At 59.7% G+C, this 57671-nt stretch carries 53 protein-coding genes and 2 pseudogenes (2 of these 55 cut by a window edge); 37 read left to right on the top strand and 18 right to left on the bottom strand.

The genetic code is table 11. The annotated features are described in order from the left end of the window. From rfbB to AC07W5_RS05860, 5 genes are all read left to right on the top strand, one after another. Window positions 1-423: the 3' end of a dTDP-glucose 4,6-dehydratase gene (gene rfbB, locus AC07W5_RS05840; protein WP_495022941.1), read on the top strand. Its footprint begins 660 nt before the window's first position; only the last 423 of its 1083 coding nucleotides appear in the window; its start codon lies beyond the left edge, outside the window; its stop codon occupies window positions 421-423. Window positions 424-502: 79 nt separating this feature from the next. Then, window positions 503-1048 carry a dTDP-4-dehydrorhamnose 3,5-epimerase gene (rfbC, locus tag AC07W5_RS05845; RefSeq protein WP_494994404.1) on the top strand — a complete coding sequence of 182 codons (546 nt, stop codon included), beginning with the start codon at window positions 503-505 and terminating at the stop codon, window positions 1046-1048. A gap of 56 nt (window positions 1049-1104) precedes the next feature. After that, on the top strand, window positions 1105-2913 hold the full coding sequence (locus AC07W5_RS05850; protein ID WP_494994405.1) for a sensor histidine kinase: 1809 nt from the start codon (window positions 1105-1107) through the stop codon (window positions 2911-2913). Beyond that, window positions 2910-4304: a sigma-54-dependent transcriptional regulator gene (locus AC07W5_RS05855; RefSeq protein ID WP_495010994.1), complete on the top strand. Its 1395-nt coding sequence runs from the start codon at window positions 2910-2912 to the stop codon at window positions 4302-4304. Before AC07W5_RS05850 ends, AC07W5_RS05855 begins: the two co-directional genes overlap by 4 nt. 48 nt (window positions 4305-4352) lie before the next feature. Next, complete coding sequence (locus AC07W5_RS05860) at window positions 4353-4808, top strand: thioesterase domain-containing protein (protein WP_494994407.1); 456 nt, start codon at window positions 4353-4355, stop codon at window positions 4806-4808. Between the two features lie 141 nt (window positions 4809-4949). On the opposite strand, the gene cysQ is transcribed toward AC07W5_RS05860, so the two are convergent. Together cysQ and nudE are read right to left on the bottom strand one after the other, a co-directional pair. Further along, complete coding sequence (cysQ, locus tag AC07W5_RS05865) at window positions 4950-5777, bottom strand: 3'(2'),5'-bisphosphate nucleotidase CysQ (RefSeq protein ID WP_494994486.1); 828 nt, start codon at window positions 5775-5777, stop codon at window positions 4950-4952. An 11-nt stretch (window positions 5778-5788) separates the two neighbouring features. Further along, window positions 5789-6355, bottom strand: coding sequence for an ADP compounds hydrolase NudE (gene nudE, locus AC07W5_RS05870; protein WP_494994408.1), 567 nt, complete (start codon window positions 6353-6355; stop codon window positions 5789-5791). A gap of 145 nt (window positions 6356-6500) precedes the next feature. Here nudE and yrfG point away from each other — a divergent pair, with 145 nt between their 5' ends. The 5 genes from yrfG (at window position 6501) to AC07W5_RS05895 (ending at window position 12253) form a co-directional block, all read left to right on the top strand. Beyond that, window positions 6501-7163 (top strand): GMP/IMP nucleotidase, encoded by a 663-nt coding sequence (gene yrfG, locus AC07W5_RS05875; protein ID WP_495022942.1) that lies wholly within the window; start codon window positions 6501-6503, stop codon window positions 7161-7163. Between the two features lie 166 nt (window positions 7164-7329). Beyond that, a complete protein-coding gene (locus tag AC07W5_RS05880; protein ID WP_494994410.1) occupies window positions 7330-8217 on the top strand; it encodes a LysR family transcriptional regulator in 888 nt (295 codons plus the stop codon). A 105-nt stretch (window positions 8218-8322) separates the two neighbouring features. Further along, on the top strand, window positions 8323-9162 hold the full coding sequence (gene fdhD, locus AC07W5_RS05885) for a formate dehydrogenase accessory sulfurtransferase FdhD (protein ID WP_495022943.1): 840 nt from the start codon (window positions 8323-8325) through the stop codon (window positions 9160-9162). Next, the gene (locus tag AC07W5_RS05890) at window positions 9159-11516 is read left to right on the top strand and encodes an FdhF/YdeP family oxidoreductase (RefSeq protein WP_495022944.1); all 2358 of its coding nucleotides are present in this window, start codon (window positions 9159-9161) and stop codon (window positions 11514-11516) included. Before fdhD ends, AC07W5_RS05890 begins: the two co-directional genes overlap by 4 nt. A gap of 242 nt (window positions 11517-11758) precedes the next feature. Further along, on the top strand, window positions 11759-12253 hold the full coding sequence (locus AC07W5_RS05895) for a glycine zipper domain-containing protein (protein WP_494994413.1): 495 nt from the start codon (window positions 11759-11761) through the stop codon (window positions 12251-12253). 63 nt (window positions 12254-12316) lie between these two features. Here the strand turns inward: AC07W5_RS05895 and AC07W5_RS05900 are convergent, their stop codons facing one another. Further along, window positions 12317-12748 (bottom strand): acyl-CoA thioesterase, encoded by a 432-nt coding sequence (locus AC07W5_RS05900; RefSeq protein WP_495022945.1) that lies wholly within the window; start codon window positions 12746-12748, stop codon window positions 12317-12319. 101 nt (window positions 12749-12849) lie between these two features. Further along, window positions 12850-14778 (bottom strand): RecQ family ATP-dependent DNA helicase, encoded by a 1929-nt coding sequence (locus AC07W5_RS05905; protein ID WP_495022946.1) that lies wholly within the window; start codon window positions 14776-14778, stop codon window positions 12850-12852. 338 nt (window positions 14779-15116) lie between these two features. On the opposite strand from AC07W5_RS05905, the gene AC07W5_RS05910 reads away from it, so the two are divergent. From AC07W5_RS05910 to AC07W5_RS05925, 4 genes and pseudogenes are all read left to right on the top strand, one after another. Next, entirely contained in the window at window positions 15117-15350 is a 234-nt protein-coding gene (locus AC07W5_RS05910) for an antitoxin PaaA2 family protein (RefSeq protein ID WP_495022947.1), read from the top strand. A gap of 239 nt (window positions 15351-15589) precedes the next feature. Next, window positions 15590-15886 (top strand): hypothetical protein, encoded by a 297-nt coding sequence (locus tag AC07W5_RS05915; protein ID WP_495022948.1) that lies wholly within the window; start codon window positions 15590-15592, stop codon window positions 15884-15886. A gap of 114 nt (window positions 15887-16000) precedes the next feature. After that, window positions 16001-16156 (top strand): annotated as a pseudogene (locus AC07W5_RS05920) (YhfG family protein); the annotation flags it as partial. Between the two features lie 88 nt (window positions 16157-16244). Beyond that, window positions 16245-16598: a DUF1493 family protein gene (locus AC07W5_RS05925; protein ID WP_495022949.1), complete on the top strand. Its 354-nt coding sequence runs from the start codon at window positions 16245-16247 to the stop codon at window positions 16596-16598. Window positions 16599-16744: 146 nt separating this feature from the next. On the opposite strand, the gene AC07W5_RS05930 is transcribed toward AC07W5_RS05925, so the two are convergent. The 3 genes from AC07W5_RS05930 to AC07W5_RS05940 all read right to left on the bottom strand — a co-directional run bounded on the left by AC07W5_RS05930 (window position 16745) and on the right by AC07W5_RS05940 (window position 19999). Continuing rightward, window positions 16745-18289, bottom strand: a complete 1545-nt coding sequence (locus AC07W5_RS05930) for a phosphoenolpyruvate carboxykinase (protein ID WP_494994417.1) — start codon at window positions 18287-18289, stop codon at window positions 16745-16747. Window positions 18290-18468: 179 nt separating this feature from the next. Continuing rightward, the gene (hslO, locus tag AC07W5_RS05935) at window positions 18469-19371 is read right to left on the bottom strand and encodes an Hsp33 family molecular chaperone HslO (protein ID WP_495010986.1); all 903 of its coding nucleotides are present in this window, start codon (window positions 19369-19371) and stop codon (window positions 18469-18471) included. A 220-nt stretch (window positions 19372-19591) separates the two neighbouring features. After that, a complete protein-coding gene (locus tag AC07W5_RS05940; protein WP_495022950.1) occupies window positions 19592-19999 on the bottom strand; it encodes an RNA-binding S4 domain-containing protein in 408 nt (135 codons plus the stop codon). Between the two features lie 219 nt (window positions 20000-20218). Between AC07W5_RS05940 and rimB the strand changes: the two genes are divergently transcribed. Both rimB and rimK read left to right on the top strand, forming a co-directional pair. After that, window positions 20219-20701, top strand: a complete 483-nt coding sequence (gene rimB, locus AC07W5_RS05945) for a retropepsin-like aspartic endopeptidase RimB (protein WP_494994420.1) — start codon at window positions 20219-20221, stop codon at window positions 20699-20701. Continuing rightward, window positions 20698-21603: a 30S ribosomal protein S6--L-glutamate ligase gene (gene rimK / locus AC07W5_RS05950; protein WP_494994421.1), complete on the top strand. Its 906-nt coding sequence runs from the start codon at window positions 20698-20700 to the stop codon at window positions 21601-21603. Before rimB ends, rimK begins: the two co-directional genes overlap by 4 nt. Before the next feature lie 87 nt (window positions 21604-21690). Here rimK and AC07W5_RS05955 read toward each other — a convergent pair whose 3' ends face one another. Further along, window positions 21691-23004 carry an ATP-binding protein gene (locus AC07W5_RS05955; protein ID WP_494994422.1) on the bottom strand — a complete coding sequence of 438 codons (1314 nt, stop codon included), beginning with the start codon at window positions 23002-23004 and terminating at the stop codon, window positions 21691-21693. Between the two features lie 116 nt (window positions 23005-23120). Further along, complete coding sequence (gene ompR / locus AC07W5_RS05960) at window positions 23121-23861, bottom strand: osmolarity response regulator transcription factor OmpR (RefSeq protein WP_494994423.1); 741 nt, start codon at window positions 23859-23861, stop codon at window positions 23121-23123. A gap of 361 nt (window positions 23862-24222) precedes the next feature. Here ompR and AC07W5_RS05965 point away from each other — a divergent pair, with 361 nt between their 5' ends. The 7 genes from AC07W5_RS05965 to tauD all read left to right on the top strand — a co-directional run bounded on the left by AC07W5_RS05965 (window position 24223) and on the right by tauD (window position 32606). Beyond that, window positions 24223-26547: a Tex family protein gene (locus tag AC07W5_RS05965; RefSeq protein WP_495010983.1), complete on the top strand. Its 2325-nt coding sequence runs from the start codon at window positions 24223-24225 to the stop codon at window positions 26545-26547. Next, on the top strand, window positions 26547-26930 hold the full coding sequence (locus AC07W5_RS05970) for a PaaI family thioesterase (protein WP_494994425.1): 384 nt from the start codon (window positions 26547-26549) through the stop codon (window positions 26928-26930). The genes AC07W5_RS05965 and AC07W5_RS05970 overlap by 1 nt, the downstream gene beginning before the upstream one ends. Window positions 26931-27163: 233 nt before the next feature. Further along, the gene (gene gshA, locus AC07W5_RS05975) at window positions 27164-28747 is read left to right on the top strand and encodes a glutamate--cysteine ligase (protein WP_495022951.1); all 1584 of its coding nucleotides are present in this window, start codon (window positions 27164-27166) and stop codon (window positions 28745-28747) included. A gap of 339 nt (window positions 28748-29086) precedes the next feature. Beyond that, complete coding sequence (gene tauA, locus AC07W5_RS05980; protein ID WP_494994427.1) at window positions 29087-30064, top strand: taurine ABC transporter substrate-binding protein; 978 nt, start codon at window positions 29087-29089, stop codon at window positions 30062-30064. Window positions 30065-30080: 16 nt separating this feature from the next. Then, window positions 30081-30875: a taurine ABC transporter ATP-binding subunit gene (gene tauB / locus AC07W5_RS05985; RefSeq protein WP_495022952.1), complete on the top strand. Its 795-nt coding sequence runs from the start codon at window positions 30081-30083 to the stop codon at window positions 30873-30875. Beyond that, window positions 30872-31717, top strand: a complete 846-nt coding sequence (gene tauC / locus AC07W5_RS05990) for a taurine ABC transporter permease TauC (protein WP_494994429.1) — start codon at window positions 30872-30874, stop codon at window positions 31715-31717. The genes tauB and tauC overlap by 4 nt, the downstream gene beginning before the upstream one ends. A gap of 55 nt (window positions 31718-31772) precedes the next feature. After that, window positions 31773-32606: a taurine dioxygenase gene (gene tauD, locus AC07W5_RS05995; RefSeq protein ID WP_495022953.1), complete on the top strand. Its 834-nt coding sequence runs from the start codon at window positions 31773-31775 to the stop codon at window positions 32604-32606. Window positions 32607-32725: 119 nt separating this feature from the next. Here tauD and mgrA read toward each other — a convergent pair whose 3' ends face one another. The 4 genes and pseudogenes from mgrA to AC07W5_RS06015 form a co-directional block, all read right to left on the bottom strand. Further along, window positions 32726-33763 (bottom strand): L-glyceraldehyde 3-phosphate reductase, encoded by a 1038-nt coding sequence (gene mgrA / locus AC07W5_RS06000; protein ID WP_495010979.1) that lies wholly within the window; start codon window positions 33761-33763, stop codon window positions 32726-32728. 153 nt (window positions 33764-33916) lie between these two features. Beyond that, window positions 33917-34318, bottom strand: a complete 402-nt coding sequence (locus tag AC07W5_RS06005; RefSeq protein WP_494994432.1) for a type II toxin-antitoxin system HicB family antitoxin — start codon at window positions 34316-34318, stop codon at window positions 33917-33919. Between the two features lie 92 nt (window positions 34319-34410). Further along, window positions 34411-34607: pseudogene (locus AC07W5_RS06010) on the bottom strand (type II toxin-antitoxin system HicA family toxin). A gap of 129 nt (window positions 34608-34736) precedes the next feature. Next, complete coding sequence (locus AC07W5_RS06015) at window positions 34737-35627, bottom strand: LysR family transcriptional regulator (RefSeq protein WP_495022954.1); 891 nt, start codon at window positions 35625-35627, stop codon at window positions 34737-34739. A gap of 136 nt (window positions 35628-35763) precedes the next feature. Here AC07W5_RS06015 and AC07W5_RS06020 point away from each other — a divergent pair, with 136 nt between their 5' ends. After that, complete coding sequence (locus AC07W5_RS06020) at window positions 35764-36504, top strand: SDR family oxidoreductase (protein WP_494994435.1); 741 nt, start codon at window positions 35764-35766, stop codon at window positions 36502-36504. Window positions 36505-36757: 253 nt separating this feature from the next. After that, the gene (locus AC07W5_RS06025) at window positions 36758-37015 is read left to right on the top strand and encodes a hypothetical protein (protein WP_494994436.1); all 258 of its coding nucleotides are present in this window, start codon (window positions 36758-36760) and stop codon (window positions 37013-37015) included. A gap of 17 nt (window positions 37016-37032) precedes the next feature. Here AC07W5_RS06025 and betT read toward each other — a convergent pair whose 3' ends face one another. Both betT and epsC read right to left on the bottom strand, forming a co-directional pair. Further along, window positions 37033-38988 carry a choline transporter BetT gene (gene betT, locus AC07W5_RS06030; RefSeq protein ID WP_495023005.1) on the bottom strand — a complete coding sequence of 652 codons (1956 nt, stop codon included), beginning with the start codon at window positions 38986-38988 and terminating at the stop codon, window positions 37033-37035. A gap of 463 nt (window positions 38989-39451) precedes the next feature. Continuing rightward, window positions 39452-40378: a serine O-acetyltransferase EpsC gene (gene epsC / locus AC07W5_RS06035; protein ID WP_494994437.1), complete on the bottom strand. Its 927-nt coding sequence runs from the start codon at window positions 40376-40378 to the stop codon at window positions 39452-39454. Between the two features lie 192 nt (window positions 40379-40570). Between epsC and AC07W5_RS06040 the strand changes: the two genes are divergently transcribed. The 12 genes from AC07W5_RS06040 to AC07W5_RS06095 all read left to right on the top strand — a co-directional run bounded on the left by AC07W5_RS06040 (window position 40571) and on the right by AC07W5_RS06095 (window position 53204). Then, entirely contained in the window at window positions 40571-41566 is a 996-nt protein-coding gene (locus AC07W5_RS06040; RefSeq protein ID WP_495010974.1) for a D-cysteine desulfhydrase, read from the top strand. Between the two features lie 320 nt (window positions 41567-41886). Then, window positions 41887-42681, top strand: coding sequence for a cystine ABC transporter substrate-binding protein (gene tcyJ / locus AC07W5_RS06045; RefSeq protein ID WP_494994439.1), 795 nt, complete (start codon window positions 41887-41889; stop codon window positions 42679-42681). After that, window positions 42681-43370, top strand: a complete 690-nt coding sequence (gene tcyL, locus AC07W5_RS06050; RefSeq protein WP_489073555.1) for a cystine ABC transporter permease — start codon at window positions 42681-42683, stop codon at window positions 43368-43370. Before tcyJ ends, tcyL begins: the two co-directional genes overlap by 1 nt. A 4-nt stretch (window positions 43371-43374) precedes the next feature. Continuing rightward, a complete protein-coding gene (gene tcyN, locus AC07W5_RS06055; RefSeq protein ID WP_494994440.1) occupies window positions 43375-44127 on the top strand; it encodes an L-cystine ABC transporter ATP-binding protein TcyN in 753 nt (250 codons plus the stop codon). 629 nt (window positions 44128-44756) lie between these two features. After that, on the top strand, window positions 44757-45521 hold the full coding sequence (locus tag AC07W5_RS06060) for a hypothetical protein (protein ID WP_495022955.1): 765 nt from the start codon (window positions 44757-44759) through the stop codon (window positions 45519-45521). A gap of 262 nt (window positions 45522-45783) precedes the next feature. Continuing rightward, the gene (locus AC07W5_RS06065) at window positions 45784-47025 is read left to right on the top strand and encodes an SfnB family sulfur acquisition oxidoreductase (protein ID WP_494994442.1); all 1242 of its coding nucleotides are present in this window, start codon (window positions 45784-45786) and stop codon (window positions 47023-47025) included. A 38-nt stretch (window positions 47026-47063) separates the two neighbouring features. After that, window positions 47064-48257: an SfnB family sulfur acquisition oxidoreductase gene (locus AC07W5_RS06070; RefSeq protein WP_495022956.1), complete on the top strand. Its 1194-nt coding sequence runs from the start codon at window positions 47064-47066 to the stop codon at window positions 48255-48257. Then, a complete protein-coding gene (locus AC07W5_RS06075) occupies window positions 48257-49612 on the top strand; it encodes an LLM class flavin-dependent oxidoreductase (protein WP_495010970.1) in 1356 nt (451 codons plus the stop codon). The genes AC07W5_RS06070 and AC07W5_RS06075 overlap by 1 nt, the downstream gene beginning before the upstream one ends. A gap of 143 nt (window positions 49613-49755) precedes the next feature. Then, window positions 49756-50565: a MetQ/NlpA family ABC transporter substrate-binding protein gene (locus AC07W5_RS06080; RefSeq protein ID WP_495010969.1), complete on the top strand. Its 810-nt coding sequence runs from the start codon at window positions 49756-49758 to the stop codon at window positions 50563-50565. Between the two features lie 2 nt (window positions 50566-50567). Then, entirely contained in the window at window positions 50568-51692 is a 1125-nt protein-coding gene (locus AC07W5_RS06085; protein ID WP_495022957.1) for a methionine ABC transporter ATP-binding protein, read from the top strand. Next, window positions 51682-52326, top strand: a complete 645-nt coding sequence (locus tag AC07W5_RS06090) for a methionine ABC transporter permease (RefSeq protein ID WP_495010967.1) — start codon at window positions 51682-51684, stop codon at window positions 52324-52326. Before AC07W5_RS06085 ends, AC07W5_RS06090 begins: the two co-directional genes overlap by 11 nt. Window positions 52327-52577: 251 nt before the next feature. Next, window positions 52578-53204 (top strand): class I SAM-dependent methyltransferase, encoded by a 627-nt coding sequence (locus AC07W5_RS06095; protein WP_494994449.1) that lies wholly within the window; start codon window positions 52578-52580, stop codon window positions 53202-53204. Between the two features lie 71 nt (window positions 53205-53275). Here AC07W5_RS06095 and AC07W5_RS06100 read toward each other — a convergent pair whose 3' ends face one another. The 3 genes in view from AC07W5_RS06100 to AC07W5_RS06110 are tightly spaced (each overlapping or abutting the next) and all read right to left on the bottom strand, a layout consistent with a single transcriptional unit that may run on beyond the window. Continuing rightward, the gene (locus AC07W5_RS06100; RefSeq protein WP_495010965.1) at window positions 53276-56329 is read right to left on the bottom strand and encodes an efflux RND transporter permease subunit; all 3054 of its coding nucleotides are present in this window, start codon (window positions 56327-56329) and stop codon (window positions 53276-53278) included. Beyond that, window positions 56326-57396: an efflux RND transporter periplasmic adaptor subunit gene (locus tag AC07W5_RS06105; RefSeq protein ID WP_494994451.1), complete on the bottom strand. Its 1071-nt coding sequence runs from the start codon at window positions 57394-57396 to the stop codon at window positions 56326-56328. Before AC07W5_RS06105 ends, AC07W5_RS06100 begins: the two co-directional genes overlap by 4 nt. Then, window positions 57393-57671, bottom strand: the 3' portion of a protein-coding gene (locus tag AC07W5_RS06110) for an efflux RND transporter periplasmic adaptor subunit (protein WP_495022958.1). It continues 831 nt past the right edge of the window; only the last 279 of its 1110 coding nucleotides appear in the window; the start codon falls outside the window, past its right edge — the gene reads right to left on this strand; the stop codon is at window positions 57393-57395. Before AC07W5_RS06110 ends, AC07W5_RS06105 begins: the two co-directional genes overlap by 4 nt.

Raw genomic sequence — 57671 nt, forward strand, 5'->3', positions numbered from 1 at the left:
CAAGTGCGCGACTGGTTGTTCGTCGAGGACCACGCCCGGGCGCTGCTCAAAGTGGTAACCGAAGGTGTAGTCGGTGAGACCTACAACATCGGCGGTCATAACGAACAGAAGAACATCGACGTGGTGCGTGGTATCTGCAGCCTGCTGGAAGAGTTGGCGCCACAGCGCCCTGCTGGTGTTGCGAAATTTGCCGACCTGATCACCTTCGTCAAGGACCGTCCGGGCCACGATCTGCGTTACGCCATCGACGCCAGCAAAATCGAGCGCGAACTGGGCTGGGTTCCCGAGGAAACCTTCGAAACCGGTCTGCGCAAAACGGTACAGTGGTATCTGGATAACCTGGAGTGGTGCCAACGGGTCCAGGACGGCAGCTATCAAGGCGAACGCCTGGGTGCCAGCGACTTCAAAGATCTGATCGCCTGATCAAGGCACTGCTCTATCATGCTCACTCTGGGCACGCCGATCACGGCCATTACCTGTTCACTAATGCTGGAGAAAACCAATGAATGTAGTCACCACCGACCTGCCCGGTGTTCTGATCATCGAACCCAAGGTATTTGGTGACGAGCGCGGCTTCTTCTACGAGAGCTTCAATGCCAGGGCTTTCGAGGAGGCGACCGGCCTGAACACACAATTCGTTCAGGACAATCATTCCCGCTCGCAAAAAGGTGTGCTGCGCGGCTTGCACTACCAGCTTGAAAACACTCAGGGAAAACTGGTGCGCGTTATTGCCGGTGAAGTGCTCGACGTAGCGGTGGACATCCGCCGCAGTTCGCCGAATTTTGGTCGCTGGGTTGCTGTGCGTTTGTCAGCTGAAAACAATCGCCAGCTCTGGGTTCCGGAAGGTTTTGCCCACGGTTTCGTGGTGCTGAGCGACTTCGCTGAATTCCTCTACAAAACCACCGACTACTACACCCCATCGGCCGAGCGTTGCATTCGCTGGGACGACCCGACCCTGGCCATTGACTGGCAGCTCAGTGAAACGCCGCAGCTGTCGGCAAAGGATCTGGCCGGCAAGACCCTTCAAGAGGCCGACCTGTTCCCGTGAGCGTTCTCGTTCACGGCTAGGCATAATGCGCCTGTACCCACAGGCGCTCGACTCCTATGACCCCAACCCTCCCCCGCAGACCCCGATGGCGCAGCCTGGCACTGCTCGCACTGTGCCTGGCGCCATTGTTGTGGCCGTTGGAGCACCTGGCCGAGCGTTACTACCGCAGCGAACTGGTGGAGCAAAACCGTCAGACCCTCGACCTGTACGTCGCCAACCTGCTGGGCACGCTGCATCGCTACGAAGTGCTGCCGCAAATCCTCGGTGATCTGCCGGCCCTGCGTGCCGCCCTCGCCGAGCCGCAACAGCGCGTGACTCAAGACAACGCCAACCAGCTGCTCAAAGACATCTGTGCCCAGACCGGCGCCGAAGTCATGTACCTGATGGACACCACCGGCAACACCCTAGCGGCGTCCAACTGGGACAAACACGACAGCTTCGTCGGGCGCAATTTTTCTTTCCGGCCGTATTTCAGCGAAGCCATGGCCGGGCGTTTGGGGCGCTTCTTCGGCCAGGGCACGACGTCTGCCAAACGCGGTTATTTCTTTGCCGGTGCTGTACGCGATGGCGAGCGGATCATCGGCGTGCTGGTGGTCAAGGTTGACCTCGATCTCACCGAAAGCCTGTGGGGCAAAACCCCCGAACAAATGCTGATGACCGACCACAACGGCGTGGTGATTCTCACCTCGCGGCCGGAATGGCGTTTTCGCGCGACCCGTCCGCTGACTGATGAAGAGCGCCAGGCGATCATCACGGTCCAGCCCTACCCGACCCGCGACCCGCAGCCTCTGCACCTCAATCCCGACGCCTGGCTGACCCAGACCCAGCAGATCCAGGAAACCGGTTGGAGCGTCAGCATCCTCGCCCCGCGCACCCTGATCGCCCGCCCGGTGCGCACCGTGGTCGCGATCGGCGGCGCGACGCTGTTGGTATTGATGTTGTTGCTCGGTCTGATGATGCAGCGCCGGCGTCATTACCTGGAGCGCATCGCTTTCGAAGCCAAGGCCCGTCGTGAGCTGGAAATGCGCGTCGTCGAACGCACCAGCGACCTCGAAGGCCTCAACCGTCGCCTCAAACAGGAAGTGCTGGAGCGCGAACACGCCCAGCAAGAGCTGGTGCGCGCTCAGGATGACCTGGTACAGGCCGGCAAGCTGTCGGCGCTGGGGACGATGTCGGCGAGCATCAGCCACGAACTCAATCAACCGCTGGCGGCGATTCGCAGCTACGCGGAAAACACCGAAGTTCTGCTCGATCACGAACGCATCGACGACGCTCGCGGCAACCTGAAACTGATCAGCGAACTGACCGGGCGCATGGCCTCGATCATTGCCCACTTGCGAGCCTTCGCCCGCCGCGACCGCCACGCGCCGGAAAGCGTCGCCCTGCAACCGGCGCTGGATGACGCGCTGGCCTTGCTGGCCAAGCGCAGACGCGCCATGGAAGTCGAGCTGATCCGCGACCTGCCGGCCGCCACCCTGTGGGTCGAGGCCGGAGAAACCCGCCTGCGCCAGGTGCTCGGCAACTTGCTGGCCAACGCCCTCGACGCTCTGACCGAAAAGGGCCCGCCACGCAAACTCTGGTTGAGTGCCGAATCCACCGCCGATGGCGTCAACCTGTACATTCGCGATAACGGCCCGGGTTTTTGCATGGAAGCCCTTGGCCGCGCCAGCGAGCCTTTCTACACCACCAAGACCCGCACCCAAGGGCTCGGGCTGGGATTGGCAATCTGCGACACCCTGATGCGCGCCTTTGGCGGTGAACTGTCGTTCGCCAACCACCGCGATGGCGGCGCCCTGCTAACCCTGCGACTGCGCGCCGGTGCGCCCGGAGTCAATCTGCAACCATCCGAGGACCGCAGTGCATGAACATCGACAACCGCATCCAGGTGGTGTTGATCGACGACGATCCACATTTGCGTCAGGCCCTGAGCCAGACCCTCGACCTCGCCGGACTGAAAGTCCTGCCGCTGGCTGAAGCCAAGGGCCTGGCCGGACGTCTTGAACGCGACTGGCCGGGCGTGGTGGTCAGCGACATTCGCATGCCCGGTATGGATGGCCTCGAACTGCTGAGCGAACTGCACGAGCAAGACCCGGAACTGCCAGTACTGTTGATCACCGGTCACGGCGACGTGCCGCTGGCCGTGCAAGCGATGCGTGCCGGGGCCTATGACTTTCTGGAGAAACCTTTCGCCAGCGACGCCCTGCTCGACAGCGTGCGCCGCGCCCTGGCGCTGCGCCGGCTGGTGCTGGATAACCGCAGCCTGCGCCTGGCCCTGAGCGACCGCAATGAACTCAGCACCCGGTTGGTAGGGCAGTCGGCACCGATGCTGCGTTTGCGCGAGCAGATCGGCGCCCTGGCGGCGACCAAAGCCGATGTGTTGATCCTCGGCGAGACCGGTGCCGGCAAGGAAGTAGTCGCCCGCGCGCTGCATGATCTTTCGAGCCGCCGCAACGGGCCGTTTGTCGCGATCAATGCCGGCGCCCTGGCGGAGTCGGTGGTGGAGAGCGAGCTGTTCGGCCACGAACCGGGCGCCTTCACCGGCGCGCAAAAGCGCCGCATCGGCAAGTTCGAATTCGCCAACGGCGGTACGCTGTTCCTCGATGAAATCGAAAGCATGAGTCTGGATGTGCAGGTCAAGTTGTTGCGCATGCTGCAAGAGCGGGTGGTTGAGCGCCTGGGCGGCAATCAGCTGATCCCGCTGGATATCCGCATCATTGCTGCAACCAAGGAAGACTTGCGCCAGGCGGCGGATCAGGGCCGCTTCCGCGCCGACTTGTATTACCGCCTGAACGTCGCGCCGCTGCGCATCCCGCCACTGCGTGAACGTGGCGAAGACGCGCTGATGCTGTTTCAGCACTTCGCCGACGAAGCCAGCACCCGCCACGGTCTGCCGCCTCACGAACTGCAGCCGGGGCAACGGGCATCGCTGTTGCGCCACAACTGGCCAGGCAACGTGCGCGAACTGCAGAACGCCGCTGAACGCTTCGCCCTCGGCCTGGAACTGGCGCTGGATAACAGCGCGCCGGACGGCAGCGTTGCGCCGATCAGCGCAAACCTCAGCGCAGGCCTGAGCGAGCAAGTGGAAAACTTCGAAAAAACCTTGATTGCTGCCGAGCTGGCACGCTCCCACAGTTCGCTGCGCAGCCTGGCCGAAGCGCTGGGTATTCCACGCAAGACCTTGCACGACAAATTGCGCAAACACGGTTTGAGCTTCGCCGATGGCGGCGCCAACAGTGGCACCGACGAACTCGATTGAGCCACGCCGACTAATCTTGAAAAAGCATCCTGAACAAAGAGACCCTGCATGAACCGCGACAGTCGTCACCTGGAATCAGTCCTGCATCGCGACATCCCCCTCACGCGGGATATGGGTCTCAAAGTGCTTGATTGGCAAGCACATCAACTGCGTCTGCACTTGCCGCTGGAAGCCAACGTCAATCACAAAAGCACCATGTTCGGCGGCAGCCTGTACTGTGGCGCGGTACTGGCCGGCTGGGGCTGGCTGCATTTGCGCTTGCGTGAAGAGGGCATCGAAGACGGGCATATCGTGATTCAGGAAGGGCACATCAGCTATCCGCTGCCGGTCACGACCGATGCGATGGCAATTGGCGATGCGCCAAGTGCGGCGGTATGGAAGAAGTTTCTGGTGATGTACCAGCGCTACGGACGGGCCCGGCTGACGCTGCATTCACGCATCGTCAATGCCGGCAGCACAGAGGATGCCGTAAGGTTTACCGGGCAGTATGTGTTGCATCGGTAGACTTGGCGCTGATCGTTTGATCGTTCCCACGCTCTGCGTGGGAATGCCGCCCTGGACGCTCTGCGTCCGCCGTGGGTGACGCAGAGCGTCACTGAATGCAATTCCCACGCGGAGCGTGGGAACGATCAACCTGTAGCGCTCTCAAGACCTGGCCAACACCAACAACTTCTCCCGCCATGCGGCTTTGGCCGGCAGTGCCAGGAAAAATGAATTCAGTAGGGATTCGCGCGCCGGATAGCTGAACGGCTCGCCGCTCAAATTCAACACCTCGCCACCCGCGCCTTCCAGCACGCCTTGCGCGGCGGCGGTGTCCCACTGCGACGTCGGCGCCAAGCGTGGATAGCAATCGGCAGCCCCCTCCGCCAACAGGCAAAACTTCAACGAGCTGCCGATATTCGCCAGTTGCAGCTCGCCCAGGCTGTCACTCAGCCCGGCCAGCAAACGCTCCTGTTCAGGGCTCGAATGTCGACGGCTGGCAACCACGGTGAATGCTTCACCTACTGGCGGAACGTCCCGTACATGGATCGGCGTCGGCTCGGCATCTTTGTCTGCACGCCAGGCACCCAGGCCAGCACCGCCGAAATAGCAGCGACCGTTGGTCGGCATCGACACCACGCCAAACACCACACGCCCTTGTTCGATCAGCGCGATGTTGACGGTAAATTCCTCACTGCCGGAAATGAATTCCTTGGTGCCATCCAGCGGATCCACCAGCCACCAGCGCTGCCAGCCGGCTCGCACGCTCATCGGGATGTCGGCGTCTTCTTCCGAGAGCACCGCAATGCTTGGGTCGAGCGCCGTCAGGCCGGCGAGGATCAGATGATGCGCCGCCATGTCAGCCGCGGTCACCGGCGAGTCATCAAGCTTGGCGGTGACCGCCACGTCGGCGCGCCAGAACGGCAGGATGGCTTCACCGGCTTGACGCGCCAGTTCGATGACGGGGGCCAGTAACGGATGGGGGAAATTCATGGAGTGCACACTCATGGTTGAAACACCCCGCGCTCAGTCAACAGATCGCGGGCCAGGTACAACGCCGCCAAGGCACGGCCTTCAGTGAATTGCGAGTTCTGCGCCAGAGCAGACAATTCCCGCAGGTTGACGCGATCCACGCGCATCGGCTCAGGCTCGTCGCCCTCAAGTCGCTCTTCGTAAAGATCGGTCGCCAGAACCACTTGAATCTTCTGGCTCATGTAACCGGGCGACAATGACAGCTCAGTCAGATGCTCAAGTTGACGTGCGCCAAAACCGGCCTCTTCCTTGAGCTCACGCTCGGCCGCTGCCAACACATCCTCGCCCGGCTCGATCAGGCCCTTGGGTAAAGACAGTTCGTACTCCCCGGTGCCGCCGCAATATTCTTCGATCAATAGCGCATGGTTGTCATCGACCATCGCCACGATCATCACTGCGCCATAACCGGTACCCTTGCTGACCAGTCGCTCATAGGTGCGTTCGACGCCGTTGGAAAAGCGCAACTGCAACTCTTCGACGCAGAACAATCGACTAGTGGCGACGATCTCGCGGGCGAGTACGGTGGGTTTCTGGCGCATGACAAGCTCCTTGGCGTGAACGCGTTACTATACAGGCTGTTTGAAAGCTACTGCGCGCATCGCTCGCTACACTTTCAAATCAGTGCGTACCCGGCGTTGCCGATCATTTGTGTCGGATGTCTTTCTACTGTTCGAGAAGTTTTCCATGCCCTCATTACCCTGGCGCGACATCGATACCGTTCTGCTGGATATGGACGGCACGCTGCTGGACCTGCACTACGACAACCATTTCTGGATGGAGCACCTGCCCCAGCGCTACGCCGAGTTGCATGGTGTGAGCCGGGCCATGGCCGAACTGGAGTTGCAGCCGTTATTCGAGCACAACGCCGGCCAGTTACAGTGGTATTGCCTGGACTTCTGGAGCGCGGAACTGAGACTGCCCGTGCGCGAACTGAAACTGGAAACCGCCCATCTGATTGCCCTGCGTCCCGACGCCGACACCTTTCTGGCTGCGATCAAACAGGCCGGCAAGCGCGTGGTGCAGATCACCAACGCTCACCGCGATTCGCTGTCATTGAAGCTGGAAAAAATCGAACTGGCGCCGTATTTCGAGCGTTTGATCAGCTCCCACGATTACGGCTTCGCCAAGGAAAACCCGCAGTTCTGGGATGCCTTGCAAGCCGATATCGGCTTCGACCCGGCCCGTAGCCTGTTTATCGACGACACTTTGCCGATCCTGCGCAGCGCGCGAAATTTCGGCGTTGGGCATCTGCTGGCGGTCAGCCAGCCGGACAGCCAAAAAGAGCCCAAAGACACCGCCGAATTTGCGGCGGTCGGGGATTATCGGGAGTTGATAGCAGGTCTTTAGACCGAGTCGACTGCATCGCCAGCAAGCCCGCTCCCACAGATAGCGCGGTCCGTAGGAGCGAGGCTTGCCCGCGATGGCCACGGGCAAGGTTGCGCGATCCGGCCAATGACTCAAGTGCACTGCAAGCACGTTAGAATTGCTCCCTTGCCTGCGCCCTGGAGCGAAGATGGACATCAAACAGCTGAAATTCCTCATCGCCCTCGACGAAACCCGTCACTTTGGCCAAGCCGCTGCTCGCTGCCACATCACCCAGCCAACCTTATCCATGCGCCTGCGCAGCCTTGAAGAAGAGCTCGAGCTGCCGCTGGTCAACCGCGGTCAGCGCTTTGAAGGTTTTACCGCTCCGGGCGAGCGTGTGCTGGCCTGGGCCCGCACCGTGCTCGCGGCCTACGACGGCCTGCATGCCGAGGCCGCAGCCTGTCGTGGCAACCTGGTCGGGACTTTGCGTCTGGGCGTGGTACCGCTGTCGAGCTTCGACCCGCTGGCGCTGATGCAACGCTTGCACAAAGAACACCCGAACCTGCGCTTCGAACTCTCGGCATTGAGCTCCGAAGAAATTCTTGAGCAACTGGCGAGCAATCGCCTCGACCTCGGCGTTTCGTATCTGGAGCGGCTGGACAACGAACGCTTCGACTCGCTGGCCTTTAGCGAAACCCGCATGGGCCTGCTCTACGACCAACGCTTCTTCAGCTTTGGCGAAAAGCCATTGAGCTGGGAGGCGCTGATCGAGTTACCACTGGGCATGCTCACCAGCGGCATGCACTTTCGCCAGTCCATCGACCACAACTTCCACAGCCGTGGCCTCAACCCGCAACCGCTGCTGCAAACCGACGCGGTCCATCAGCTGTTACAAGCGGTACACGGTGGCCTGTGCTGTGCGGTGATGCCCCTGGAAGGCGGTCTTGAAGACTTGATCGACGACCTGCGTCTGCAACCGATTGAAAGCGCTCAGACCCTCGCCTGCCTGGGCCTGATCATGCGCCGCGGCGCGCCGCGTTCAGCCTTGGCCGAGGCCGTTTTTGCGTTGTATCAGAAATCACCGACAGACTCTTGATCGACGCCATCTATCGGCAGATCAGTATTAGCGATTAGACGCGACACTTTGACGCGCCTAGTCTTATCAGTAGTCAATACGACCTGATACTGCCGGTAACTCCTCATGAACGCCAAGCACCCCGACTGCGCGGCGCCTGCCGTCGAAACGCCTGCGCCCGCCGCCAGTCAGAGTTATCACTACTGCAACCTTGCACAAACCGAATCGGCCAGCACCGCGCTCGCTGAAGAAGTTGCGCTGGCGATTGCCTACAACGGCATCAGTCAGGCAGTGATGCTGGTCACCCCGACCGACCTTGAGGACTTCATCGTCGGCTTCAGCCTGGGCAGCGGCATCATTACCGACGCCTGCGATATCTACGACCTGCAACTCAGCGGATCCGGCCCGGCGCAATACGCGCAAGTGCAAATCTCCAGCCGCGCCTTCTGGAACCTCAAACGGCAACGCCGCCAACTGGCCGGCACCAGCGGTTGCGGGCTCTGTGGCGTAGAGGCGGTTGAACAGGCATTACCCGAGCTAAACGTATTGCCCGGTGCGCCCTTGCCACCGGCCGAGTGGCTCGACGGTTTGCGTCAGCGCATCAGTGCCTTCCAGCCCTTGGGTCAGCACAGTGGCGCGGTGCATGCGGCCGTGTTCATGAACAACCGGGGCGAACTGCTACTCGGTCGCGAAGACATCGGTCGGCACAACGCTCTCGACAAGCTGATCGGCGCGCTGATCCGGCAGAACATCCCCACTGCTGGCGGCCTGGCCATTGTCACCAGCCGTTGCAGCCTGGAATTGATCCAGAAAGTCTTGCGCGCAGGCATCCAGACATTAGTCAGCCTGTCGTCGCCCACCGGCCTGGCCCTGCAATGGGCCCGCCGGCACAACCTCAATCTCATCCACCTGCCGCAGAAAAGTGCGCCGCGGGTCTACAGCCCTTCGATGGAAAATCAAGCGTGAGCACTCATCTTCAAACCGACCAAAAACCAACCCCGCGCTACAAACGCTACAAGCCCTACAAAGGCGCAGCCGGCGGTTGGGGCGCACTGATCAGCGTCGCTCAAGCCTGGTTGACCAGCGACAACGCACTGAAAAACATCCGCATGATGCTCAAGACCAACCAGAACGGCGGCTTTGACTGCCCGGGTTGCGCCTGGGGTGACTCGCCGGAAAGTGGCATGGTCAAGTTCTGCGAAAACGGCGCCAAAGCGGTCAACTGGGAAGCCACCAAGCGCCGGGTCGATGGCGCCTTCTTCGCCAGGCACAGCGTCAGCTCATTGCTGGAACAAAGTGATTACTGGCTCGAATACCAGGGCCGTCTCACCGAACCGATGAGCTACGACGCTGAAACCGATCGCTACACACCCATCAGCTGGGAAGCGGCGTTCGCGCTGATCGGTAAACACTTGCAGAACCTCAGCAGCCCCGATCAGGCCGAGTTCTACACCTCTGGCCGGGCCAGCAACGAAGCGGCGTACCTCTACCAACTGTTCGTGCGCGCCTTCGGCACCAACAACTTCCCCGACTGCTCGAACATGTGCCACGAAGCCAGCGGTGTGGCCATGGCGCAAAGCGTCGGTGTGGGCAAAGGCACAGTGACCTTCGACGACTTCGAACACGCCGATGCGATTTTCGTCCTGGGGCAAAACCCTGGCACCAACCACCCGCGGATGCTCGAACCCCTGCGCGAAGCGGTGAAGCGCGGCGCTCAAGTAGTGTGCGTCAACCCGCTCAAAGAGCGTGGGCTGGAACGCTTCCAACACCCGCAACATCCTATCGAGATGCTCACCAACGGGGACCGTCCGACCAACACCGCCTATTTCCGACCCGCACTGGGCGGTGACATGGCATTGCTGCGAGGCATGGCCAAGTTCCTGCTGCAATGGGAGCGCGAAGCGCAGCTGACGTATGAACCGGCGGTGTTTGACCACGACTTCCTCAACGAACACACCGATGGTGTGCTCGACTACCTGGCCGCCATCGACGACACCTCATGGACGCAGATCGTCGAGCAGTCCGGGCTGCCCCTGAGCGATATCGAACAAGCCGCACGCATGTATGCCAAGGCCAAGAACGTGATCATGTGCTGGGCGATGGGCATCACCCAACATCGCCATTCGGTACCGACCATCCAGGAAATCACCAACCTGATGCTGTTGCGCGGCAACCTCGGCCGGCCGGGTGCCGGCCTGTGTCCAGTGCGTGGCCACAGTAACGTGCAGGGCGACCGCACCATGGGCATCAACGAGCGCCCACCAGCGTTCTTTCTCGATGCACTGGAACGGCGCTTCCAGTTCAAAGTGCCACGCGAAAACGGTCACAACGTGGTGGAGGCGATTCACGCGATGCTCGACGGTCGCTCGAAAGTCTTTATCGGTCTGGGTGGTAACTTCGCCCAAGCTACCCCGGACAGCACACGAACCTTCCAGGCGCTGAGCAACTGCGACCTCACCGTGCAGATCAGCACCAAGCTCAACCGCAGCCATCTGGCCCACGGTAAAGAAGCGTTGATCCTGCCCTGCCTGGGCCGTACCGACATCGACCTGCAAACCGAAGGCCCGCAAGCAGTGACTGTGGAAGACTCGTTCAGCATGGTCCACGCCTCCAACGGCCAGTTGCAGCCGCTGTCGAAACAGATGCGTTCAGAGCCGTCGATCATTGCCGGCATCGCCGCCGCGACATTGGGTGCACATCCGGTGGACTGGAACTGGCTGGTCGCCGACTATCGCCGCATCCGCGACCTGATTGCCGACACCATTCCTGCCTTCAAGGATTTCAACCAGCGTATTGAGAACCCAGGCGGCTTCCACCTGGGCAACACTGCCGGAGCACGTCAGTGGAACACCCCGTCGGGGCGGGCCAACTTCTGCGCGAACATCCTGCCGGTCGATCTGGTGCATGAGCGCACCCGCGCCACTGGCGTGCTGCCGGACCTGATCATGCAATCGATGCGTTCCCACGATCAGTACAACACCACCATTTATGGCCTGGACGACCGTTATCGCGGTGTCAAAGGTCAGCGGGATGTGCTGTTCATCAATGAAGCCGACATCATTCGCCTGGGCTTCAAACCCGGTCAGAAAGCCGACATCGTGTCGATCTGGGACGATGGCCGCGAACGTCGGGTCAAGGGCTTCACCTTGCTGGCGTTCGATATCCCCGCCGGTCAAGCGGCCGCCTACTATCCGGAAGTGAATCCCCTGGTGCCCCTGGAAAGCACCGGCGACGGCAGCCATACGCCAACATCGAAGTTCGTCGCGATTCGGTTGCAAGCGGCGAGTGATAACGGGTTGATCATGGCAAAGTCGGCGTAAGGCAAGATCAAAAGACCGCGTCGCCGCTGATCACGAAACCTTTCAAACGCCCACAAAAAAGGCCGCTTTTGCATAAAAACGGCCTTTCCGAATTAGCTAAAGACCGGCGAAAAACACTTAAGTTCCGTCTAAAAAACAGTAACTTATAGAATTGTGCACAAGTCGTGTTACTCGTCGGATTTCGATTGTAAGCATCTCAACACAGCCTCACGATCGCGCCGTCATCCCTTAGAGGCTCTCCCATGAAGTACTCCTCGATTCTCTTGTTGTCCCTTGGCCTGGTCAGTGGCATTGCTTTTGCTGGAGGCACCACCGAGGCAGGCGTGGGCGGCGCATTGGGCGGGGTTCTAGGCTCGGTCGTCGGTCAGTCGTTAGGCGGTAACACCGGTTCTACCATTGGTGCAGCCCTGGGCGGCGCGGGTGGTAGTGCGGTCGGAGCCGACAGACGCAGCCGTGGCCAGGCGGCCATTGGCGGCGCACTCGGTGCTGCGGGCGGCAACGTGGTTGGCCGCAGCCTGGGCGGCACCAGTGGCAGCCTGATCGGCTCAGCAGCCGGCGGCGGCGTGGGCGGTGCGCTGGGTAACCATATGGGCAATGAAAGCTATCGTGAGGATCACGACTACCGCGGTCGTGGTGATCGCCGCTACTACCGTGATGACGATGACGATGACCACCGCGGCCGTGGCCATGCCTACGGGCATTACAAGCATCACCGCCACTGGCGCGACCGGGATTGACATGCGATCTGTAGCCGCTGCCCAAGGCAGCGGCTACAGAAGTCTTCACTTTAGCCGACGACCTCACACCAGCAACCGCTCCAACGCCCCGCGTAACCCGGCAGGAATCGCCACCGGCTGATTCGACGCCCGATCCACAAACACATGCACGAACCGCCCTGCCGCGCAGGCGTCTTCTTCCCCCGCCTTGAATACCGCCAACTCGTACTGCACCGAACTGTTACCCAACTTGCCCACCCGCAATCCGATTTCGATACGCTCGGGGAAAGCAATCGAAGCGAAATAATCGCACGCCGAACTCACCACAAAACCCAACACCTCACCGTCATGAATATCCAGCCCACCCACCTCGATCAGGTAGGTGTTCACCGCGGTGTCAAAAAAGCTGTAGTAGGTGACATTGTTCACATGGCCGTAAACGTCGTTGTCGTGCCACCGGGTGATGATCGGCTGGAAGTGACGGTAGTCAGTGCGTTGCGGCATGCGGTTGGTCATTGAGTGGTCTCTCAGAGAATGGGCAAGCAGTGTAATCGCTGTGACCTCCACGATCGGGCGAGACTCAGGGTCATTCGCGGGCTTGCCCGCGAAGCTTTGGCCTAAAGATTCGCCTCAGCCCACGCCCTCACCTCTGCATACGGGTAATCCTCCAACACCGCAAACCCCGGAATCGCCCGAGCCTTGAGTTTGGTGAACAGCGGCACGCTGATCCCGCACAAAAACCGCGTCAGTCGTTCCGCACCCGGCAGACTCCCGTTGTACTGCTCATGCCTGTGGATAAAATCGCCGCACAGTGCCTGGAAATTTTTATCCACAAGCGCCGGCAACTCGGGAGGCTCTGGCAGACGTGCAACCTGACCGTGGCACACCGAACAATGCCCGCACCGCTGCGGTGCGTTTTCATCGCCGAAGTACTGCGCCAGTCGATAACCCAGGCAGCGCTCGGTCGCGAACAAATCGAGCATCGCGTGGATCCGCGCGATCTCGGTGCGCTCATGCTGTGTGAAGTACGCATGCAATTCGGCGCTCAGCGCCTGCGCCTCGAAATCTGTCATCAGCAGGCTGTAGACCTCCGTCATTTGCTTGCTTTCGAGCTCCACCCAGCCCTTTTCCTGGAAATAATCCAGCGCCTTCACCACCCGATTTCGTTCGGCTTGATGCTGTAAATACAACGCGTCGAAATTCACCGTGGCCCAGGTCCTGGCGCGGCTCGACGTCTGGATAATCGCCGCCACAAAGTCCCGCCGCTCGCCCTCGAAACGCGCCAACAAGGCTTCGGGCTCGACCAGAAACTTGAAGCGGTACTCCGCAAAGTAGGCATAACGCGGCGCGATCAAACCACGCAGCTCCAGCTGCACCAGCAAGGTCTTGAGCGGCAACTGACGAATGTTGCTCTGATCCGCCAGCGGCCCCAGAAGAAACTCCCACTGACCATCGGGGCTGGCTGCTTGTAGTTCATCCAGCACACAACGAATGCCTTCCAGCTCCGGCGTGTCACCGTAAACGAAATTCTCCAGCACATTGAGGCTGTCGCGGTTGGCCAGCACCAGGCAGTCGGAGGACTGCCCGTCACGCCCGGCGCGACCGATTTCCTGGCTGTAGTTCTCAATGGATTTCGGCAAGTCGAAATGCGCCACGTTGCGGATGTCGCTCTTGTCGATGCCCATCCCGAAAGCGATGGTGGCGACTATGCAATTGGACTGCCCGCCCATGAACCGGCGCTGAATCGCTTCGCGTTGCTCGTGGGGTAAACCTGCGTGATAAGCCTCGGCCTGAATGCCGTGCTGAGCCAGGTGCTGAGCGATCTGTTCGGCCGTTTTCTGCAACGTGACGTAAACGATGCTCGGCTGCCCGGCGCGCTGGCCCATCCACTCGACCAGACGCCGACGCTTGTCCTGGCCACGCACCGGCTCCACCAGCAGGTTGAGGTTGGGTCGGTAGAAACCGGTGGTCACCACATCCGCCGGGGCGATGGCGAATTTCGCCTGCATGTCGGCGATCACCTTTGGCGTTGCGGTGGCGGTCAGCAGCAAAGCTTGAGGAATGTTGAACTGGCGCTGATAGGCCGGCAGCTTTAAATAGTCCGGACGGAAGTTATGACCCCACTCCGAAATACAGTGCGCCTCGTCCACCACCAACAACGAGATTGGCACCTGCTGCAAAAAGTTGCGAAAACGTTCGTTCTTCAGGCGCTCCACGGAGATCATCAAAATCTTCAACTCGCCGGAGCGGGCCCGCGCCATCACCTCGTTGGCATCATCGCGGCTCTGCGCCGAATCGATACTCGCCGCCGCAATGCCGTGACGCGCCAGGAACGCCAACTGGTCCTGCATCAACGCCAGTAACGGCGAGACCACCAGCGTCAGATTCGGCAGCAGCAAGGCCGACAATTGATAACACAACGACTTGCCGGACCCAGTAGGAAAAATCGCCGCCGCCGACCGCCCGGCCAACACCGCGCTGACCGCCACCTCCTGGCCGGGCCGAAACTGTGGATAACCAAAGACCTGTTCAAGGGTGTTGTGCATAAACTGTCACTCCATTGACCGCGCAGATGCCTGAAGCCTAGCGCGGCAAATCGGCGGGTCGAGAAAAGGTCGGGCGCAAAAAGGATACGGCATGATACAGGGAGAACGGCGCAAGGCCCGTGATGCAATTCCATGGCTGATGGCGTTCAAATGTGAATCGAAGATCACGAAATCCCCTACACAGTCTGGCGCACGCGTTACTGCGGCTCTATTCGACACGCCTGACAAGCGCGTGGGAAATTCGACCTCCAGGGGAATCGCTGAAAAAAACCCGGGTAGTGCGAGGTGGCACGGCAGCGGATAACAAGGTGAAAACGTAGCCAATAAAGGATTCTTTCATGCCTGCCCATCAAGTCGCCGCATACAACCGGCAACTCGCTGCCGACATTCAAGCGTCCATCGACGACCCTAGACCCAGCATTGAAGACGAGGAAGCCAGCGTTTTATGGCTAAGAAACGAGACGCCCTACGTCGGCGGACAGACCGGTAGCCAGGCCTTACCAATCTTCGTCCCCTTCCTACAACCTCGTGCTCCTTGTCGCCTTTCGCCAGCCTGCAACCCACATCTATAGTTGTTTGCGTTGCTGCAAAATCAGCGGCCGGGTTTGGTCACCCGAAAAATTACAGAGAACATTCGCATCCCCTTGTATGCTGCCGGCACTAACATCTCGGCACGCTTTATGGCGGCTGTGTTTGGGACGCTTTCGAGCGTGCCGGGTGTTCTCGCCGGTTGACCAACCTGAACACAGTCCGCCACCCATCGTTTGGTCACGGTTGGTGTGGTTCATTTGATCCATACAGAGAACTAACCATGAACACATTAGATCCGTCTGCAGATCGCTATCGCCCCACTAAAACCAACTTCACCGACACCCCGGTTCTGATCATCGACACAGAGGCCGACCCGCAAGACATCCTCGAAGCCGCCCTTCAGCGCATCCGAGCCTCCAGCGACCTGCTCGAAACCCTGCACTGCCAATGCTTCAAGCACGGCGACGTTAAAGACATTCCCCATATCACCCACGCCCTGTACCTGCTGACTCAAGACGGCCGCGACCTGCTCCAAGTCGCCCAGCAACGCATGCTGAACTGGAAAGCACCTACCTGACACACCCCACTCGCAGGCACGCCACGTTCCTGTAGGAGCCTGGCTTGCCAGCGATGAACGCGCCGCGTGTTTTCAAACATAAGTGAAAGAAACAGCAGCCCCGGGACCACCGCCATGAGCCAATTAACCTTCAAACAAAAACAAGCGCATTACGAAAAAGTCCGCCGCTCAAACTACTTGGCCAGCCTACGCCTCGCCGGATTCGACACGTCACCGGTAGACCTCGACAAACCACTTCCTACACGAGAAGAAGTGCTCGCAAAGTACCGACAAGACGAACCACCAATATCTGCGTCCGCCCTTCCCCCCAAGCCCGACGGCCAATAAAATCCGCCTAAGCCCAACCAGACGCCCCGCAATGCACCTCGCCCCCAACTTCCCCGACGACCACGTCATGCACCTGCTCATGCAGCTGCTGCACGAAGAACTCGGCCTGCCCGAACGCAAGACCATCAGCCTCAGCACCTCGATCAATTTTGAACTCGGCTGTGACGGCGCCGATGCGCGGCACCTGATGGAAACCCTGGAAGAACAGTTCGCCATCGACTTCATCGACTACGACGCCTATCGCTACTTCCAGCCCGAAGGCTTTGACGTGTTCCTCAAGCGGCGGGCCAAGGGACGTGGTGACAAACACCCACTGACCATTGGCATGCTCTACCAGGCGATCAAGGTGCAGCAGTGGAATACACAGGAGTTGGAAGGCATCTAGTCGACACCACAAGTGCCATTATTCTGGCCGTTTAGCGCCTTTTCAGCTGGAATATTGGTAGTTCTGCCTCCGCTGGTCTGAATCGCACCCGCAAAAAAGCCGCCCCTAAGGGCGGCTTTCTCTTACCTCAAACCACTACCGAATAATTACAACTTCGGCCCAGCAGCCTTGATCGCATCGCTCACTTCAAACTTCTTGAAGTTCTCGATGAACAAACCGGCCAACGCTTTAGCAGCTTCGTCGTAGGCAGCTTTGTCAGCCCAGGTGTTGCGTGGGTTCAACAGGCCGGTTTCAACGCCCGGTACGGCCAGCGGCACGTCGAGGTTGATGGTGTCCAGGTGTTCGGTTTCTGCACCGATCAACGCGCCGCTCTGGATGGCTGCGATGACGCCACGGGTGGTCGGGATGTTGAAGCGTTTGCCGACGCCGTAGCCACCGCCGGTCCAGCCGGTGTTAACCAGGTAGACCTTGGAGCCGAAGCCGCGGATGCGTTTGATCAGCAGTTCAGCGTATTCGCCAGCCGGACGCGGGAAGAACGGGGCGCCGAAGCAGGTGGAAAAGGTCGATTTGATGCCGCTGCCGGAACCCATTTCGGTCGAGCCCACCAAAGCGGTGTAGCCGGACAGGAAGTGGTAGGCCGCTTGTTCTTCGCTGAGGATCGAGACTGGCGGCAGTACGCCGGTCAAGTCGCAAGTCAGGAAGATCACAGCGTTTGGCTCGCCGCCGAGGTTTTTCGGGGCGCGTTTTTCGATCAGTTCGCGCGGGTAAGCGGCGCGGCTGTTCTGGGTCAGGCTGTCATCGGCGTAGTCGGCTTTCTTGGTGACCGGGTCGAGTACGACGTTTTCCAGTACGGCACCGTGCTGGATGGCTTTCCAGATGACCGGCTCGTTCTTCTCGGAGAGGTCGATGCACTTGGCATAGCAACCGCCTTCGATGTTGAACACCACGCCAACGCCCCAGCCGTGTTCGTCGTCGCCGATCAGGTAGCGGCTTTCGTCAGCGGACAGGGTGGTTTTACCGGTGCCGGACAGGCCGAAGAACAACGTTACGTCGCCCTCTTCGCCCATGTTGGCCGCGCAGTGCATCGGCAGAACGTCGACTGCTGGCAGCAGGAAGTTTTGTACCGAGAACAGGGCTTTTTTCATTTCGCCGGCGTAACGCATACCCGCGAGCAGCACTTTCTTGGCTGCAAAGTTGATGATCACGGTGCCGTCGGAGTTGGTGCCGTCACGCTCAGGCACGCAGACGAACTCAGGGGCGTTGATCACCTGCCACTCGTCCTTGTCACCCTGGTTGTACTGCTCAGGGTTGATGAACAGGCAACGGCCGAACAGGTTGTGCCAGGCAGTCTCGGTGGTCATTTTGACCGCGAGGTAATGCGCAGGGTCAGAACCTACGTGGACGTGGGAAACAAAACGCTCGCGCTCGCCCAGGTAGGCTTCAACGCGGTTCCACAGGGCATCGAACTTGTCGGCCGGGAACTTGCGGTTGATCGGGCCCCAGGCGATGGCGCCTTGGGTGGAAGGCTCTTCCACGATGAAACGGTCGACTGGCGAACGGCCGGTGCGGTGACCGGTGCGTACAACCAGAGCGCCGGTATCGGACAGCTCGCCTTCACCGCGGTTCAGGGCTTCTTTAACCAGATCATCAACACTCAGATCGGTGTACACGGCGTTATTGGCTTGCGTCATGAGGTTCCCCGTCGGCCAGTGGCCGAGTGCTCCAAACGTTTTGTAGTAGAAAGTTGTGCACTACTACCGCGAAAAAAGTGGGCCGGATTATGCCAGAAATGCCCAAAAAAAGTAGGGCCCTCCTGTCAGGGCGGCGTAAATCTGGCGTTTGACAGGTAATTTACCTGCGCTGAACCGTTTTAGTGGCGAGTATCTGACGGTGTGTTGACACCCGCTCCAGCGAATAATTGAGCAACATCGGCAGCATCGAACAGGTAGCGCTCGTTGCAGAACTGACAGTCGATCTCGACGCTGCCACCGCTTTCGATAACCAGTTGTTGCGCGTCTTCCTGACCCAGACTCACCAGCGCGTTACCCGATCGATCGCGCGAGCAGCTGCAGCTGAAGCGCAATGTCTGCACGTCGAACATACGTACCGCTTCATCATGGTAGAGGCGATGCAGTACGGTTTCATTGTCCAGGCCAAGCAGTTCGTCAGCGGTCAGGGTGCTGGCCAGGGTAGTGATGTGCTGCCAGCTGGAGGCGCGTTCCTCGTCATCCTTGATGCGATCGGCCGGCAGCTGCTGCAGCAGCAGACCACGGGCGCGACGGCCGTCGGCGTTGAGCCAGAAGCGTGTGCCGACTTGCTGGGACATGACGAAATAATTGGTGAAGCATTCCGACAGGGTCTCGCCGTCGAGGTCGACGATGCCCTGGTAACGCTGACCCTGACGCGGGTCGACGGTGAGTGCCAGCACGCCGTTGGGCATCAGGTCGGCCAGGGTCGCATCAGGAGCGATCTTGTCTGCGTCATAACGCGCCAGGCCACGGATCTCGCGCTCGCTGGAACACTCGATCATCAGCAAGGGTACCGGGCCTTCGGAACGGGCCTGGAGGATCAGCAAGCCATCGAACTTCAAGGTGCCGACCAGCAACGCCGCCGCGGCCATCAGCTCGCCGAGCAGTTGCGCGACTGGCTCGGGATAAGGGTGTTTGGCAAGGACTTCGGCGTAGCTACGCTCCAACGCAACCATCTCGCCGCGGGCGTCGCTTTCATCGAAGATGAAGCGTTGGGTGTAGTCGTTATCCGGTAGATCGGTCATAGGTTTGGGTATCTAAAGTGAAAACAAAAATGGTTACAAGGATCGAAACTTGCGCTTTTGCGCCATTTTGGTGCACGAATGTTCGGCCATGGAAAGCATTTTATGAACAATCCGGGATTGTTCCAAGCAAGGTAGAACATCGGCAGGTTGGTTCCGTGTAATTTACTACCTCTGGCGCTGCGGTGTTTTTGGTTCCGGGCTTCGGGCTTTCCGGGCAAGCTTACTCCCCACTACTCCCGCCATGAAACTTGAACAGATCACGCCGCTGTTTTTTGGTCGGTTTGCCATCGGTGCTGACGCCCAGGGCGCCGGCCTTGCGCATTGCGGCGGCGTTCTCGCGTTTGGCGATGCTGGCTTCGGTTTCGGCGTACAACGTCTGGGCTTGCGGTGCGCCACGGCGCACGATCGATAGCGCCAGGACCGTCACGGTGCGCTCCTCGAAACCAGTGCGGATCTGAAACTCATCGCCGACTTTCGGCTCTTTGCCCGGTTTGCAGCGTTCGCCCCGGCAGTGCACTTTGCCACTTTCAATCGCCGCTTTGGCCAGCGCGCGGGTTTTGTAAAAGCGCGCAGCCCACAACCACTTATCCAGACGGACTTTGTCGTCCTCTTCGGTCTTTTGTGCCATGGGATTTCCTCATCCTGAAATATTTCTGAACTGTACTACCGTTTCTGTTGTGCCATGAATTACACCGGCTCAGTTTAGAATGCGCGCCTCTCCAGCGCCTCGTTCGAGGACTGGAAATCCGGGCCGTAGATATCTGTCGCCTTTTACCCATTATTCTGCGTGAATACCGCGAATTCGGCCGCTTGCGGCGCGAGCAGGTTTCTCACCGGTTGAGCACATTTGAAGACTTTTGACCATTTGACCGTTATCGGTCTACGCGAGTGGGTGGCGCTTCCAGATTTGGGAGTGGCAGGCCTGCGGGCGAAGATCGACACCGGAGCCAGCACCTCCAGCCTGCATGCCACCGAGATCGAGCCATTCGAGCGCGACGGGGAAAAGTGGGTGCGCTTCAACGCCCACCTGGGCACCGTGGTGCAGCTGCGCCATCGTCATTGCGAAGCACCGCTGGTAGCGATAAAAACCATTAAAAGCTCCAACGGCCAGGCGCAGGTGCGTTACGTGATCAGCACGACCCTGGCACTGGGCGATCGGGTCTGGCGGGTGGAATTCACCCTGGCCTGCCGCAAAGCCATGCGTTATCGCTTGTTACTCGGTTCCAAAGCCCTGATCGATGGCCAGTTAGTGGTCAATCCGGGGATTAAATACGTTCAAGACAAGCCGGCATTTCCGGCGTCCACTACCTCTGCCACAGGTGTTGCATGAAGATCGCTGTGCTGTCGCGTAACCCGCGTCTGTATTCCACTCGTCGTCTGGTCGAGGCCGGCACCGAGCGTGGCCATGAAATGGTGGTGATCGATACCCTGCGCGCCTATATGAACATTGCCAGTCATAAGCCGCAGATTCACTATCGCGGTAAGCCGCTGGAAGGCTTCGATGCGGTGATCCCGCGGATCGGCGCTTCGGTAACCTTTTATGGCTGCGCGGTATTGCGCCAGTTTGAAATGATGGGTGTATTCCCGCTCAACGAATCGGTGGCCATTGCCCGCTCGCGGGACAAGCTGCGCTCGCTGCAATTGCTCTCGCGTCGCGGTATCGGCTTGCCGGTCACCGGCTTTGCCCACTCGCCGGACGATATCCCCGACCTGATCGAGATGGTCAATGGCGCGCCGTTGGTGATCAAGGTGCTGGAAGGCACTCAGGGCATCGGCGTGGTGATGTGTGAAACGGCCACGGCAGCGGAGTCGGTGATTGAGGCGTTCATGGGCCTCAAGCAGAACATCATGGTACAGGAGTACATCAAGGAGGCCGGCGGTGCGGATATCCGCTGTTTCGTGGTGGGCGACAAGGTGATCGCCGCGATGAAGCGTCAGGCCAAGCCCGGCGAGTTCCGCTCCAACCTGCACCGTGGCGGCAGCGCCAGCCTGATCAAGATCACTCCCGAGGAACGCATGACCGCGCTGCGCGCAGCCAAGGTCATGGGCCTGAGTGTCGCGGGTGTGGATATCCTGCGCTCCAACCACGGGCCGTTGGTGATGGAGGTTAATTCCTCACCGGGGCTGGAAGGGATTGAAACCACCACGAGCAAGGACGTGGCAGGGATCATCATTCAGCATCTGGAGAAGAATGGCGGGCCGAACATGACGCGGACTAAAGGAAAAGGCTAAGGCTGAAGGTAGATCGTTTGATCGTTCCCACGCTCTGCGTGGGATGCGTTCCTTTGCTGCGCGTGGGAACGATCTACTGTCAGGCCCTTACACCGCATCCCTGGGCAACATCAGCCCCAACGGCAAGCGCACTCGCGCTTCCAGCCCGCCGTCCGTGCGGTTGCGCAGTTCCACATTGCCGCCGTGCATGGAGGCGATCCGCTTGACGATCGCCAGACCAAGCCCGGTGCCTTTGCCGCCACGGGCGCGGTCACCACGGGTGAAGGGGTTGAAGATAGCCTCCAGCTCTGACTGATCGATCCCTGCCCCACGGTCCATTACGCTCAACACCACATAAGGTGCGTTGGTGTCGCCTGATACATAGGCGGCCACTTCAACCTCAGTGCCAGCGTGATTCAAAGCGTTGCCGATCAGGTTGTTCAGCAGACGCTTCATCGAAACCCGGCGCAACGGGAACGGCTGGATGGGCTCCAGGCGCAGGCGAACCCGCTCATCGTTCTGGTTATAAGGCGCCGCGACTTCACGCACCAGATCACTGAGGTCGACTTCTTCGACCGTCTCATCACGACCGTCGCGAATGAACGCCAGGAACTGATCGAGAATCGCGTCCATGTCTTCAATGTCGCGCACCATGTCGTCACTCAGGTCGCTGTGGTCGCCCATCAGTTCCAGGGATAGCCGCAGACGGGTCAACGGCGTGCGCAGGTCATGAGACACGCCGGCGAGCATCAATTCACGCTCACGTCCGGCCTGTTCGACATCCTCGGCCATCTGGTTGAAGGCGCGATACACCTCGGCCATTTCGCTCGGGGTATCGCTGATTGGCAGACGCACGCTACGCCCCTGACCTAATTGGCGGGCGGCATACACAAGACGCTTGAGGGGTTGGTTGAGCTGACTGACGAAAATCCAGGCCGAGGCTGTGGATAACAAACCGATTGCCAGGAACCAGCCAAGCACGCTCCAGATTTTCTGACCACGCAACGGGTGTGGGTACAGCGGCACTTTCAGCCAGCCATCACCCAGGCTCGGCGCACGCACCCAAAGGGCCGGCGGGGCGTGCATGCGCAAGCGCACTTCGGTGTCTGAGCCCAGTTCGGCCTGCATCTGTCGTTGGTAGATCTCGCTGTACGGCCAGTGCTGCTCGCCTTCAGGCACGCCGCTACCGACCACTTTGATCAACCCGGCCGCCTTGGCAATGGTGTCGCGATTGGATTCGTCTGCAGCCCAATAGGCCCGTAAGGTCAGGGCCACACCGTGGCTGTACTGGCGGTCCACCAGCACGTCCTCGTTCATCAATAGATAAACCAGGGTCAGCGCCTTGGAGAACAGCACGACGATCAACACCAGCCAGAGGGTGCGAGAGAAGAAACTTTGGGGGAACCACACGGGGGTTTTCATAGACAGCAGACACACTTTGCAGGAGCGAGCGCACTCGCAGAATTGCGGATTGCGAGCCGCCCGGCTCGCAATCATATGACAACGCGCCCGAGAAACCCGCTCCTACAAATCACTGATCACTTGGTTGCGGTACCGTCCGGTACGAACACATAACCCACGCCCCAGACTGTCTGGATATAACGCGGTTTGGACGGGTCGGGCTCAATCATCCGGCGCAGGCGGGAGATTTGCACGTCGATGGAACGCTCCAGGGCATCCCATTCACGGCCACGGGCCAGGTTCATCAGTTTGTCGCGGGTCAGCGGCTGACGAGCGTTCATCACCAGCGCCTTGAGCACAGCGAATTCACCGGTGGTGAGCATGTGCACTTCCTCGCCTCGCTTGAGTTCGCGGGTGGCCAGGGACAGTTCGTAGTCGCCGAAGGTCACGCTTTCGTCTTCGCTGCCCGGTGCGCCAGGCACCGGTGCCGACTGACGACGCAGGACCGCTTTGACGCGGGCCATCAACTCGTCCGGGTTGAACGGTTTGGCCAGGTAATCATCGGCGCCCAGTTCGAGGCCGTTGATGCGGCTCAGCTCGTCGCCCTTGGCGGTGAGCATGATGATCGGTATTTGATTCTTCGCCGTGCGCAGGCGCTTGAGGGCGCTCAGGCCGTCTTCACCAGGCATCATCAGGTCGAGCACCACCAGGTTGAAGACCTCACGACCCAGCAGGCGATCCATTTGTTCGGTGTTCGGCACCGCGCGGGCGCGATAGCCCTTGCTGACGAAAAAACGTTCCAGCAGGCTGCTCAGTCCCGGGTCGTCGTCAACGATGAGAATTTTTTCGCCTTCAGCAGTTTGTGCAGTGCTGCTCATTGGATGCTCCTTTGATCTCGGCGCGCATTATGGCGTAGCCGCCGTTATACGCACCGTGTGCATTGTTAGCAGATTTTTCCTCGACCGCCAGCAAACCAGCCATTGTGCCTACATTGCGCGATGCCCCCGAAGGACAGAACGCTGGTTATAATGCGCCGCCTTTTGTGTAGGGCAACGTCTGATCGTTACTGTGAATGGCTGCTATTTATTTTCCATCGCCGCGCAGTAATTTTTCGATTCCACGGGTCAACAGGCTGCCTTTTGATCCAGGTAGCGGCGCCGGCCAGGCCGCTCAACCAGACTCGCCAAGCCTTCTAAACAGCGCCTGCGAGCCTGCTTTCACAATTTGTCAGGTGGTTTTATGGACAGCATCAACAGCCGCATCGCCGAGGAACTCGGTGTACGCCCGCAACAGGTCGAAGCGGCCGTCGCTCTACTGGATGAAGGCTCCACAGTGCCCTTCATCGCCCGTTACCGGAAAGAAGTGACCGGCAGCCTCGATGACACGCAATTGCGACACCTGGAAGAGCGCCTGCGCTACCTGCGAGAACTCGACGAACGGCGCATCAGCATCCTTGCCAGTATCGAAGAGCAAGGCAAGCTGACCCCGGAATTGGCCCGCGACATCAAACTCGCCGACACCAAGACCCGCCTCGAAGATTTGTACCTGCCGTACAAACAAAAGCGCCGCACCAAGGGCCAGATCGCCCTGGAAGCCGGCCTCGGCGAGCTGGCTGACGGTCTGTTCAACGACCCGACCCTGAGCCCGGACACCGAAGCCGCGCGCTTCGTTGATGCCCAAAAGGGCGTTGCCGATGTAAAGGCGGCCCTCGAAGGCGCCAAGTACATCCTCATGGAGCGCTTCGCCGAAGACGCCAGCCTGCTGGACAAGCTGCGCAGCTACCTCAAGCAGGAAGCCACCCTCAGTGCCCGTGTGATCGCCGGCAAGGAAGAGGAAGGCGCCAAGTTCCGCGACTATTTCGAACACGACGAACCACTGAAAAGCATGCCGTCACACCGCGCGCTGGCGATTTTCCGTGGCCGCAACGAAGGTATTCTCAGCTCTGCACTGAAAGTCGGCGAAGAGCTGCCGGGCAGCATGCATCCGTGCGAAGGGATGATTGGCGAACGCTTTGGCATTCAGAATCAGAACCGTGCGGCGGACAAATGGCTGGGTGAAGTGGTGCGCTGGACCTGGAAGGTCAAGCTCTATACCCACCTGGAAACCGACTTGCTGGGCGAACTGCGCGATGGCGCGGAAACCGAAGCGATCAACGTATTTGCCCACAACCTGCACGACTTGCTGCTGGCCGCACCGGCCGGCCCGCGCGCGACCCTGGGCCTTGACCCGGGCCTGCGCACCGGCTGCAAAGTTGCGGTAGTCGATGCCACCGGCAAGCTGCTGGACTACGCCACCGTTTACCCGCACGTACCCAAAAACCAGTGGGACCAGACCATCGCCGTGCTGGCCGCCTTGTGCGCCAAGCACTCGGTGGACCTGATTGCCATCGGTAACGGCACCGCCAGCCGCGAAACCGACAAGTTGGCCGCTGAGCTGATCAAAAAATACCCAGCCATGAAAATGACCAAGGTCATGGTCTCCGAGGCCGGCGCTTCGGTGTATTCGGCGTCGGAACTGGCATCGAAGGAGTTCCCGGACCTGGACGTGTCGATCCGTGGCGCAGTGTCGATTGCCCGTCGCCTGCAGGATCCATTGGCCGAGCTGGTGAAAATCGATCCGAAATCCATCGGTGTCGGCCAGTACCAGCACGACGTATCGCAGCTCAAACTGGCTCGCGGCCTGGATGCAGTCGTCGAGGACTGCGTGAACGCCGTCGGCGTCGACGTGAACACCGCCTCGGTGGCGCTGCTGGCACGGATTTCCGGCCTCAATGCGACGCTGGCGCAGAATATCGTGACTCACCGTGACGAAAACGGTGCGTTCAAGACCCGCGCCGCGCTGAAGAAAGTCGCGCGTCTGGGTGAGAAAACCTTCGAACAGGCCGCCGGTTTCCTGCGGGTAATGAATGGCGACAACCCGCTGGATTCGTCTGCCGTTCACCCGGAAGCCTATCCGCTGGTACAGCGCATCGCGGCTGAAACCGACCGCGATATTCGCTCGCTGATCGGCGATTCGAGCTTCCTCAAGCGCCTGGATCCAAAGAAGTACACCGACGAAACCTTCGGTCTGCCGACAGTGACCGACATTCTTCAAGAGCTTGAAAAGCCTGGTCGCGACCCGCGCCCCGGGTTCAAGACTGCCGAGTTCCAGGACGGCGTCGAAGACCTCAAGGACCTGGAACTGGGGATGATTCTCGAGGGAGTGGTCACCAACGTGACCAACTTCGGTGCTTTCGTCGATATCGGCGTACATCAGGACGGTTTGGTGCACATTTCCGCCTTGTCGGAGAAATTCATCAAGGATCCGCGCGAAGCGGTGAAGGCCGGTGATGTGGTCAAGGTGAAGGTCATGGAAGTCGACATCCCGCGTAAACGCGTCGGCCTGTCGATGCGCATGAGCGACACTCCGGGCGAGAAGATCGACGGTGCTCGTGGCGCCCGCCCTGGCTCGGCTCCACGCCAGTCGCAAAACACTGCACCGCGTAAAGAAACCCAGGCGCCAGCTCCGGGCAACAACGCCATGGCTTCGCTCTTCGCCAACGCCAAGCAGTTGAAGAAACGCTGATGGAAATCCCCGCCGGCCTCACTCAGAGCGCCTTCAGCGAGTTGATCGGCTGCCGCTTGCAGCGTCTGGACGTCGGCATAGCCGAAGTTGCCCTGACGCTGACGCCGCCGCTGCGTAATCGCGGTGGCAAGCTGCACGGCGGGGCGTTGTTCAGTCTGGTGGATATCGCCATGGGGCTGGCCTGTTCCAGCGCCCATGGTTTCGACCAGCAGAGCGTGACCATCGAGTGCAAGATCAACTACATGCGTGCCGTCTCTGACGGTGACGTGGTGTGCGTAGCCAAGGTGATCCACCCTGGCCGGCGCACGCTGGTGGTCGAAGCGGATGTGATGCAAGGCGATAAACTCGTCGCAAAAGCACAAGGCACGTTCGCTGTCCTATAGCTCCCTGCCATCAATTTGAGTTAATTTCGGCGCTGCGAATCCTGTAGGAGCGAGCTTGCTCGCGATAGGGGTTAACGATGACGAGGGCAGCCTGGATGAACACGGCGTCCTCAGTCCTTCGCGAGCAAGCTCGCTCCTACAAAACCAGGCGACTACGCCAGTTTTCACTTCACCCTTGTAGACCGTCTTGCCCACCCCCATATTGGGGCGACTGACGCGTGAAGGAATCCAACTTGAGCGAACTTCTCAACCGCCGCCTGGCTCTGCTTGGCGAGCGCGCTAACCTCTCTCTGCTCGAACAGTGCCTGCATGGCATCGAGCGCGAATGCCTGCGCGTTACAGGTGTTGGCCGTCTGGCGCAGACGCCGCATCCCGAAGAACTGGGATCTGCACTGACCAACGAGCAAATCACCACCGACTACTCCGAGTCGCTGCTGGAGTTCATCACTCCGGCCCTGCCTGACCCGGCGGAGATGCTGAGTAGCCTCGACAAGATCCACCGTTTTGCCTACAGCAAACTCGGCAACGAGTACCTGTGGAGTCCATCGATGCCGTGCCCGTTGCCGGCCGAGGAAGATATCCCGATCGCTTACTACGGCACCTCCAACATCGGTAAGCTCAAATACGTATACCGCAAGGGCCTGGCCCTGCGTTACGGCAAGACCATGCAATGCATTGCCGGGATTCACTACAATTTTTCGCTGCCGGAGAAACTCTGGCCGCTGCTCAAGCAAGCCGAGGGTTATGTCGGCACCGACCGCGACTATCAGTCGGCGGCCTATATCGCGCTTATTCGTAACTTCCGCCGCTACAGCTGGCTGCTGATGTACTTGTTCGGCGCGTCGCCGGCTCTGGACGCAGGCTTCCTGCGCGGTCGCGCCCATCAGCTGGAGCAACTGGATCCCGACACGCTGTACCTGCCGTACGCCACCAGCCTGCGCATGAGCGATCTGGGTTACCAGAGCAACGCTCAGGCAGGACTGACGCCGTGCTACAACGATCTGGACAGCTACACCAACAGCCTGCGCAAGGCGGTCGCAACACCCTATGCACCGTACGTCGAAATCGGCACCCATCAGGACGGTGAGTGGGTTCAGCTCAACACCAACATCCTGCAGATCGAAAACGAGTACTACTCCAACATCCGCCCAAAACGCGTGACCTACACCGGCGAACGGCCGATCCAGGCGCTGGTGGCCCGCGGCATTCAGTACGTCGAAGCGCGTTGCCTGGACATCAACCCGCTCCTGCCGATGGGCATCGATCTGCAAGAGTCGCGTTTCCTCGACGCTTTCCTGCTGTATTGCGCGCTGAATGAAAGCCCGCTGCTTGAAAACATCGAATGCGGCAACTGCACCTCTAACTTCCTCAGCGTGGTCAAGGAAGGTCGCCGTCCGGGCCTGCAACTGCGGCGCAAGGGCCAACCGGTGGACTTGAAAGAGTGGGCCAGCGAGTTGCTGGAGAAGATTGCGCCATTGGCCGCGCTGCTCGATCAAAGCCACGGCGGTGATGCCCATAGCAACGCGCTGGAAGCGCAACTGGCCAAGGTCAAGGATCCGTCCCTGACGCCATCCGCTCAGGTGCTGGCGGCCATGAACGAGCATAAAGAGAGCTTTACCCAGTTCTCCCTGCGCCAGAGCCGGGCTCACGCGGAGTACTTCCGTAGTGAACCACTGGCGGCCGACGAGCAGGCGAAGTTTGAAGAACTGGCGCGGTCGTCGCTGGCTCAGCAAACGGAGCTGGAACAGAACGAAGTCGGCGATTTCGATGTGTTTGTCGGGTCGTATCAGGCGAGCATTCTGGCGATCAGTAATTAAGCGGCGCCTGTAAAAAGATCGCAGCCTGCGGGGACCGGTCCCTGGACTGATCGTTGGATTGATCGTTCCCACGCTCTGCGTGGGAATGCCTCATGGGACGCTCCGCGTCCGCTTCGGCTGTGACGCAGAGCGTCACGGGATGCATTCCCACGCGGGAGCGTGGGAACGATCAACGCTCCGCGTCCGCTTCGATCAAACCGGTCCCCGCAGGCTGCGATCTTTTGATTCTTAGAATTTTCCGCTCATAAGCTAATTCTAAAAAGTTATTTATTTTAACTTTATTAGATCATTTAGTCTCTTTGTCAGCCGACTCTCGGCCGCCTGACAAGGAGCTTGCCAATGAAAACGTACTTTCCCCTTCGCCTCCTGGCGGCCGCGTCCCTGGCCGCAGCGAGCCTCTTTGCCCAGGCGGCTGACGTTACCGTTGCCTACCAAACCACCGTTGACCCGGCGAAAGTCGCCCAGGCCGACGGCACTTACGAAACAGCCACCCACGCCAAGATCGACTGGCGCAAATTCGACAACGGTGCAGACATCATCGCCGCCATCGCCTCGGGCGATGTGCAAATCGGTTACCTCGGATCCAGTCCGCTGACCGCCGCGATCACCCGCAAGGTTCCAGTGGAAACTTTCCTTATTGCCACTCAGATCGGCGCCGCCGAAGCTCTGGTAGCCCGCGACGGCTCCGCAATCAAAACCCCGCAAGACCTGATCGGCAAGAAAGTCGCCGTGCCTTTCGTTTCCACCGGTCACTACAGCCTGCTGGCAGCGTTGAAGCACTGGAACATCGACCCGTCGAAAGTGCAGATTCTCAACCTCGCACCGCCAGCGATCATAGCCGCGTGGAAACGCGGTGACATCGACGCCACTTACGTTTGGGACCCGGCGCTGGGCGTGGCCAAGGAAAACGGCAAGGTGCTGATCACCTCCGGCGAACTGGCCAGGTTCGGTGCGCCGACCTTCGATGCCTGGATCGTGCGCAAAGATTTCGCCGAGAAGCACCCGGAAATCGTTACCGCGTTCGCCAAAGTCACCCTGGACGCCTACGCCGCTTACCGCAAAGACCCACAAGCCTGGCTGGCTGACAAAGGCAACGTCGACAAACTGGTGAAACTCTCCGGCGCCAAGGCCAGCGATATTCCATTGCTGCTGCAAGGCAACGTCTACCCGCTGGCGGCTGATCAAGTGATCACCCTCGGCGCACCGACCACCAAGGCCATCACCGACACCGCGGCGTTCCTCAAGGAACAAGGCAAGGTCGAAGCCGTACTGCCGGACTACGCGCCGTACGTCAGCGCCAGGTTCATTACCAACTGATCAGGAGCACACGGCGATGGCCTTGTTAGAACTGGAGCGCATCAGCGCACAGTACCCCGGCGCGGCCGAACCGGTGCTGGCGGATATTTCCCTGAGCCTTGGGCCGCAGCAACTGCTGGTCGCCCTCGGCCCTTCCGGCAGTGGCAAGACATCGCTGTTGAACCTGATTGCAGGTTTCGTTGAACCGAGTGCCGGGCGCATCACCCTCGATGGCGTGCCGGTCAAAGGCCCAAGTGCCGAGCGCGGCGTGGTGTTTCAGGATGACGCCCTGCTGCCGTGGCAGGACGTGTTGGCCAACGTCGGCTTCGGACTGGAACTGGCGGGCATCTCCAAGCCTCAACGGGAAGTCCGTGCGCGGGAAATGCTTGCTCTGGTGGACCTGGCCGGCTTCGACCATCGCCGCATCTGGCAGCTGTCCGGCGGCCAGAAGCAACGTGTCGGCCTGGCCCGCGCCCTCGCTGCCAATCCTCGCGTATTGCTGATGGACGAACCCTTCGGCGCCCTCGACGCCTTCACCCGCGAACAGATGCAGGAACTGCTGCTGCAAGTCTGCAAACGCACCGCCAAACCAGTGTTCCTGATTACCCACGACATTGAAGAAGCGGTGTTTCTCGCCACCGACTTGATTCTGTTGGCACCCAACCCCGGGCAAATCGTCGAGCGTCTGAGCCTGGACTTTGGTCAGCGTTACGCCGCCGGTGAATCGGCCCGGGCAATCAAGTCTGACCCGCGCTTTATCGAAACCCGCGAACATGTGCTGGCCCGGGTGTTCTCCCAACGCAGCGCCGTCCAGCGGCAGGAGCACGCATGAGCAGCTACCCATTACCGGCTACGGCCACCACTAAACCTGCCGTCGGCCAATCGGTTGTGATTCCTGTTCGTCGCAGTCTGAGTACACGCTGGATCAGCGTGTTGACGATGATCACCCTGCTCGCCATCTGGTGGGCCGTGACGGCCAGCGGGCTGATTGAACCGCTGTTCCTGCCGCCACCTTCGTCGGTGCTGCAAAAAGGCTGGTTACTGGCGACCACCGGCTATATGGATTCGACGCTGTGGCAGCATTTGGGCGCCAGCCTCAGCCGTATCGGGCTGGGCCTGGGTTTTGCGGTGCTGACGGCAGTCCCGGTCGGCATTGCCATTGGCCATAACCGTATCGCGCGCGGCATTTTCGACCCGTTGATCGAGTTCTACCGCCCTATTCCACCGCTGGCCTATCTGCCGCTGATCGTCATCTGGTGCGGCATTGGTGAGCTGTCCAAAGTCCTGCTGATTTACCTGGCAATATTCGCCCCGATTGCCATCGCTACCGCTACCGGCGTGCGCACGGTCGACCCGGCCAGACTGCGCGCCGCGCAATCGTTGGGTGCGACGCGGGCACAGCTGATTCGCCATGTGATTGTGCCCAGCGCCTTGCCGGATATTCTCACGGGTGTGCGGATCGGCCTGGGGGTCGGTTGGTCGACCCTGGTTGCCGCCGAATTGATCGCCGCCACCAGTGGCTTGGGTTTTATGGTCCAGTCGGCTGCGCAGTTTCTGGTCACCGATGTGGTGGTGCTGGGGATTCTGGTGATCGCTCTGATTGCCTTCGCCATGGAAATGGGTCTGCGTGCGCTGCAACGCAAGCTAGTGCCGTGGCATGGCCAGACGCATTGACAGGTATTGAAAAACTGACCACGCCGACACTTCGGCGCCGAATTTGAGAAAGATCATGAGCCTGACCATCACCCCGATTAGCTCCGCACTTGGCGCCCAGATCAGCGGCGTCGACATCACTCAGCCACTGAGCGTCGAACAGCGCGATGCCATCGAGCAGGCTCTGTTAAAGCATCAAGTCCTGTTCTTTCGCGAGCAGCCGTTGAACCCGCAGCAGCAGGCGCATTTCGCCGCCAACTTCGGTGATCTGCATATCCACCCGATTTATCCGAATGTGCCGCAACAGCCTGAAGTGCTGATCCTCGACACCGCGGTGACCGACGTGCGAGACAACGCAATCTGGCACACCGACGTGACTTTCCTGCCGACCCCGGCGCTGGGCGCGGTCCTCAGCGCCAAGCTGTTGCCGGCGTTTGGTGGCGATACCTTATGGGCCAGCGGCATCGCGGCGTATGAGGCGTTGTCGGCACCAATGCAAACCCTGTTGCAAGGTCTGACCGCTACCCACGACTTCACCAAATCCTTCCCGCTGGAACGCTTCGGCACCACCGCCGAAGACCTGGCGCGCCGGGAAGAAGCCCGCCAGAAAAACCCGCCGCTGTCGCACCCGGTAATCCGTACTCACCCGGTCAGCGGGCGCAAGTCGCTGTTCGTCAACGATGGCTTCACCACCCGCATTAACGAGCTGGAGCCGACGGAAAGCCAAGCCATCCTCAAGTTGCTGTTCGCCCACGCCACCCGCCCGGAGTTCACCATCCGCTGGCGCTGGCAGGAAAGCGACGTGGCATTCTGGGACAACCGCGTGACGCAGCATTACGCAGTGGATGACTATCGCCCGCAACGGCGTGTGATGCACCGGGCGACGATATTGGGGGATGTACCGGTTTAAGTGATCAATGATTGTTCCCACGCTCCCGCGTGGGAACACATCCCGTGACGCTCTGCGTCACTGTGGACGCGGAGCATCCACGGCGGCATTCCCCACGCAGAGCGTGGGAACGATCAGCATCACTCAGCTGTAGAAGGCTTCTCCCACAAGTTAATCCCGCCTTCCTGGGCAAACCGGTCGATTTCGGCCAGTTCCTCCGCGCTAAAGCTCAGGTTCTTCAACGCCCCGACATTTTCAATGATCTGCTCCGGGCGGCTGGCGCCGATCAGGGCGGAGGTCACGCGTGGGTCGCGCAGGGTCCAGGCCAACGCCATTTGCGCGAGGCTTTGATCACGGCGTTGGGCGATTTCGTTGAGAGCCCGCACCTGGGCAATGTTGGCCTGCGACAAGTGCGAGTCTTGCAGCGAACCGCCGCCCGGACGATTGACCCGCGCATCCTTGGGCACACCGTTGAGGTATTTGTCAGTCAGCAGGCCCTGGGCCAATGGAGTGAAGGCGATTACCCCGGCACCGAGTTCGTCGGTGGTGTCCAGCAGGTCTTTTTCCACCCAGCGGTTGAGCAGGTTGTAGGCCGGTTGATGGATCAACAGCGGGACTTTCCATTCTTTGAGCAAGGCTGCGATTTCCCGGGTCTTAGCCCCGGAATACGACGAGATGCCGATATACAGCGCCTTGCCCTGTTGCACTGCAGTAGCCAATGCGCCGGCGGTTTCTTCCAGCGGTGTGTCAGGGTCGAAGCGGTGCGAATAAAAGATATCCACATAGTCGACCCCCAACCGCTGCAGGCTCTGATCGAGGCTGGCCAGCACGTATTTACGCGAGCCGCCGCCCTGACCGTACGGGCCCGGCCACATGTCCCAGCCGGCCTTGCTGGAAATAATCAGCTCGTCACGGTAGTGCTTGAAGTCTTCGCGCAGCAAACGACCGAAGTTGATCTCGGCGCTGCCATAGGGCGGTCCGTAGTTGTTGGCCAGGTCGAAATGATTGATGCCCAGGTCGAAGGCGGTGCGCAGCAAGGAGCGCTGGGTGTCGATCGGCGTGCTGTCGCCGAAGTTGTGCCACAGGCCCAGAGACAGCGCCGGCAGCACCAGCCCGCTGCGACCAACGCGGCGGTAAGGAATGGAGTCGTAGCGATCAGCAGCAGCGATATAGGTCATCGGACTCTCTACTTGTTTGGGGTAACAGTGTCTTGGAATTCTGAAGGTCGTTTCGACCATTTAGCGGGCAAGGTATGACCACCGTATTCGGTATGGAAACAGCACACAGCCTGATCGTTCCCCAAAAATGCGCGAGGAACGATCAACTGTTTTTTAAGCCGACAACTCTCGCAATGCCGCAGCCGCCAGAAAACCGGACCGCGAGCTGTAACGATGATCCCGTTTTACGGTTTGATCGATACGTTCAAGTAACCGCTCAGGAAGCGTAGCGTTAAAGCGCACCGACTTCCCAAAGTAAGGTGTCACGTCAAACTCAACCACACCCCATACACCGCCGGCGTAGTCGGGGTTATCAAGGTGATCATCTATCTCGTGCACTTGTGGAAGTGGATCGCCATCGGCGACCAATCCTTCGAAATGCAAGGACAACGCTTCTTTCACGTTTTCGAATGCCTTCGCCACCGTGCTACCTGAGGAGAAGCAACCCGGCACGTCAGGGACAATCACTCCATAGTCTGAGTCGGCATCCTTGTGCAGAACGACTGGGAATTTCATGTTGGTGGACCCTTCCTTTAAATCCGGCTTCGTTGGAGACCGGTTTGTCTTCAATGCGATCCCATGTGGGCTCTCGTACCCGCTTGCCGGCCTCATTTCAGTCCGGCCTGTTTCAGTATGCTGTTGATCGTACCTTTCGGAAGATCGGAGTCCGGGTGCTTGATGGTGACCCTACCCGGCTTGCTCGGATGTCTGTACTGATGATGACTGCCTTTCACCGCCACCAGATACCAGATACCAGATACCACCCATCCTCCTCGATCGCGTTAATCATTTCCCGACTTCGCATCACCCTCGCCCTTTTCGACAGCATCTGCGGCGAACTGTATGCAGCAAAGGGCGGAATTAATACACACCATACACACCATGTTAAATATTAGTCCACAAGAGCTTCGCCCGCTTCTGCCCAGACGGACGGTTACTGAGCCTTGGCAAACACCTCGCTCAACCAATCGACAAACACTCGCACTCTGGGCGACATGTGGCGGTTGTGCGGATAGAGCACCGACACCGGCATGGGCGGTGGTGGAGTGTCGAGGAGAATTTCCTGCACCAATCCTTGGGAAATCTGCGTCGCCATGCGGTAGTGCGGGCATTGGATGAGACCTAGACCTGCGACCGCCGAGGCGGCGTAGATCTCTGCACCGAACACCGACAACGCACCCTCGATGGCGACCTCTTTCAGCTCGCCGTCGACCATGAATTCGAACGGGAACCGTTTGGTGGTGGTGCGCGAGACGTAGTTCACCGCCCGATGCTGCGCCAGCTCGTCGAGGCTCTTCGGTTCGCCGTATTTACGCAGGTAGGCCGGGCTGGCGCAGGTCACCTGGCGCAAGGTCGCGACGCGGCGGCCAATCAGCAACGAATCCCCCAATGTGCCGGCCCGCAACACGCAGTCGACCCCTTCAGCGATCAGGTCGACAAAGCGATCCGCTTCGCTGATGGACAACTCGATCTGCGGGTAGCGCTCCATGAACTGCGGTAACGCCGGGATCACGAAGTACTTGGCCAACGTGCCATGCAAATCGACCCGCAACCGCCCTTTTGGTGCCACGCTCCGAAATGCCAGTTCAGCCTCCTCCAGCTCCGCCAGCAATTGCACGCAACGCACGTAGTACGCCTCGCCATCCAGGGTCGGACGCACCCGACGCGTGCTGCGTTCCAGCAGCCGGGTGCCGAGCCAGGCTTCGAATTGATTGAGGATGTGGGTCAACGTCGCGCGGGGCAGATTCAGGTCATCGGCCGCTAGCGTGAAGCTGCTGCGCTCGTAGATCCGCACAAAAACCTTCATCGCTTTGACTTGATCCACGTGGGACTCCTGGCACTCGATTGTTGGCGATTATTGAACAGTCAAGGCAACTCTGGTGCATTTATCGCCATGGGTAAACAGGTGAATCTTGCTTCACACCCGGCAAGCAACTTCACCACCTCAAGGAAACAACGCCATGACTACTCCAACCTCGAAAGTCGCGATCGTTACCGGCGCCTCCCGCGGCATCGGCGCAGTAATCGCCAGACAACTCGCCTGCGAAGGTTTCGCGGTTGCCATCAACTACGCCAGCAGCGCCAACGAAGCTTCGGCTCTGGTTGTGGAACTGCGCCAGGCCGGCCATCAGGCCATAGCGATCAAGGCTGACGTGTCCAACGCTGCCGACGTGCGCCGGATGTTCGATGAGACCGAAGCGCAACTGGGCAAGGTCGACGTACTGGTGAACAACGCCGGAATCCTCAACGTTCTGCCATTGGCCCAGCACAGCGACGAACTGTTCGAGCAAACCTTCGCCATCAATACCCGCGGCACCTTCAACACCCTGCGCGAAGCCGCGACCCGCCTGAATGCCGGCGGGCGGATCGTCAACTTCTCCAGCAGCACCGTGGCCATGAACCTGCCGGGCTACGCGGTATACATCGCCAGCAAAGCGGCGGTGGAATCCTTCACGCAGGTGTTTGCCAAGGAACTGCGCGGGCGCAACATCACCGTCAATGCGGTCGCTCCCGGCCCGGTCGCCACTGAACTGTTCCTGCACGGCAAAAGCGAAGAACAGATCCAGACCTTCGCCAAGATGCCGCCACTGGAACGCCTCGGTCAGCCGGAAGACATCGCCAACGTCATCTCCTTCCTGATAAGCCCCGCTGCCGCTTGGGTCAACGGGCAAATCCTGCGCACCAACGGCGGTTTGGCTTAAGCCCTCAACACTCAGCACAACCGCCCGGCCGACGTGGCCCGCCGCGACGCCTATGCTCATTATCACGACGTGATGGACAACGCCTCAGCGCGAGTGAATCCGTAAGGGCCCCATCGCGGGCAATCCTCGCTCCTACGATCAAAGTTGGGTCCGGCCACAATCATATGATCGATACACCCCCCGTAGGAGCGAGGCTTGCCCGCGATGGCGGCTTAACAGGCGCCAAAGATTTCAAATCAGGAGAATCACCCACATGCACACCACCATCATCATCACCTTCGGCCTGATCCTTCTGGCCCTGATGCTCTTTATCGGCGACAAACTCGGCTTCAACCAGCAGACGCTCAGCTATAGCTTCGTCGGCCTGTGGTTGGCACTCGCGGTGATCAACGGCGCGGTCGGCATGGTCACCGCAAAGCAGCCTCTGACCACGGAACTGGCGGTCGGCAGTGTGGTGTTTGGCGTGCCGGTGATCGCTCTGCTGCTGTTCCTGATGCTGACCAGAGCCTGAGCGCCACCGGCCCTCGATCAACGCACCAAGTGCAGAAACTGCATATGCCGCTCGTACTGATCGAGGATGTCGTTGATGATCTGCTCCTTGGTGTAACCCACCAGATCATAATCCTGACTGCCTTCGCTCAGATGCACTTCGGCCCGGTAATAACGACGGTTGTTGAGCTCTTTGGAACCCATCCCGCCACGGGCAAAAGATGGCGTGAAGTAGCCGCGCATCTGCACCTGATAGATGAACGCTTGTTGTTCGCCATGACTGATTTCAAGGTTGACGCTGTCGTTGGCCGGGACCGGCCAGGTGACCATATGCAGGCCTTTTTCGACGAATACCGCCGTCACTTCTTCGATCGCCGGGCGCACCGTTGAATCGAGGAAACGGTACACCTCATCCCGTGAAGGGAAATGCACGGCCTGGCTCAGGCGCTGACGCCAACCGCCACGTCGTGAACCGGACACTGGCGCCAACGAGTGCAGTTGCGCGATCTGCTTCTGCGACTCGAGATAAAACGCCTTGTGCAGCCCCCACATCATCAGCAGCAAGATCAACGAGAACGGTAGCGAGGTCAGCACCACTGCTGACTTCAGCGAATCGATGCTGCCGGCAAACAACAAGGCACTGGTGATCAGCGCGGTCATCGCTCCCCAGAACACCCGTAGCCATTTCGGTCCGTCTTCGTCGGGGTTGCCGCCACGGGCGCAGAGCGTCGAAAGCACCACGGTGCCAGAGTCCGCCGAGGTGACAAAGAACACGAAGCTGATAAACACCGTGACCGCGATGACCGTCTTGCCCCACGGGTAAGTTTCCAGCAGCAGGTAAAGGGTCATCGATGGATTTTCGATAGCCGACATCCCCAGTGCGCTCATACCGTGATTGAGTACCTGATCGATGGCGCTGTTGCCGAAGATCGACATCCACGCCAGGGTGAAGCCCAGCGGAATCAGCAGCACGCCGAAGACGAATTCGCGGATGGTCCGGCCACGGGAAATCCGCGCGATGAACAGCCCCACGAACGGCGACCATGCGATCCACCAGGCCCAGTAGAACACCGTCCAGCCACCCAGCCAGTCGCCGGGTTTGTCGTAGGCATAGAGATCGAAACTCTTGGTCGGCAGCGCACCGAGGTAGTCGCCGACATTCTGGATCAGGGTGTTGAGCAGGTGCTGGGTGGGGCCGGCGAACAACACGAACAACAGCAGCGCACAGGCCAGTAGCATGTTGATGTCGGACATCACCCGTACGCCTTTATCGACGCCGCAGACCGCGACGAGAATCGCCGCGCCCATCATCAGCGTGATCAGCCCAACCTGAATCCACTGGGTATGAGCGACGCCAAACAGGAAGTCGAGACCTGAGTTGAGGTGCAACACGCCAAAACCCATGTCCGCGCCGAGACCGAACACCGTCGCGATGATCCCGAAGCCATCCACCGCGTAACCGATCGGGCCGTTTATGCGCTTGCCGATCAGCGGGTAAAGCGCCGAGCGCAGGGCCAGCGGCAGGTTATGCCGATAGGCGAAGTAGGCCAGCGCCATGCCGACGAAGGCGAACACGCCCCAGCCGTGCAAGCCCCAGTGCAGAAACAGAATTTGCATGGCCTGGCGCGCGGCGTCCACGGTACCGGGTTCGCCTTGGGGCGGCTGCAGCATGTGCGTCAGCGGTTCAGAGACGCAGAAGAAAAACAGCGTGATGCTGATCCCGGCGGCGAACAGCATGCCGGCCCAGGACAGGTAGCTGAATTCGGGCTCGTCGTGGTCGGCACCGAGCTTGATCTTGCCGTAGCCGGACAAGGCGGTGACCACCACGAAGACCAGATACAGGGTCATCGCCAGCATGTAGTACCAGCCGACCGTATTGGCCGCCCGGTTTTGTGCGGCCAGAAGCCAGGCGCCGGCCTGCTCCGGCATGGCGATTACCACCAGGCCAAACAACAGAATGAAGCCTGCGGCGAAGTAAAACACCGGCGGGTTCATGCGGATCGGGCCGCTGGGAGGGGTAGACGATGCACTCATGAACGGTGCACCTCGAAGGTGTGAAATGTGGCTGAATAAAACGGACTCAGCAAAGGTAAGCCTCCTGTTGTGAGCGGGCAGCGAACCACCGGTTTAACTTGAACGAACGGTCAAGTTAAACATGGATAGGCGTTTCAGGACTAATCGCAAGGCTCAGCGGCAGCTTTCGTACGCTGGCTCAAGGAGGGGTATGAGGTGGTGTGGTGAGGGGAATCTCTGTGGCGAGGGAGCTTGCTCCCGCCGGCCGGTCCGCGCTCGGCGAAGCAGCGCCGATCGTTCCCACGCTCCAGCGTGGGAATGCAGCCCGTGACGCTCCGCGTCACTGCCGAAGCGGACGCGGAGCGTCCAGTGAGGCATTCCCACGCGGAGCGTGGGAACGATCAATACGATGAGCGCAGAGCGTGGGAACGATCACCGTGGATCTCTACTTCTGCGTCCCGTCATCATGCTGCAGATTCGCCTGGGTCAGGTTGCAACCCGCCGGCACGCTGCGGGTCAGCCAGACATTGCCGCCGATGGTCGAGCCTTTGCCGATGGTGATCCGCCCCAGGATAGTCGCGCCGGCGTAAATCACCACGTCGTCCTCGACAATCGGGTGGCGCGGATGGCCCTTCTGCAATTGCCCGTCCTCGTCCGCAGGAAAACGTTTCGCACCGAGGGTCACGGCCTGATAGATGCGCACCCGCTCGCCAATAATGGCCGTCTCGCCGATCACCACACCCGTGCCGTGATCGATAAAGAAACTGGCGCCGATCTGTGCGCCGGGATGGATATCGATGCCCGTTGCCGAGTGGGCGATTTCCGAACTGATCCGCGCCAGTAGCGGCAACCCGGCGCGGTACAGGTGATGCGCCAGGCGATGGTGGATCACCGCGAGAATCCCCGGGTAGCACAACAGCACTTCATCCACGCTGCGTGCCGCCGGATCACCGTGGAAGGCCGCCAACACGTCGGTATCGAGCAGGCTGCGCAACCCTGGCAAGGCCAGCGCGAAATCCTGGATCAGCCGGATCGCCTTGATCTCGACTTCGCTATCGACCTGCGCGCTTTGCCGAGCGACATAGCGCAGCTCAAGTCGTGCCTGGGCCAGCAAGGCATTGAGGGCCACGTCCAGAGTGTGACCGACGTAAAAATCTTCACTCTCCTCGCGCAGATCCACCGGGCCAAGGCGCATCGGGAACAGCGCACCACACAGCGCTTCAAGAATCTCGGCCATGGCAGCGCGGGATGGCAGTTCGCGCCCGCCCTGCTCGCCGCTGATGCGACCGTTCTGAGTGCGCCACTGATCTCTGGCGCAGCGCAATTGGCCGACGATGGTCTGCAATTGCCAATGGCTGGAACGCTCGCTCACGGTAAAGACTCCTCACTCTGGCAGCCGGACTGTCTGGCCGCGCAAACGACATCCACTTTACGGTATGCGCCCAGACCTGAATTAAGAACGAATTGTGCTGCTCTCAGCATTTTTTGATATAAGCGATTGGCGGTTGCCCGAGTAAAAGGGCCTGCCTATAGTCCAGACATTTCCTACAGCCAGTGCGGACCCATGATCAAACAACAGCTTGCTCGCTTCAATCGTCTGGAACTCCTTGGCAATGCCACCGCGCTCGAAAAACTCGAACGCCTGTCGACCTGGCTGGGTCGCGATATCTATGTCAAACGCGATGACACCACACCGCTGGCGCTGGGCGGCAACAAGCTGCGCAAGCTCGAATACCTGGCGGCCGATGCGCTGGCCGCCGGTGCCGATACGCTGATCACCGCCGGCGCCATCCAGTCCAACCATGTGCGCCAGACCGCCGCGCTGGCCGCCAGGCTGGGTCTTGGTTGCGTCGCGCTGCTGGAAAACCCTATCGGCACCCACGACAGCAACTATCTGGCTAACGGCAATCGCCTGCTGCTGGATTTGTTCGATGCCAAGGTCGAGTTGGTGGACAACCTGGACAACGCCGACGATCAGCTGCACGCCCTCGCCAACCGCTTGCGGTCCAACGGCAAAAAACCGTATCTGGTGCCGATTGGCGGCTCCAACGCCTTGGGGGCTTTGGGTTATGTACGGGCCGGCCTGGAACTGGCCGGACAGATCGAGGACACCGGCCTGAAGTTCGCCGCCGTGGTGCTAGCCTCTGGCAGTGCCGGGACTCATAGCGGCCTGGCGCTAGCGCTGAGCGAAGTACTGCCGGATTTACCTGTGGTGGGCGTCACGGTTTCCCGCAGCGATGAAGCCCAGCGGCCGAAGGTTCAAGGCCTGGCCGAACGCACCGCCGAGCTGCTCGGTGTGAGTTTGCCGGCGAGCTTCAAGGTTGAGCTGTGGGACGAATATTTCGCTCCGCGCTATGGCGAGCCAAACGCCGGCACGCTGGCGGCGATCAAGCTGGTGGCGAGCCAGGAAGGTTTATTACTGGATCCGGTGTACACCGGCAAGGCCATGGCTGGATTGCTCGACGGTATCGGCCGCCAGCGTTTTGATGACGGCCCGATCATCTTCCTGCACACCGGCGGGGCGCCGGCGTTGTTTGCGTATGCGAACACGCTCGCCTAGGGATTGATCGTTCCTCCTCAAGCTCTGCGTAGGAATGCAGCCTGCGACGCTCTGTGTCACTTGGACGCGCAGCATCCATGGAGGCATTCCCACGCGGGAGGGTGGGAATGATCAATACGAACTTTTTAATCAAAATAAAAGAATAACAACATTAATTTTTATTATTTTCCAATCTAAAAAAACCGCCATATAGTCGCTCTGTAGGCGAATATGCCGAAAGACGCATAGGCTGCTTTCAGGCAGGATGCTGCAGTCGTCCAGATCCTGAAATTTGCCTTCTTTTCCAAATGCATCTTCATAAGAAAACATAGGGGCTTGTCATGAATTTTTCCGCACTACGTCGAAGTCTGCTTATCGGCTCGCTGGGCCTGGCACTGGGTGCCGGTCTGTTGGGGCAAGCGGTTGCCGGTGAGCAACTGCAAAAAATCAAGGATGCCGGCGTGATCAACGTCGGCCTTGAAGGCACCTATCCTCCGTTCAGCTTCGTCGATGAAAACGGCAAGCTGGCCGGCTTCGAAGTAGAGTTCTCCGAGGCGCTGGCCAAAGAGCTGGGCGTGAAGGTCAAACTGCAGCCGACCAAATGGGACGGCATCCTCGCAGCGCTGGAATCCAAGCGTCTGGACGCCGTGATCAACCAGGTGACCATCTCCGAAGAGCGCAAGAAAAAGTACGACTTCTCCACGCCCTACACCATCTCCGGGATTCAGGCCCTGACCCTGAAAAAGAACGAAGGTACTATCAAGACCTCCGCCGACCTGGCCGGCAAGAAGGTCGGTGTGGGCCTTGGCACCAACTACGAGCAATGGCTCAAGGACAACGTTCCACAAGCCATCATCAAAACCTATGATGATGATCCGACCAAGTACCAGGACCTGCGCGTAGGCCGCATCGACGCCATTCTGGTGGACCGTCTGGCAGCCCTTGAGTTGGTCGGCAAGGCCAAGGACACCGCAGTCTCCGGCGAACCCTTCTCTCGTCAGGAAGCCGGTATCGCGTTGCGCAAAGGCGAGCCTGAACTGCTGGCCGCCGTCAACAAAGCCATCGAGAAACTGCGCGCAGACGGCACGTTGAAAAAAATCTCGGAAAAATACTTCAACGCTGACGTCACTCAATAATGGAAGCACTGCACTTCCCGCAGCTCCAGGCGGCGCTGCAGCTTGCGCTGGACTCCGCGCCCTTTCTGATCAAGGGCGCGTATTACACGGTATTTCTCAGTCTGGGCGGGATGTTTTTCGGCCTGTTACTGGGGTTCGGCCTGGCCTTGATGCGCCTTTCGCGCTTCAAGCTGGTGAGCTGGATTGCCCGCGTCTATGTGTCGTTCTTTCGCGGCACGCCGCTGCTGGTGCAATTGTTCGTGATCTATTACGGCTTGCCGCAATTGGGTATCGAACTTGACCCGCTGCCGGCCGCGTTGATCGGCTTCTCGCTGAACATGGCCGCCTATGCCTGCGAAATCCTTCGTGCCGCGATCAGCTCGATCGAACGCGGCCAGTGGGAAGCTGCCGCCAGTATCGGCATGACGCGTGCGCAAACCTTGCGTCGGGCGATCCTGCCGCAAGCGGCGCGCACCGCTCTGCCGCCACTGGGCAACAGCTTTATTTCGCTGGTCAAGGACACCGCACTGGCAGCCACCATTCAAGTACCGGAGTTGTTCCGTCAGGCGCAGCTGATCACCGCCCGAACCTTCGAAATTTTCACCATGTATCTTGCCGCCGCACTGATCTACTGGATTCTGGCCAGCCTGCTCGCGCACCTGCAGAACCGTCTGGAAGAGCGGGTCAATCGGCACGACCAGGAGTCTTGAACGCATGATTGTGGTTGAAAAACTGACGAAGCAATTCAAAGGTCAGACGGTCCTCAACGGCATCGACCTACGAGTCGAGGAGGGTGAGGTAGTCGCAATCATCGGGCCCAGCGGGTCGGGCAAAACGACCTTCCTGCGCTGCCTGAACTTTCTCGAAGAACCCAGCAGTGGCCGGATCAAGGTCGGCGATATCGAAATTGATGGCAGCCGTCCGTTGAACCAGCAGCAAAGCCTGGTGCGCAGGTTGCGCCAGCACGTAGGTTTCGTGTTCCAGAACTTCAACCTGTTCCCCCATCGCACGGCGCTGGAAAACGTTATCGAAGGCCCGCTGGTGGTTAAAAAAATGCCCAGGGACAAAGCAATCGCTTTGGGCCGCTCGTTGCTGGCCAAGGTGGGTCTGGCTGGTAAGGAAGACGCTTACCCGCGCCGGCTTTCCGGTGGGCAGCAACAGCGTGTCGCGATTGCCCGGGCGCTGGCTATGGAGCCGGAGGTGATCCTGTTCGATGAGCCCACCTCAGCCCTGGACCCGGAACTGGTTGGCGAAGTACTGGCGACCATCCGTAGCCTGGCCGAAGAGAAACGCACCATGGTGATCGTCACCCACGAAATGAGCTTTGCCCGGGATGTGGCCAACCGTGTGGTGTTTTTCGACAAAGGTGTGATCGTCGAGCAAGGAGAAGCCAAAGCGTTGTTCGCCAATCCGAAAGAAGCACGCACCCGGCAGTTTCTCAGCAAGTTTCTGACCGTCGATATTTAATTATCGGACCCAATAACTCGCCCCAAGGATGGAGCGAATCTCGCTGTAACACGTTTGTTTTTTAGTTTTACCCTCTTCCCTCGCCACTTCATTTTCAGATAGTTAGGTTGCTTCAGCCCCAGGTGCCCAGTCGCGCCGCATAAAGGAAAGCAGCGCTTACTGAACTCTTATTAATCAACAACGCCCCCACCCCAATCATATGGGCCGCTCGGCAGCACCGTTAATAATTGTATGCTGCCCGCAAACACATCTCCGGCTACACACACTCCTCAAAAAACCATAACAATCATGACTGCCGTTTGTCGGGCTTTATCGCCCGGCATTGCGACGCCTTTACACCATAGCCTTCTGGGTAAAAATCATTTGGAATACGCACTAAAATGCCAATTGCATGTAGGGATTTTCTGAATAAGTGCAGATCGATAAGTTTGCTTACCCATCGGCTTGACACAAACTCTTCCGCCCCCTTAGCTAAAAAAACATATCAGGGCCAATTACCTGCTCTGAACTTAAAAATTAATAGACTCATCACTTTGTTACTTGCGTGGCGTGATACAGGTAAAGGTTTGACACTTAAGCTGTGTTCTTGCCCGAAACGGATTTCGCAGCACGCTTTCAAGGAGCACGACATGACACGTACCTCGGCAAAACCAGAACTTGGCGCTCCGTCTCTGGCGCACAATCTTACACACGGCATAGGCGTCATCGCCGCGGCTCATCTGCTGGTCGATATACAGCCCTACGCGGGCATGGACGAAGGCGACCTCATCGAATTGTTCTGGGACGGCTGCTATGTGGCGTCTCGCAAACTGTCGCAAGCCGACGTCAGCGAACCCCTCAGCCTGAGAGTGCCGGAAAGCTTCATCCGCAACGGAACGGCGTCGATTCATTATCGGGTCATGCAGATAGGACGCGGTCCCGCGCTATCAGCGGCAACCAGGGTCCAGGTCAAACTCGACTGCCCGGGCGGCCAGCCGTCGCAGGTCTGTGGCGAGGAAAACCAGTGCCTTGAACCGCTGGGCATCCCCAAGCCGATCCGCCGCCAGGGAGTCAACCCCAGCCAGATCAAACGTGGCGTGCCCCTGACCATCGAGCCTTACCTGAACATGGCCGCCGAGGATGAGATCACCCTGCGTTGGGGTGACGTGCGCATGGACCTGCCCAAGGTCAAAGCCGACGAGGTCGGCAAACCGATCAACGTCTGGGTGCCACCGGCGGTCATTCTGGAGGCAGGGGAAGACAATCAACTGGAAATCACCTACTGCATTCTCGACCGGGTAGGTAATAACTCGCGCTGGGCGCCGGCCCGCAAATTGAAAATCGGTTGTACCAACCCATACAGCAAAGTGCCGGTAAGGACAGTGCTTAAAGCCGCCGAAACCAGACGCCGCTGAGCTCAAACCCCGGCCCGCTCTGAGGCTGCGGCTTCAGAGGCGGGGCGCTGATGATAGACCTTCTATGTATATTCCTAAAAGTTAGTTTATTAATTTTTTATGCGCGATTAGGGTATATAAACCGGACCACCGGACCTTCTTGTTTTTGATTTCGCCGCAGTTTTCGCGGCATTTCCATGAGATGTGAGGTAGGTATGGTCAGGAACACAATCACCCGAGTGCAGATCGCCAGGGCATTGCTTGCAGCCAAGGAGCGGCACTGATGTCTAATTTGGCAGATGCATCCCTCCAGAGTGATCTGGACATCGCCCCGCTGTTGTTGCCCGCACGGATCTTGCGTAACGACGCCGAAGCGCTGAAAGCCGCCCATGAACTCGCTGACATCGCCCGCCTGCAAGCTTCGCGGCGCGACCAGCAGCGCAAGTTACCGTGGTCGGAAATCGAGCAGTTCACCCGCAGCGGCCTGGGCAGTATTTCCATTCCCCGTGAGTTCGGCGGCCCGCAGGTTTCATTCGTCACCCTGGCTGAAGTGTTCGCAATCATTTCCGCGGCCGACCCGGCCTTGGGACAGATCCCGCAAAACCAGTTCGGCATTCTCAATGTGCTATTGGACAGCGCCACCGAGCGGCAAAAAGAACAGCTGTTCCAAAGCGTGCTCCAGGGCTGGCGAATCGGCAATGCAGGGCCTGAGCGCGGCACCAAAAACACCCTTGAACTCAAAGCGCGGATCACCGCCGGAGGTGACGGTTTCGTCATCAGCGGTCAGAAGTTCTACTCCACCGGCGCCTTGTTCGCCCACTGGATTACCGTCAAAGCGCTAAACGATGAAGGCAAGCAAGTCATGGCATTTGTCCGCCGTGGCACGCCGGGCCTGCGCGTCGTCGATGACTGGTCAGGCTTTGGTCAGCGGACCACCGCCAGCGGCACCGTGCTGCTCAATAACGTCCCCGTCGAAGCCGAGTTGGTTGTGGATAACTGGCGGTTGACCGAAGTCCCGAATATTCAGGGCGCCGTGTCGCAATTGATTCAGGCGGCCATCGATGCTGGCATTGCCCGTGGGGCGATCGACGACAGCATTCGTTTTGTCCGTGAACGTGCTCGGCCGTGGATCGATGCCAAGGTCGAGCGCGCCAGTGATGACCTCTACGTGATCGCCGACATCGGAAAACTGAAAATCGAACTGCATGCCGCCGAAGCATTGCTGCGCAAGGCCGGGCAAGTGCTGGATCAGGTCCGCGCCGCGCCGGTCACCGCAGAGTCCGCCGCCCGCGCCTCAATCGCCGTGGCCGAAGCCAAAGTGCTGACCACCGAAATTTCGCTGCTGGCCAGCGAAAAGCTTTTCGAACTGGCCGGCAGCCGCGCGACCCTCGCCGAATTCAACCTGGACCGCCACTGGCGCAACGCCCGCGTACACACCCTTCACGACCCGGTGCGCTGGAAATATCACGCCGTCGGCGCCTATCACTTGAACGGAACATTGCCGGCCCGGCACTCCTGGATCTGACGACCAGAACACTATTGAGCAGATATCTGGAGAAACACATGACTCTTTCTCAACACGTCGCGGTCATAACCAGCGACGAACAAGCCCTGATCGTCGCCGGCGACCTGGCCGAAGACTTCAAACGCGACAGCGTATGGCGTGATCGCGAGCGCCGGCTGCCGCTTGCGGAACTGGAGGTGTTTTCGCGCTCTGGTCTGTGGGGTATCAGCGTGCCGAAAGCCTACGGCGGTGCTGGCGTATCCAATATCACCCAGGCCAAGGTCATTGCCTTGATCGCCCAAGCCGATGCGTCTCTGGGGCAGATTCCGCAGAACCATTTTTATGCCCTCGAAGTGCTGCGGGTAAACGGCAGTCCCGAGCAGCAAAAACGTCTCTACGCCGAAGTACTGGCTGGCCAGCGTTTTGGCAATGCGCTTGCAGAACTGGGCACTAAAACCGCCCACGACCGCGTCACCAGCCTGAACCGCGACGGCGAGGGTTATCGCATTAATGGGCGTAAGTTTTACGCCACCGGCGCCATTTACGCCCAGCGAATTCCGACCTCCGTGGTGGATGAAAACGGCGTCCAGCAACTGGCCTTTGTGCCGCGCGACAGCCAGGGCCTGACCGTGATCGACGACTGGAGCGGCTTCGGCCAACGCACCACCGGCAGCGGCTCGGTGGCGTTCGATAACGTGTATGTCGCGGCCGAGGATGTGATCGCGTTTCAGAGCGCCTTCGAGCGCCCGACTCCAGTCGGCCCGCTGGCACAGATTCTCCACGCGGCCATCGACACCGGCATCGCCCGTGCCGCTTATGAAGACGCGCTGCACTTTGTGCGAACCAAAACCCGGCCGTGGATTGATTCGGGCAATGACAAAGCCACTGAAGACCCACTGACCCTCAAGAGCTTCGGCCACTTAAGCATTCGCCTGCACGCCGCCGAGGCACTGCTGGAGCGCGCCGGCGAATTTCTTGATAAGGCGCAAGCCGAAACCAACGCCCAAACCGTCGCCACAGCATCCATTGCCATCGCCGAAGCCCGCGCCATCAGCACCGAAATTTCCCTGGCAGCCGGCAGCACCTTGTTCGAACTGGCCGGCAGCCAGGCAACCCTGGCCGAGCACGGCCTGGACCGCCACTGGCGCAACGCGCGGGTACACACCCTGCACGACCCCGTACGCTGGAAATACCACGCCATCGGTAATTACTACCTCAACGATGAAAATCCGCCACTGCGGGGGACCATCTGATGAGCAAGAAGAAGATCCTGCTCAATGCCTTCAACATGAATTGCATCGGGCACATCAACCACGGTCTGTGGACCCATCCGCGGGACAATTCGACCCAATACAAAACCATCGAATACTGGACCGAACTGGCGCAATTACTGGAACGCGGATTGTTCGATGGGTTGTTCATTGCCGATATTGTCGGTGTCTATGACGTGTATCAAAACTCGGCGAACGTGCCGCTCAAAGAGTCGATCCAATTGCCGGTCAACGACCCATTGCTGCTGGTCTCGGCTATGGCCGCAGTGACGAAAAACCTCGGCTTCGGCCTGACCGCCAACCTGACCTGTGAACCGCCGTATCTGTTCGCCCGACGCATGTCGACACTCGATCACTTGAGCCGTGGTCGGGTCGGCTGGAACATCGTCACCGGCTACCTCGACAGCGCCGCCAAGGCCATGGGCCTGAGCGAGCAGGTCGAACATGACCAACGTTACAACCAGGCCGATGAATACCTGCAAGTGCTCTACAAACTCTGGGAAGGCAGTTGGGAAAACGACGCGGTGCTCAATGACCCGCAGCAACGAATCTATGCGCAGCCGGAAAAGGTCCACAAAGTCCGGCACCACGGCGAGTTCTATCAGGTCGAGGGCTATCATCTTTGCGAGCCTTCGCCGCAACGCACGCCGGTGCTGTTCCAGGCCGGTAGCTCGGATCGCGGCTTGCAGTTCGCCGGGCGGCATGCCGAATGTGTATTTATCAGCGGGCAGAACAAGGCGTCGACCAAGGTGCAAGTGGATAAGGTCCGCGCCAGTGCCGCCCGGGCCGGCCGCAACCCGGAAGACATCAAGGTGTTCATGGGGTTGAACGTGATCGTCGGCGAAACCAGCGAGCTTGCCTGGAACAAGCAGGCCGAATACCTGAGCTACGCCAGTGCCGAGGCCGGTGTCGCGCATTTCGCCAGTTCCACGGGCATCGACTTCGCCGAATACGAGCTGGATGAACCGATCCAGTACGTGAAAAGCAACGCCATCCAGTCCGCCACCAAGACCCTGCAAAACAACGACTGGACCCGACGCAAATTGCTTGAACAACACGCCTTGGGCGGGCGCTACATCACCTTGGTCGGCTCGCCAGAACAGGTCGCCGACGAGCTCGAATCCTGGATCGACGAAACCGGTCTGGACGGCTTCAACCTGACCCGCATCGTCACCCCGGAAAGCTATGTCGACTTCATCGAACTGGTGATCCCCGAGTTGCAGCGCAGGGGGTCGTACAAGACTGCCTATGACACCGGGAGCCTGCGAGAAAAGCTGTTTCACGGGAAGGCGCATTTGCCTGTGCAACACACCGGTGCCTACTACCGACAAGCCTGATCGTTCCCACGCTGGGCGTGCGAATGCAGCCCGTGACGCTCTGCGTCACAAGAGCGGACGCAGAGCGTCCAGTGAGGCATTCCCACGCGGAGCGTGGGAACGATCAACCAATTCAAAAACTGATTACTGACTGGAAACCCATCATGAAAAACAAAGTCCTCACTCATCCAGTCAAAGCACTGGCCCTCGCCCTCGGACTGTTCAGCTCGGTGGCTTTTGCCAGCGACGCGCCGCTAAAAGTCGGCACCACCGCCGCGTTCGCCATTCCACTGGAAGCCGCCGTCTTCGAGGCCGGTAAGCAAGGCCTGAAAGTCGAGCTGGTGGAGTTCAGCGACTGGATCGCACCCAACGTCAGCCTTGCCTCTGGCGATATTGATGTGAACTATTTCCAGCACATCCCGTTCCTGGAAAACGCCAAAGCCGCCGCGGGCTTTGACCTGGTGCCCTTCGCCCCTGGGATCATCAACAACGTCGGCCTCTACTCGAAGAAATACAAAAGCTTCGACGAGCTGCCACAAGGCGCCAGCGTTGCCATTGCCAACGACCCGATCAACAGCGGGCGCGGCTTGCAACTGCTGGCCAAAGCCGGGCTAATCACCCTCAAACCCGGAGTCGGCTACAAGGCCACCGAAGACGACATCATCGCCAACCCGAAGAAACTGAAAATCCTTCAGGTCGAAGCCGTGCAACTGGTGCGTGCCTATGACGACGCCGATCTGGTGCAGGGATACCCGGCCTATATTCGCCTGGCGAAAACCTTCAATGCCGAGTCTGCCTTGCTGTTTGACGGCCTGGATCACAAGGAATATGTGATCCAGTTCGTGATCCAGCCCAAGAGCAAAACCGATCCGCGGCTGATCAGGTTCGTCGACATTTACCAGCATTCGCCTGCCGTGCGCGCGGCCCTGGACAAAGCGCACGGCAAGCTCTACCAAGCCGGCTGGGAAGGTTAAGCATGAGCACAGCAACCGCCCAACGCAGACAGGATGACCCGCCACCGCGCAGCGCGGAAAAAGCGGAGCTGCACCCAGAGCTGAACCGTGCTCACGTGCGCTTTATCGGCCTGGGCAAAACCTACGAAGGCCAACATGGCCCGGTCAACGCTTTGCACGGCATCGATCTGGCCATCCAGCGCGGCGAAGTGTTCGGCATCATTGGCCGCAGCGGTGCCGGCAAGTCGTCGCTGATCCGCACCATCAACCGTCTGGAGCAGCCAGGTTCGGGACGGGTGCTGATCGATCAGGTGGACATCGGTGAGTTCGATGAAGACCGGCTGGTGGCGCTGAGGCGACGCATCGGCATGATCTTTCAGCACTTCAATCTGATGTCGGCCAAGACTGTTTGGCAGAACATCGAGTTGCCACTCAAGGTCGCAGGCGTACCCAAGGAACAACGCGAGCAAAAAGTCCGCGAATTGCTGGAACTGGTGGGCCTGCACGACAAGCACAAGGCCTATCCGGCACAGCTTTCCGGTGGGCAAAAGCAGCGCGTAGGGATCGCCCGGGCGCTGGTCCATGACCCGGCGATTCTGCTCTGTGACGAAGCCACGTCGGCGCTGGACCCGCAGACCACTCAATCGATCCTCGGCCTGCTGCGCGAGATCAATCAACGGCTCGGCCTGACCATCATTCTGATCACCCATGAAATGGCGGTCATCCGCGATATCTGTGATCGAGTGGTGGTGCTCGAACACGGACGAATTGTCGAGCAAGGGCCGGTCTGGGAAGTCTTTGGCAACCCGCAGCACGAGGTCAGTAAAACCTTGCTCGCGCCGCTGCAACACGGCTTGCCGGATGAACTGAAAAGCCGCCTGCAAGCGCAACCGCAGTCATCGCAAGCCGCCGTAGTGCTGCGCCTGCAATTCACCGGTAACACGGCTGACGAACCGGATCTGGCGGCCTTGTTCAGCGACCTCGGCGGCCGGGTGCGTCTGCTGCAGGGCGGTGTGGAGCGGATTCAAGGACACGCGTTGGGCGAGCTGCTGTTGGCGGTGACGAACTCGTCTCACGGCGCGGCAGAGTTGCGCCAGCGTGCCAGGCAATGGGCACAACAGGTCGAGGTGCTGGGCTATGTGGTTTGATCGTTTACTTCAAGGCGTCATCGACACGTTCCTGATGGTCGGCGTGTCGTCGCTGATCGCGCTGCTGGCAGGTATTCCGCTGGCAGTGATTCTGGTCACCAGTTCCAAAGGTGAAATCTATGAAGCGCCCATGCTGAATCGGGCGCTGGGTGCCTTCGTCAATCTGTTCCGCTCGATTCCGTTTTTGATTCTGATGGTCGCGCTGATTCCCTTCACCCGACTGATCGTTGGCACCACGTATGGCGTGTGGGCGGCGGTGGTACCGCTGACCATCGCCGCCACGCCGTTCTTCGCGCGCATCGCCGAAGTCAGTTTGCGCGAAGTCGACCACGGCCTGATCGAAGCCGCCCAAGCCATGGGTTGCCGGCGCTGGCACATTGTCTGGCACGTGCTGTTGCCGGAAGCGCTGCCAGGGATCATCGGCGGTTTCACCATCACCCTGGTGACCATGATCAATTCATCGGCCATGGCCGGAGCGATTGGTGCAGGAGGCTTGGGCGATATTGCTTATCGGTATGGATATCAGCGGTTTGATAGCCAGATCATGCTCACTGTAATTGTACTGTTGGTGATTCTGGTGGCGGTGATTCAGCTGGGCGGAGATCGGCTGGCGCGCAGGTTGAACAAGCGCTGAACTCACCAACCAGGATCGTTCCCACGCTCCGCGTGGGAATGCCTGAATGGACGCTCGGCGTCCGCTCTTGTGACGCAGAGCGTCACGGGCTGCATTCCCACGCGGAGCGTGGGAACGATCAACAAACAGGGGTACCCGATCACCTGTAGGAGCAGCCGGTCGACGCTCGATTGCTCGCGATTGACCGCGCCAGCGGTCGACTGAACCATGAGGTATATTTGGCGAACTCACCCTCGCCTGCGCAGACGTCCATGAAACTCGCCCCGACCGACCTCGATCAGATTACTTCCACCACTCTGGGCCACTACAACGAGGTAGCAGAGAGCTTCCGCGAAGGCACTCGCGACCACGACGTCAGCCAGAACATCGCCGCGCTGTTGCGGCATATTCAGGGCGAAGCACCGTTCACGATTCTCGACTTCGGTTGTGGCCCGGGACGCGATCTGCAAACGTTTAAGCGTATGGGTCACATTGCTATCGGCCTCGACGGCTCGGAACGTTTTGCGCAGATGGCTCGCGAAGACAGCGGTTGCGAGGTCTGGCAGCAAGACTTTCTCAAGCTCGACCTGCCTGTCGAGCGTTTCGACGGGATCTTTGCCAACGCAGCGCTGTTTCATATTCCCGGGCAGGAATTACCTCGGATTCTGAAGCAACTGCACGCGACGTTGAAACCCGGCGGCGTGCTGTTCAGCTCCAACCCACGCGGGGAAAACCAGGAAGGCTGGAATGGCCCGCGTTATGGCGCGTATCACGATCTGGAGTCGTGGTGCAGGTTGTTGAATGACGCAGGATTTGTCGAGCTGGAGCATTACTATCGGCCGGCGGGACTACCGCGCGAGCAACAGCCGTGGCTGGCGAGTGTCTGGCGCAAAGCCTGATTCGACAGGATCGGACGCAGAGCCCTCATGGCGGCATTCCTTTGCTGCGCGTGGGGACGATCAAAATCTCCTCAGGCCACCACCTTCTTCGGCTCCTTGATCTTGTACCAGGCCACATACAGCGCTGGCAGGAACAACAACGTCAGCAGTGTCGCGATGATGATGCCGCCGATCATCGCGTAGGCCATCGGGCCCCAGAACACTTCGCGGGCGATGGGGATCATCCCCATACTGGCGGCTGCGGCGGTGAGCAGAATCGGTCGGCGGCGGTGTTCGGTGGCTTGCACCACGGCGTCCCACGGGGCATAGCCATCACGTTCATACTCCTCGATCTGGGTTACCAGGATCACCGAGTTGCGGATGATAATGCCGATCAACGCGAGGATCCCGAGGATCGCCACAAAGCCCATGGGCGTGCCCGTGGGGATCAGCGCCAGGACCACGCCGATCAGCCCCAGCGGCGCGACGCTGGCCACCAGGAACAGCTTCTGCACGCTGTGCAGCTGGATCATCAGGAAGGTCGCCATCAGGAACAGCATCAGCGGCACGACTTTGGCAATCGGCCCCTGGGCCTTGCTGCTTGCCTCTACCGTACCGCCGGTCGCGACCGAATAGCCGACTGGCAACGCGGCGGCGAATTTGTCGATATCAGGTTTCAACTGTTTGACCAGATCCGTCGGCTGAATCTCGTCGCGCACTGCGGCCTTGATGGTGATGGTCGGTTTACGGTCGCGGCGCCAGACCAATGGCTGCTCAAGCTCATAACGCACGCTGGCGAACGCCAGCAGCGGAATCGAGGTGCCGCCCGGGGTGACGATCTGCAGATTTTGCAGGGTTTCCGGCGTACCACGTTCGGCATCTATGGCACGACCGACCACGTTGATCAGGTAGATGTCGTCATGCACCTGAGTCACCTTCGAGCCGCTGACGATGCTGTTCATCAACTTCGCCACATCATCCGACGACAACCCCAGCTGCCGCGCCTTGTCCTGGGCGATGTCGATGCGCAGGACTTTGCCCGGTTCGTTCCAGTCATAAATCATCTCGCCGATGTGCGAGTTGTTGTCGAGCATGGTCGCCAGATCAATGGCGTGTTTGCGCACCTGGTCGATGTCTTTGCCGCTGACCCGATACTGGATCGGCCGGCCCACCGGCGGGCCCATTTCCAGCGCTTGAACAAAACTGCCAATACCGACGAAATCTTCGCGCAGGCGTTTTTTCAGGCGTTGCGTCAGCGCAGCGCGCTCTTTCAGGCCTTTGCTGACGATCACCAATTGCGCGTAGTAGGGGTTCTGCAATTGCTGGTCGAGGGGCAGGTAGAAACGAATCGCGCCCTCGCCGATGTAGGAGCTCCAGCGGACGATGTCCGGGTCGTCTTTTAAGGTCGCTTCGAGGCGGTCTACCGCCAGACGGGTTTCGTTGATCGAGGCGTTTTGCGGCAGGTTCAGGTCGACAAGAATTTCCGGCCGGTCCGAAGACGGGAAGAACTGGTTCTGCACAAAGCGCATGGAGAACACCGCGAGCACGAACAGCAGCACGGTGAGGCTAATCGCCCACCAGCGATTGCGCATGCACCACAGCAGCCCGCCGTTGAAGGCGCGGCCGATGCGCCCTGGTTCTTCAGAGTGGGGTTTGACCTCGGTGCTGAGGATGTGCAGGCCAATAACCGGGGCGAACAATACCGCGACAATCCACGACAACAGCATCGCCACGGCGATGACCGCGAACAGGGTGAAGGTGTATTCCCCGGCGGAGCTGGCGTTCAAACCGATGGGCACGAAGCCGGCCACGGTCACCAGGGTGCCGGTGAGCATCGGGAATGCGGTCGAGGTATAGGCAAAGGTCGCCGCGTCTTCCTTGGACTCGCCTTTTTCCAGACGCGTAACCATCATCTCGACAGTAATCATCGCGTCGTCCACCAGCAGGCCGAGGGCGATGATCAAGGCGCCGAGGGAAATCCGCTGCATGGTGATACCGCTGTATTCCATGAAGACAAAGACCATCGCCAGCACCAGCGGAATAGAGCAGGCCACGACCAGTCCGGCGCGCACGCCGAGGCTGATGAAACTGACGATCAGCACGATCACCACGGCTTCGAACAAGGCGCTGGTAAAGCCACCGATCGCCTCGTCCACCACTTCGGCCTGATCGGAAACCTTGTGTACGCCTATACCCACCGGCAGGTCGGCAGTGAGGTCGTCCATACGTTGATGCAGGGCCTTGCCGAAGGCCTGAATATTGCCGCCCTTTTTCATGGCGATGGCCAGACCGATGGCCGGCTGACCGTTGAAACGGAACATCGGCGTCGCGGGGTCGACGTAGCCGCGGCTGATCTCGGCGACGTCGGCCAACCGATAGAAGCGGTCATTGAGCCGCAGATTGACGTTGGCCAGGTCTTTCTCCGAAGCGAACTGCCCCGAGGTGCGCACCGAAATGCGTTCAGGACCGGCCTCGATCACCCCGGCTGGAGTCACAGCGTTTTGCGCTTGCAGGCTTTGCACCACCTGGCGCTGATCGATACCGAGGGCTGCGAGTTTGCGTGTAGAGAAGTTCAGGTAGAGCACTTCGTCCTGCTCGCCAATCATCTGGACTTTGCCCAGGTTCGGCACTTCACGAATCTCGGCTCGGACCTGTTCCACGTAGTCGCGCAACTGGCGCATCGTCAGACCGTCGGCGGTGAAGGCGTACACCGAGCCGTAGACATCGCCAAACTCATCGTTGAACCCAGGCCCCTGTAACCCCTGCGGGAAATCACCGCGAATGTCGTTGATCTTCTTGCGCACCTGGTACCAGATTTCCGGGATGTCCTTGCCGCTGGTGGTGTCGCGCAGGAACACAAACACAGTCGACTCGCCGGGTCGGGTGTAGCTCTTCACATAGTCGAGAGAGTCGAGTTCTTCGAGTTTTTTCTCGATGCGGTCAGTGACCTGCTTGAGGGTTTCTTCCTGGGTCGCGCCAGGCCAACGGGTCTGTATCACCATGGTTTTGATGGTGAACGAGGGGTCTTCCTCGCGGCCCAGGTTTATGTACGAGAAGACGCCCATCAGCAACGCGACGAACATCAGGTACCAGATAAAGGACTGATGTTTGAGGGCCCATTCGGATAAGTTGAAACTCCCTTTCATCGCGGGCTTTCCTCATCGATTTTGACTTTCTGCCCCGGCTTGAGGCTGTTCACACCGGCGCTGACCACCCGCTCACCGGCCTTGACGCCGGTTGCCAGGACGACCGTGCTGTCGTCACGGCTGACGAGTGTGACGTCACGGGGCGACACGGTTTGCGTCTGGGGGTCGATGACCCAGATCCGGCTCTTGCCGTCGACTTCCTGCAAGGCACTGAGCGGCAATTCGATACGCGGCTCGATGGCCGAACTGAGGGTCACGCTGATGGCAGTCCCCAAGCGAAACCCCAGCGGTGTCTCGGCCAGGGTCAAACGCGCACGCCGGGTGCGAGTCGCGCTTTGCGCCTGCGGTTCGATCTCGCGCACGGTGGCAGTGGTGTTGATGCCCGGGTCGAGCTGCGCAGCCACTTTGAACACCACGTCGGCGGGCAGTCGTTCGGCCAGGGTCGCGGGCAGGTCGATCACCGCCTCCTTGATGTCCGGCCGCGCCAGGGTCACCACTTGCTGACCGGCGCTGACCACCTGCCCGGCTTCGGCATTCCAGGCGGTGACGATGGCCGCGTGGTCAGCGCGCAGTTCACTGTAATTGAGCTGATCGCGGGCCTGGCTGACTGATGCCTTGGCTTGTTCCAACGATGCGCTGGTGGTTTTCAGGTCGGTCTGGGCGGCGTCCAGTTGCGCCTGGGCGCCGACCCCACGGTTGAACAGTTCCTGCTGTCGCCGGGCGTTGGCCTGAGCGTTGATCCATTGCGCCTCGATCCGTGCCAGATCGCCCTGACTGGCGCGCAACTGGTTCTGTTGATCGGTGGGGTCGAGGGTTGCGAGCAAGGCACCCTTCTGGACTTCGCTACCCACATCAACGTTGCGCCGAGCTATGCGCCCCGGCACGCGGAAGCCGATATTGCTTTCAAAGCGTGCCTGAATGCTCCCGGCGAAACGTCCGAGGTTTTCTTGCGACTCCGCTTGGACCTCAATGGACAGTACCGGGCGCACCGGCTCCGGGGGCGGCTCTTTTTTTGAGCAGGCAGCGAGCAAAACACTGGCTGACATCACCACAAGCAGGCGCTTCATGGCTGGACTCCCGGCGGTTGGGTCGGGCCCTTCCCGGGCCTTGCGACGATCTCCACCAACATCCCGGGGTGCAACAATTGCCCACCGGCCGTCACGACTTTTTCACCACCGCTCAGCCCCTCGCTGATGATCACTTTGCCCGTCAGGTAACGTGAGACCTTGACCGTGTGCAACTGCGCCCTGCCGTCGTCAGCCACCACCCACACGGCCGGATCGCTGAGTTTTTTGGTCAAGGCCGACCACGGCAGCTCGACGGCGGATTTGCCTGGAGGCTT

This window comes from Pseudomonas sp. GW821-FHT01E05 (assembly GCF_059422425.1).

Coding starts and splice junctions, on each gene's coding strand:
- rfbC (WP_494994404.1), top strand. CDS start 503: ATGAATGTAGTCACCACCGACCTGCCCGGTGTTCTGATCATCGAACCC.
- AC07W5_RS05850 (WP_494994405.1), top strand. CDS start 1,105: ATGACCCCAACCCTCCCCCGCAGACCCCGATGGCGCAGCCTGGCACTG.
- AC07W5_RS05855 (WP_495010994.1), top strand. CDS start 2,910: ATGAACATCGACAACCGCATCCAGGTGGTGTTGATCGACGACGATCCA.
- AC07W5_RS05860 (WP_494994407.1), top strand. CDS start 4,353: ATGAACCGCGACAGTCGTCACCTGGAATCAGTCCTGCATCGCGACATC.
- cysQ (WP_494994486.1), bottom strand. CDS start 5,777: ATGAATTTCCCCCATCCGTTACTGGCCCCCGTCATCGAACTGGCGCGT.
- nudE (WP_494994408.1), bottom strand. CDS start 6,355: ATGCGCCAGAAACCCACCGTACTCGCCCGCGAGATCGTCGCCACTAGT.
- yrfG (WP_495022942.1), top strand. CDS start 6,501: ATGCCCTCATTACCCTGGCGCGACATCGATACCGTTCTGCTGGATATG.
- AC07W5_RS05880 (WP_494994410.1), top strand. CDS start 7,330: ATGGACATCAAACAGCTGAAATTCCTCATCGCCCTCGACGAAACCCGT.
- fdhD (WP_495022943.1), top strand. CDS start 8,323: ATGAACGCCAAGCACCCCGACTGCGCGGCGCCTGCCGTCGAAACGCCT.
- AC07W5_RS05895 (WP_494994413.1), top strand. CDS start 11,759: ATGAAGTACTCCTCGATTCTCTTGTTGTCCCTTGGCCTGGTCAGTGGC.
- AC07W5_RS05900 (WP_495022945.1), bottom strand. CDS start 12,748: ATGACCAACCGCATGCCGCAACGCACTGACTACCGTCACTTCCAGCCG.
- AC07W5_RS05905 (WP_495022946.1), bottom strand. CDS start 14,778: ATGCACAACACCCTTGAACAGGTCTTTGGTTATCCACAGTTTCGGCCC.
- AC07W5_RS05910 (WP_495022947.1), top strand. CDS start 15,117: ATGCCTGCCCATCAAGTCGCCGCATACAACCGGCAACTCGCTGCCGAC.
- AC07W5_RS05915 (WP_495022948.1), top strand. CDS start 15,590: ATGAACACATTAGATCCGTCTGCAGATCGCTATCGCCCCACTAAAACC.
- AC07W5_RS05925 (WP_495022949.1), top strand. CDS start 16,245: ATGCACCTCGCCCCCAACTTCCCCGACGACCACGTCATGCACCTGCTC.
- AC07W5_RS05930 (WP_494994417.1), bottom strand. CDS start 18,289: ATGACGCAAGCCAATAACGCCGTGTACACCGATCTGAGTGTTGATGAT.
- hslO (WP_495010986.1), bottom strand. CDS start 19,371: ATGACCGATCTACCGGATAACGACTACACCCAACGCTTCATCTTCGAT.
- AC07W5_RS05940 (WP_495022950.1), bottom strand. CDS start 19,999: ATGGCACAAAAGACCGAAGAGGACGACAAAGTCCGTCTGGATAAGTGG.
- rimK (WP_494994421.1), top strand. CDS start 20,698: ATGAAGATCGCTGTGCTGTCGCGTAACCCGCGTCTGTATTCCACTCGT.
- AC07W5_RS05955 (WP_494994422.1), bottom strand. CDS start 23,004: ATGAAAACCCCCGTGTGGTTCCCCCAAAGTTTCTTCTCTCGCACCCTC.
- ompR (WP_494994423.1), bottom strand. CDS start 23,861: ATGAGCAGCACTGCACAAACTGCTGAAGGCGAAAAAATTCTCATCGTT.
- AC07W5_RS05965 (WP_495010983.1), top strand. CDS start 24,223: ATGGACAGCATCAACAGCCGCATCGCCGAGGAACTCGGTGTACGCCCG.
- AC07W5_RS05970 (WP_494994425.1), top strand. CDS start 26,547: ATGGAAATCCCCGCCGGCCTCACTCAGAGCGCCTTCAGCGAGTTGATC.
- tauA (WP_494994427.1), top strand. CDS start 29,087: ATGAAAACGTACTTTCCCCTTCGCCTCCTGGCGGCCGCGTCCCTGGCC.
- tauB (WP_495022952.1), top strand. CDS start 30,081: ATGGCCTTGTTAGAACTGGAGCGCATCAGCGCACAGTACCCCGGCGCG.
- tauC (WP_494994429.1), top strand. CDS start 30,872: ATGAGCAGCTACCCATTACCGGCTACGGCCACCACTAAACCTGCCGTC.
- tauD (WP_495022953.1), top strand. CDS start 31,773: ATGAGCCTGACCATCACCCCGATTAGCTCCGCACTTGGCGCCCAGATC.
- mgrA (WP_495010979.1), bottom strand. CDS start 33,763: ATGACCTATATCGCTGCTGCTGATCGCTACGACTCCATTCCTTACCGC.
- AC07W5_RS06005 (WP_494994432.1), bottom strand. CDS start 34,318: ATGAAATTCCCAGTCGTTCTGCACAAGGATGCCGACTCAGACTATGGA.
- AC07W5_RS06020 (WP_494994435.1), top strand. CDS start 35,764: ATGACTACTCCAACCTCGAAAGTCGCGATCGTTACCGGCGCCTCCCGC.
- AC07W5_RS06025 (WP_494994436.1), top strand. CDS start 36,758: ATGCACACCACCATCATCATCACCTTCGGCCTGATCCTTCTGGCCCTG.
- betT (WP_495023005.1), bottom strand. CDS start 38,988: ATGAACCCGCCGGTGTTTTACTTCGCCGCAGGCTTCATTCTGTTGTTT.
- AC07W5_RS06040 (WP_495010974.1), top strand. CDS start 40,571: ATGATCAAACAACAGCTTGCTCGCTTCAATCGTCTGGAACTCCTTGGC.
- tcyJ (WP_494994439.1), top strand. CDS start 41,887: ATGAATTTTTCCGCACTACGTCGAAGTCTGCTTATCGGCTCGCTGGGC.
- tcyL (WP_489073555.1), top strand. CDS start 42,681: ATGGAAGCACTGCACTTCCCGCAGCTCCAGGCGGCGCTGCAGCTTGCG.
- tcyN (WP_494994440.1), top strand. CDS start 43,375: ATGATTGTGGTTGAAAAACTGACGAAGCAATTCAAAGGTCAGACGGTC.
- AC07W5_RS06060 (WP_495022955.1), top strand. CDS start 44,757: ATGACACGTACCTCGGCAAAACCAGAACTTGGCGCTCCGTCTCTGGCG.
- AC07W5_RS06065 (WP_494994442.1), top strand. CDS start 45,784: ATGTCTAATTTGGCAGATGCATCCCTCCAGAGTGATCTGGACATCGCC.
- AC07W5_RS06070 (WP_495022956.1), top strand. CDS start 47,064: ATGACTCTTTCTCAACACGTCGCGGTCATAACCAGCGACGAACAAGCC.
- AC07W5_RS06075 (WP_495010970.1), top strand. CDS start 48,257: ATGAGCAAGAAGAAGATCCTGCTCAATGCCTTCAACATGAATTGCATC.
- AC07W5_RS06080 (WP_495010969.1), top strand. CDS start 49,756: ATGAAAAACAAAGTCCTCACTCATCCAGTCAAAGCACTGGCCCTCGCC.
- AC07W5_RS06085 (WP_495022957.1), top strand. CDS start 50,568: ATGAGCACAGCAACCGCCCAACGCAGACAGGATGACCCGCCACCGCGC.
- AC07W5_RS06090 (WP_495010967.1), top strand. CDS start 51,682: ATGTGGTTTGATCGTTTACTTCAAGGCGTCATCGACACGTTCCTGATG.
- AC07W5_RS06095 (WP_494994449.1), top strand. CDS start 52,578: ATGAAACTCGCCCCGACCGACCTCGATCAGATTACTTCCACCACTCTG.
- AC07W5_RS06100 (WP_495010965.1), bottom strand. CDS start 56,329: ATGAAAGGGAGTTTCAACTTATCCGAATGGGCCCTCAAACATCAGTCC.
- AC07W5_RS06105 (WP_494994451.1), bottom strand. CDS start 57,396: ATGAAGCGCCTGCTTGTGGTGATGTCAGCCAGTGTTTTGCTCGCTGCC.